Genomic DNA, 47,881 nt, shown 5'->3' on the forward strand with positions numbered 1-47,881 from the left:
AGTATTCAGCGTCTTCAGCATCAACATCACTCGCCGGCGGTCTACGACTTTGGGCAACAATGTGATTTTTAGCGGTATTCACAGCAATACGATATAACCAAGTGTAGAACGCACTTTCTCCTCGGAAGTTTGGAATGGCACGATAAGCTTTAATAAATGCTTCTTGTGCGACATCTGGTACATCACCAGAATTATTCACATACCGAGAAATAAGATTGCACACTTTATTTTGGTACTTAATAACCAAAAGATTAAAGGCTTGCTTATCTCCGCTCTGAACTCGCTCTATCAATACCTGGTCGGTCAGCTGCTCGTTCATTCGAGCGTGTACTCCTATTGTTCTGCCCTATACCTTCTCAGATATGGGCTCTAATTATGCAGAATGTAGTATTGACTCCACCGCTTACACGAGCACTATTGTGACTAAAGTTATTTTAGAAAGTTCAAATGATTCTAAAATATTTGTCATTAATACTTCGTTATGTGATGTAATCTAAAAATAATAATTCTCAAGGAATTTGAGGGCCACATTAGCGAAAAGCAATGGCATTTACAAAGTATTGCATTGATAGCGACAGATTCTGAGCTAAAATACGTTACCAATGCAGTTGGATAAGAGTAGGAAACTCTACTATAGATCGGGATTTTAATAGTTTTATGAACGTAAACCGTGAACATCAATGTGATGTATTAGTGGTAGGAAGTGGCGCGGCAGGTTTGTCGTTAGCGTTACGTGTCGCTGAATATGGAAAAGTAATCGTATTAAGTAAAGGCCCTCGTAGTGAAGGCGCAACTTACTACGCTCAAGGTGGTATTGCCGCTGTATTTGATGAATCAGACAGTATTGAGTCTCACGTACAAGATACGCAAATTGCAGGCGCTGGATTATGCGAAGAAGATACCGTTAAATTTATCGCTGAAAATGCAAAGGAATGTGTGCAATGGTTGATTGATGGCGGTGTGCCATTTGATCGAGTTGAAAATGATACCGATGAAGCACCTCGCTACCACCTCACAAGAGAAGGTGGGCATAGCCACCGTCGTATTCTTCATGCTGCTGATGCGACAGGCATGGCGATGCAAACCTCTCTTCAGGACAATGTTCATAACCACCCCAACATTACTGTTTTAGAGCGCCATAACGCGTTGGATCTTATCACTGAAGATAAAGTCGGTGGTGATAAAGACAAAATAGTAGGTGCTTATATATGGAACCGAAATCAAGAGCATGTTGAAACGGTTCGAGCTAAATTTGTCGTTCTCGCGACTGGTGGTGCATCAAAAGTATACCAATATACTTCAAACCCTGATGTCTCCTCTGGCGATGGTATTGCCATGGCTTGGCGTGCGGGTTGTCGTGTTGCAAACCTTGAATTCAACCAATTCCACCCAACTTGTTTATTCCATCCAGAAGCTCGCAACTTCTTGCTAACAGAAGCTTTACGAGGCGAAGGCGCATACCTGAAACGCCCTGATGGCACTCGTTTCATGCCTGATTTTGATGAGCGTGGCGAACTTGCTCCACGTGATGTAGTGGCAAGAGCGATAGACTTTGAGATGAAGCGTTTAGGCGCAGATTGCATGTACGTCGACATCAGTCATAAGCCTGAAGAGTTCATTACGGCGCACTTCCCAATGATCCATACTCGCTTGATGGACTTGGGTATTGATATGACCAAAGAGCCCATCCCAATCGTTCCTGCCGCTCATTATACCTGTGGTGGCGTCATGGTAGGTAAACAAGGACAAACGGATATTAGTCAGCTTTATGCCATTGGTGAAGTCAGTTACACAGGTCTTCACGGTGCAAATCGCATGGCATCGAACTCTCTGCTTGAATGTGTGGTATACGCCTGGGCAGCGGCGAAAGATATCATTGAAAATATCCAACAAGCTGAACTTCCTCCATCATTGCCACCATGGGATGAAAGCAAAGTCGGAGATTCAGATGAAGAGGTAATCATTCAGCATAACTGGCATGAGCTACGCCTATTTATGTGGGATTACATGGGCATTGTACGGACTGACAAACGTCTTGAACGTGCACTTCGTCGTATTCAGTTGCTACAACAAGAGACTCATGAGTATTACAGTAACTTCCGTGTATCAAACAACTTACTGGAATTACGTAACCTACTGCAAGTCGCTGAACTGATGGTAAAATGCGCAATGCAACGTAAGGAGAGCCGTGGTCTTCACTATACTCTGGATTACCCAGAATTGGCTGAAGATAGTGGCCCAACAATCCTTGTTCCAAAACGTTAATTGTCGATAATTTAAGGGAGCATGCATGCTCCCTTTCATTTATCTATTCCGTAACGTCTCTCTTTGTACATCTCGTTACGATCGATTTAACGGCTTCTGTGCGCGTTTTTAAGCACTACCAGTAAATGTCGATAATCTATGTTACTGCAACTATCTCGCCAAATTAAATATCCAAACCCTCGATTATCTTTTAAAGCAATAAACCACCAAGCGAACAGAAGGTTAACGCCTCTGATCGAATAGTTTTCCTCCTGCCAATCAAAAGAAGTGCGACCGTGAATCGTCACGGATCCCAAAATAGCGGTAGGAAGAATTTGCTGATGAGACCAGTAGATAAATAACTTAGAGCCGATGAAAACACTCACGACTAAAGGTATGGGAGAAAAAATGATTGCCCATGTAATAGAAAGCACGATCGCAATCGTCAATACATGAGCAATTTTAGAGCGGAAAATTTGGAGCTTAGCGCACTTTACTGAGGTTATGCGCGACAATTTTATCAACCATACAAGCATGACCTAGGTTTTCGCTACGAGAGTGACCCATGATCCAAGTAAATAAATCAGGATCATCGCACTCCAATAATGAAACAAAATCACGCTGTTCTTGTTCTTGAAGAGTATCAAAACATTCTTCAAAAAAAGGCATGATTACGACGTCTAATTCAAGCATTCCTCGACGGCAGCCCCATTTGATGCGTGCTTTTTGTTCTGCGGTGTACATTGCTTATCCTCACCTTATGGTTATTTACTCGAAGTGTACCAAGCCCACATAAATTCAACCACTAAGTGAGTCACAGTCCCTATCAATGCTGACAAAAAATCCTAACAAGATTAACATAAAGGGAATTCAACCATATTTAGGTAATGATCATATGAACTCGCTCAACGATTTCGCACCTATATCTCAAAATAGAGATGCAGCACTGCCAAGCTTAATGATTTCAGTCTTAGATCAACTTGGTACTATCACCATGATTGGTGACGATAAAAAATCCTACCTTCAAGGGCAAGTGACCTGTGATGTTGTTTCTTTAACTGCGACACAATCAACTCTCGGCGCACATTGCGACGCAAAAGGAAAAGTGTGGAGCATCTTTCGCCTATTTCATCACAACGGCGGCTATGCGCTACTGCAACAAAAATCTGCGATTGATATCGAGCTGACTGAAATTAAAAAATACGCCATTTTCTCTAAGGTCGATATCGAACAGGGCGAAGATGTAGTTCTCGGTCTCATTGGTGAAAACGCTGAACAATATGTGAAAAGCCTAAATGCAACCCAAGGTGATGTTCGTGGCATTGATGGCGGTAGCGCAGTCAAAATTGATAAGAACCGCTGGGTTCTGTTAGTAAACCAAGAGCGCGCAAAACAGATCATCGACACCATTGAAGCGGTGAATGTGGATGAATCAGTATGGACACGTTTTGATATTGAGCACGCACAACCTCAAATCACTCAAACCAACCAGAATGAACACATTCCACAAGCTTTAAACTTACAAGCCCTGAATGGTATTAGCTTTTCAAAGGGGTGCTACACAGGACAAGAGACAGTCGCTAGAGCCAAATACCGTGGCATCAATAAGCGTGCGATGTTTATTGTCAGCGGCACGACAAGCCACCCACTTCCCGTTGATACACCTATTGAGTTAGAACGCGCGGTGGGCGATAACTGGCGAAGCGCGGGGACGCTAATGAAGCACTATCAATTCGATAATGGTGTCGCTATTGGTCTTATCGTATTGCCAAATAATTTAGATGATGACGTACAGCTACGCCTTAAAGATCAGCCAACAAGTCAGTGGGCAATTGAAGCACTACCCTACTCTTTAGATGATGAATAAGGCCTGCGAATTATCATGATCTCAACTAACTTAATGCAATTCTTGGAGATGCAACAGATACCGTTTCGTTTGTTGCCTCACCAAACACCAGCCATCAATATCGAAGATGCCGCACAACAACGCGGTATTCAGCCCGAACAAATGGTGAAGTCTATTCTACTGCGAGATATGAATCATCAGCTTGCTTTAGCATGTGCACCAGGAGATCAAGCCATTGATCCCAAGAAAGTTCGCGCAATATTGCAATGCAAGCGTATGACTTGCGTGAGTCTAGCGGATGTAGAGAAGATCACTGGCTATCAAATTGGCACCGTTACCCCGCTATTACTGAAACGATCAATGCCTATTATATTTGATCATAAAATTCTTCAGCATTCAGAAGTGACCATCAGCAGTGGTAGCACGATGGCAGGGATTGCACTCGACAGACAAACGCTCGTTGATCTCTGTCAGCCTATTTTTGCTGATATTTGCAAAGAATCTTAATGTGACGCTGGCTATAAAAAATATGTAATAAACAATTTATTACATTGCTCGCTTTGGTTTAGATCATAAGTAACACATATTAACGATGAATTTTAAGTCAATTAATTAACATAAATAGTCACATTGTGAATTTTATTGTAACCTCCTTGTGTTGACTAAATCTGGTTGGACATAGCCAAGAGTTTAGCCATCAAAGTGAATCCACTGAGTCAATCAGTACATCCACTTTTGTGTAATGCATCTGTGACTATTCGCCCGCGCTCAATGCGGGCTTTTTTTTGCTTAAATTAACATAAAATTAACACTTTCAGTAAAATTCACGCTATTCTTTAAAACGTCATAATAGTGCGGCTTAATACTCCTACCTAAAAAGAGAGAGGCAGTTCATTTGGTTAATATTATTTTAGGGTAACATCACACTGAATTAGATATAAATCCAAAAAACTGCCTACAGCAGCACAAATATCCAATATAAGAACATAACACTGCACTTATCTTCGGTCTTGTCACAATAAATATCCGAAGACTATCTATAATTCGCAGGGCTAGGAAAATAAAAAGGAATAAAATATGAGACTGTTTAAGCGCTATACTCCAGGGATGATTGCTAAACATGTTAGTCGACTATTTAAAGGAAGGATCTATATATATGGAGTAGGTAAATTTGAGTTTAACAACGGAAAGCTTATCTTGCCTGAACAAGCCGAACAACGTCATTTCAAAACGGTTAATGAAATCAATCAAGAGATAATGAAGCTACGCTGCGCCTACGCTTAACGCTCTTTTCTCGAATAAATATTTAAAAGGGTTGATACAGATGTATCAACCCTTTGTCATTCATAAGCCCACGAGAATCCTGTTCGTGATTAGTGCTTAGGTACCACTAGCTTAGGGTGCTTTGCCAACTCTGGTAAATTCCCTTTCAACCCTAGCGCTCGTTTCATTATTTCATCTTTTGCGCCTGGCAGTTGCCCCACCAACTTCATTCCAATACCTCGGAACAATTTCTTGGCTGGGTTACTTCCTTCAAACAGATCTTTAAACCCTTGCATAGAAGCGATCATTTTTGCCGCTTCTGCTTTACGCCAACGCTCGTAGCCTCGCAAGTTGCGTTTAGTGCCAACATCCTCACCTAACGCCCATAAATGCTTGATCTCTTGAGCCAAACTTGCCGCATCGAGCAGACCTAAGTTAACACCTTGTCCTGCAAGTGGATGAATGGTGTGAGCGGCATCTCCGACAAGGGCGACACGATCAACCACAAAATCACGCGCATAGCGCATCTTAAGAGGAAAAGCAGCACGAATACCTACCACTTCACACATCCCAAGTTTTGCATCAAATTCTGCGGTTAATGCCTTATTGAACTCGTGTTCAGACATTGCAATTAATCGCTCAGCACGGCTAGGGTCGGTAGACCACACAATAGAACTCATATGGCTAGACTCAAGTGGCAGAAATGCCAGTGGGCCTTGGGGAGTAAATATCTGTCTTGCTACCGTGTCATGGGCATCTTTTGTCTTAATATTGGCGACGACAGCGCTATGTCCATAATCCCAATGCGTTAAGGGAATATCTTGCTGCTGACGAACCCAAGAGTTCGCACCATCAGCACCAACAACTAATTTAGCCGTCAATGCTTGGCCATTATCTAATGTTAACCAAGCTTCACTTTCACCTATTGCCATAGATTGACACGTCGCTGGCATAAACAGTGAAACGTTACTCTGCTGCTGGACTTGTTCTAACAGTGCAAGCTGAATCACTCGGTTTTCTACAATGTGGCCTAGATTCGGTTGAGATAACTGATTTGCACTGAACTCGATGCGCGCAAAGCTATCCTGCTCCCACACTTCCATCGCCTGATAAGGAGAAGAGCGACGCTGTATAATGCCTTGCCAAGCACCCAAGTTACGTAAAATCGTTTCACTAGAGCGGCTAAGAGCAGAAACACGAACATCGGGTAAGTCTGCCAATTCTGAATTTGGCGCTTTACCCTCTATTACGGCTATTCGCAATTCACTATCTTTTAACGCTGCGGCAAGAGCCAGTCCTACCATTCCACCGCCTACAATGGCGATATCGACACTTTGCATCATTGTTTCTACTTACCCTATTATCTTTCTACTAGACCCAGTGGACGACGCAGTAATGGCGCTTTCAGTGGAGAGCAGTTCTCCATTGCCATCAACCCTAAATTACGTCCAATTCGAAGTGTAAATGCATCATTAGAAAACAGATGAACAAGTGACGATGTCAGTGCCACCGTTATCTTTCGATCACTCTCTCGTCGCTGGCTAAATTGCATCAATCCTTTAAATTGACCAGGATCGTCGATATGAGTCACCACCTCTTCTGCTAGGCTAGCGACATCTCGGATGCCAAGATTGAACCCCTGCCCAGCAATAGGATGTAAAGTTTGAGCGGCATTACCTACAATAGCAAAACGGTGTGACGTATTTTGCTCTCGATAACGCAGCAATAGTGGGTAACTTGCTCGTTGTCCCACCTTCGTTAGCTTGCCTAAACGCCAACCAAATGCTTGTTGAAGCGACTCAAGAAAGTGTTCATCGTCTAAATTCAATATGTGTTGAGCGTCTTCAGGAGGCAAACACCAAACTAATGACATTCGGTTATCACTCATCGGTAACAGTGCCACCGGCCCATTAGCGGTAAAACGCTCAAACGCACGGCCTTGATGACGATCACTCACCGAAATATTGGCGATAACCGCGACTTGCTCGAAGTCATGCTCGGTTAACGCTAAGCCGATCTGCTCACAACATGTCGAAATAGCGCCATCAGCCGCAACCAACAATTTCGCTTGAATCAATGAGTCATCATCTAATTGGATCGTCACATTATCTTGATCGCGCTCGACCCGTTTCACCGAGTTCGGGCAGAGTAAGGTAATATTATCGGCTTGCTGCATTTTTTGTTGATATATCTGCCCGACATGAGCTAATTCAACCACATAGCCTAAAGCATCAACCTGTAACTCTTCACTGGTAATATTCGTCATGCCTGCATGAGAGCGATCAGAGACATGAATATGTTGAATCGCAGTGGCAACACTTGAGACTGACGCCCACAAGCCTAGCTTTTCTAATATTTTTACCGTGCCATAAGACAAAGCAATCGAACGCGAATCAAAACCTGGATGCGCTTGGTGATCGACAATAAAAGGTTCGACAACGGCAATAGATAGCTTTTCATCGCTTAATTTATTTAATGCAAGCGCCAATGTTGCGCCCGCCATTGCACCACCAGCAATAACTACATCAAATTGCTTCATCGTAACATTCCAATTAATGGATCGTTGGGGCTGACTCTTGTGTTGGTTTCACACCAAATTCAGCATGGATAGTTAGTACACATGCCTTCACATGCTCAATCACCTGTTCGAGAAGTTGAGCCTGCTCTTCAAGATCATCATCTTCATCAATACCCAGTTTTGCCATCTCTTCAAGATCAGAAAGGGCCTCTTTCGCATGAACTGAGGCTTTATTTAATGGTGCTCCCGCTAAACCAAGACCCGAAATAAAGTGATTGATCCAATCCGAAACGCCATCAGCAAGATCAAACAGGCTCGCATCGGCACCGTCATCAGGCAGCAGTAGAGTCAGGTCTAAATCCGTTCCGGTGATCTCATCAATTGTTGCTTTCAATGTTGACTCAGCAATAACAAGAGCGCGATCCGGCCAACCCATACCATCATTGGTATAATCAAAAATCAGTGGTTGCCAACTCTTATCGGATAAATTCAACCCACCGCTTAACATTCCGGTTAGCAGGCCATGCATCTCTGCTGGGTTAACGGCTAAACTTGCGCCTTGAAGCTCAGTGGCCGCTTTTAAGTAATCTGGAAGTGTTATTTTGCTCATTTCAATATCTACTAAGTCTTAAAGTTTGTTTAATCCTACCATTTCACCCCACATCTCGAAATGATGATATCCGGAAATATGAACAGCATTTGCTCAATCTGCCGATTTACTGTGTCGTCGAGCTCTCATTTCGACATAGACTTTCTGAAAAGCTTGAATCTTAATTGCGCTTTACCTATAGTTTCATCCTCGGTGGTTGCTGAGAAGCCCATTTAAGATAGCGCAAAGAGTTCATCCATCATGAGTAGTCAAGCGGTAGAAGTTGAAATTTTAGGAAAACTGACTCGAGTTAATTGTCCACCAGGACAAGAAGAGGCATTGACCCAAGCAGCTAACGATCTTGATAATCGATTGAAAGAGATGGCAGAGCGGACTAAAGTTACCAATGAGGTTCAACTTCTCACAATTGCAGCATTGAATGTTTGTTATGAATTACAAACTAAGCAATTTGAAGCCAACGATGAAAAAAATGCAATAACAGAGCGCATGGAAAAGCTCACTACATCGCTTGAAGGTGTATTACGTAATGTTAAGCATGGACCGCAATAGCTTTTTATAAGCCCAAATTTACCCTGGAGTGTTTGTCAGAGGATTTAAGTCCCCGAGCCGATAAGCAATCCCTAAGGGTTAGTACTTGAGTGCTATTGAGCATGCTCGGCTTGTACCGAGAAGCCTACGGTAATCATTGCTGATCCGCCTTGAACTCGCTGGTTCAAGGGCCACAATTCTCAACGGCACTTTGGGGTAATCTCTTCATGAAAATACTCACTCGAAATGAGTTTCGTCAGTTAATCCGCCAAAAACGCAATGCACTTTCCAGTGAACAGCAGTATGAAGCAAGTATAGATATTGCTAATCAATGCTTATCTCTTCCTGATTTTCAGACCGCTCAACATATTGCGTTGTATATTTCTGCTGATGGCGAGATAGATACCAAACCACTTATTCAATCTCTTTGGGATTTAGGTAAGCACGTTTACTTGCCCGTGTTACACCCTTTTTCTCCAGGGCATCTACTGTTCCTCCATTACACCAACGACACGTCAATGACTTATAACAAGTACGGCATCGTCGAGCCAAAACTCAATCAAACACTGATAAAGCCAGTATCTGAACTTGATCTTGTCTGTACCCCTTTAGTCGGCTTTGATACCACAGGACATCGCTTAGGTATGGGTGGGGGCTATTATGACCGAACATTATCGAAATGGTTTAATACTGGGATCGGAGCACGACCTATTGGAATCGCGCATGATTGCCAACACGTTGATCGCCTTCCAACAGAGGTTTGGGATATACCTTTGCCCAAGATCGTGACTCCAACGAAAACTTGGCAATGGGAAAAGTAAACATAACTCGCTATAATCGCGCCGCAAAGTTAACAACTTCTATTTAGATTAATAGATTATCAATTCAGGAGATAGGCATGACTCAAGATGAAATGAAAAAAGCGGCAGGTTGGGCAGCACTTAAGTACGTTGAATCAGGAAGTATTGTAGGCGTAGGTACAGGTTCTACCGTGGATCACTTCATCGATGCTTTAGGCACAATGAAAGATGACATTAAAGGTGCCGTTTCAAGCTCTATTGCTTCTACCGAAAAATTACAAAAACTAGGCATTGAAGTATTTGAGTGTAATGACGTAGCAAAACTTGATGTTTATGTTGATGGCGCTGATGAAATCAACCCTACTCGTGACATGATCAAAGGTGGTGGTGCTGCTCTAACTCGTGAGAAAATTGTTGCGGCAATCTCTGACAAGTTCATCTGCATTGTTGACGGAACAAAAGCGGTTGATGTTCTAGGAAACTTTCCACTACCAGTTGAAGTTATTCCGATGGCTCGCTCTTACGTGGGTCGTGAGCTAGTAAAACTTGGTGGCGATCCCGCTTACCGAGAAGGCGTAATTACTGACAATGGTAATGTAATTTTAGATGTTCACGGACTAAAAATTACAGATGCGAAGAAGCTTGAAGAGACAATCAATGGCATCGCTGGCGTTGTAACTAATGGCCTATTTGCTCATCGTGGTGCAGACGTTGTTATCACAGGTACTCCTGAAGGTGCCAAAATAGAAGAATAATCGAATTTTCGTTATTTGATTACAAGCAGCGCCATTCGGTGCTGCTTTTTTATTTCCTATATATAAAATTATGCCTTATTCCGTAATTTTCTTACCCAAAACAATTTTTTTTTGCTACTTTATTGGACAGAAGACGCACAGGGAAGATGTTTGTCTCTATATAAAACTGTTGATTTTTTCCCCTTTCAACCTTTTTGTAGCACGTGCGCCGTATTTGCCCACCTTTCCATTTTAAAGGACGAGAATAATGGCCAAAGTATCACTGGAAAAAGATAAGATTAAAATTCTACTGCTTGAAGGCCTCCATCCTTCTTCAGTTGAAGTACTTCAAGCCGCAGGCTACACCAACATTGAGTACCACAAAGGCTCACTTTCTGATGACCAATTACTTGAAGCAGTAAAAGATGCACACTTCATCGGCCTTCGCTCCCGCACAAACATAAGCCAAGAAGTCATTGATGCGGCAGAAAAGCTCGTCGCTATCGGTTGCTTCTGTATTGGTACTAACCAAGTAGATCTTAAAGCTGCCGCTAAACGTGGCGTTCCGGTATTCAATGCTCCATTCTCTAACACTCGAAGCGTTGCAGAACTTGTTCTTGGCCAAATCCTACTATTACTACGTGGTATTCCTGAAAAGAATGCACTTGCTCACCGTGGCATTTGGAAAAAAAGTGCTGAGAACTCAAATGAAGCTCGTGGTAAGCGTTTAGGGATCATCGGTTATGGCCATATTGGTACTCAGCTGGGCATTATTGCTGAAAACCTCGGTATGCGTGTCTATTTCTATGATATCGAAAACAAACTATCGCTAGGAAATGCGACTCAAGTGCACACCATGAGCGACTTGCTTAATAAGTGTGATGTTATCTCTCTGCACGTTCCAGAAACCGCTGAAACAAAAGATATGATGGGGCCAGATGAGTTTGCTCGAATGAAACCTGGCTCTATCTTTATTAATGCGGCACGCGGAACCGTCGTTGAAATTCCAGCTTTATGCCATGCGCTAGAGTCTGGTCATCTTGCTGGTGCCGCTATTGATGTTTTTCCAACAGAGCCTAAAACCAACAACGACCCATTTGAATCTCCATTGATGAAATTCGACAATGTGATCTTAACGCCTCATGTGGGTGGTTCAACTCAGGAAGCTCAAGAAAATATTGGTGTAGAAGTCGCAGGCAAGCTTGCTAAGTACTCAGATAATGGTTCAACGCTATCTAGCGTAAACTTCCCAGAAGTATCTCTCCCATTGCATACTGGCGCATCTCGTCTATTACATATCCATGAGAACCGTCCAGGAGTGCTAACCCAAATCAATACGATTTTTGCAGAAGAAGGGATCAACATCGCGGGTCAATATCTACAGACTACGGCAGATATGGGCTACGTTGTGATCGATGTTGAAGCTGATCGTTCAGAAGAAGCATTACTGAAACTAAAAGAGATCGAAGGGACGATTCGAGCTCGTTTATTGCACTAATGATCGCATCGTTTGATCGACAATTACTCTTGATCAAACGTTGAAAAATAAGTCATAAATCGAATCCAAATAAAAGGCATCTCATTGAGATGCCTTTTCATTAGCCCATTCAAACAAGCGCTAATTTTTCAGAGAGTGCAAACCTCTTAGGCCTTCTACTTAGACCTCTTAAACGAGTACTAGTCAATTTTGTATATCACATCGACGCTATCACGAATGATCAACGTTGCATCTTGATAGCTATTTGATTCTGCACCACCATCCATCGCCATTGAACGCATCAGCATAGGCTGAGATTGAGGGCGATTATAGTTAATCTGCCATACGGAACCTAAATCACGCTTAAACCCTTCAGCTAAAAATTTAGCCTTGTCAGAAGCATCATTAATTGCCGCCAAGCGAGCTTCTGCCTTATAGCGTGCTTCATCTTTCACTTTTAACTTAATGTTATCGACTTGATTAATACCTTCACCCAAAGCGATATCCAAATACTGATTTAAATTAGCAAGTTGAGAGACTTGGACGGTCACATTTCTAGACGCTCGATAGCCGACAAGCTCTGGCTTACCTTCTTTTGGATAGTGGTATTGTGGTGCTAGATACAAATTAGAGCTATTAATATCCGTTGCTTTTACGCCCGCTTCTTTTAAGCGAGCAAGAAATGATTCAACCACATTATCGACGGCTTGCTTTGCTTGTTCCGCTGTCATTGTTGATTCGACAACCTTGACAGAAAATGTTGCCATATCTGGAGTCGCGACAACTTCACCGTATCCTGTCGTTGAGATATGAGCAAAATCAGGCGTATTCGCAAAAGAATTCATGCTAATCAGACTAGATAGTGTGATCATTAAACTTGGTACTAATTTCATTCAATGTGCCTTTGTGGTTAAACTTTTTTACATCATAGGCGTAATTTACTGCACACCCTATCTTTTCAAGACGTTTTTACAGAACTTTGACTGTGTTAAAAATCATCGAAATAGCGTTTAATCACAGTAATTGATGATAAAAAGATTACTGCGGAAGAAACTCCCGAGCATACGCAATCACGGCTTCAGATAACTCTTTAAGCACCCCACTTTCTAGCTGCCAATGGTGCCAATACATTTGATGCGACAACATGAAGCCAGGAGTGACATCAACAAGTACTCCTTTATCCAATTCTTCTTGGATTTGAACTTTGGGTATTAAGCAATAGGCAACACCTGCGCTCGCCAATTTCACAAAAGCTTCAGAACTACGGACGGTATGCTTCAGCACACTGCCATAAGGTAAGTTAAAGTGCTGATAAATAAATCGTTCATGCATTTCATCGTGTTGATCAAATACAACAGCAGGAGCTGCAATCAATGACTCTCGGGTGACACCTTGGTTGAAATAGCGAGCGCGAAAGCTTGGGCTGGCAACACATAAATAGTCCATCCTCCCAAGGTAATCAGCATCACACCCTGCTATAGGCTGAAAATCTAAACTAATTGCAGCAACAACTTCACCGCTGCGTAATTTATCTATGGTTCGCCCTTCATCATCAACAATAAGATTAAGCTCGATTCGTTTTTGATCCACCAAATCGATTAAACTTGGCAATAACCAAGTCGCAAGCGTATCGGCATTCGTAGCCAATGAGACCGCCAATGCTTTTCCGCTATCTTCATTCGTAATACTAGGGATCAGATCTTGCTCTAATAAGCATACTCGTCGATATAGACCTAATAATTTCATTCCTGCTGGCGTGGGTCTGGGCGGTTGCCCTCTCACTAATACTGGCTGAGCTAACCACTTCTCTAGCTGTTTAATTCTTTGGGATACTGCGGATTGAGAAATATGCAAACTTTCTGCTGCACGTTCAAAGCTTCGCTGAGCGACCACTGCATCTAACGCTTCTACCCACTTATAGTCTAACCCTCTCATCACACCTTCCCTTTCTCGCATAACCCAAATCATTAGAGATACTTATGATAGATTAAAATCATTAATTATACTTATGATGATTTTCGATTTACCCTCTAACCCTTGATTTAACTGTCTTCACTTTCTTTGAGGTTTCACGTGAATATCTGGATTTTGCTACAAGGTTTTGGGTTAGGGGCGAGTATGATTATTCCAATCGGGGCTCAAAATGCTTATGTATTGAATCAAGGCATCAAACGCAACCACCATCTCACGACTGCCACGATATGCAGTTTACTAGATGTCGTGTTCATATCATTGGGGATATTTGGTGGCGGTGCTATTTTGTCTCAGAATGAAATACTTCTCACAACAGTCACGTTAGGAGGCATTGCGTTCTTAATCTTCTATGGTTTGTTATCACTAAAAAGCGCCTTTGCACTTTCTAAAAACTCCGATTCAAAGCTTAATACTCTAGAGAGAGGCAAGAGAACTGTGGTACTGGGAGCTCTTGCGGTAACGGTACTAAACCCACATCTATATTTAGATACGGTTGTTATTTTAGGATCCATTGGTGGGCAGTTCGAAGGGAGTGATAGAGTATCATTTGCCATTGGTACTATTATGGCTTCATTTGTTTGGTTTTATACATTATCCATTGGAGCCGCTAAATTAGGCCCGACCCTATCTAAACCAAAGGTTAAGAAATTCATTGATATCGCTGTAGCATCCATGATGTTTGTTATTGCATTTTTATTGGCAAAAGGGCTGTGGGCTCAATATATCTAGGCAAATCAGTAATGAATACATTAGAAAAAATTTATCAAACTAACATTCAGTTACTTTCCAAAACTGAGGTGACATACACTCAATGGGAGCATGAGCCTATTCTTGATTTTGCGACTGATGAAATGGTTGCAAAAAAATTAGGATGGACAGGAACACACAGCAAAAGCTTGTTTCTAAAGGTTAAAGGGGGCGGTTTCGCACTTTACCTAACTGAAAAAGATAAACGCCTAGACAGTAAAGCAATAAAGAAGGTGCTGGGGAAGCGAGTCTCGATATGTGATGATATTGAAATGACAGAACAAACGGGCTGCGTACCTGGAGCCGTTTGCCCCTTTGCTTTACCACAGAGCATCCCAGTTCTCGTGGACTCGACTCTATTTACTCATGATGAAATTTTGTATACCCCAGGGCATCCTGAGCTTACATTAGGCTTTGCAGGAAAAGATTTACCGATTCTTTTGCAAGCCATAGAGAATACAGTTCACCACATATAGTACTTTGGATACAAACATTAAGGTTTAAACAAGCACCCGTTTGATGAGCCGATAGCAATAAAAAAGCGCAATATTTCTATTGCGCTTTTAAAAAGAGAATGTGGTGATTAATCCACTTTGTTCATATGAACATCCATTTGTGGGAATGGGATCTCAATCCCTTCTTTATCCAAGCCTTCTTTGATGGCTTGTAACGAATCAAAATACACATTCCAGTAATCAGACGTTTTAACCCATGGACGAACCACAAAGTTTACTGAAGAGTCAGCTAAAGCTAACACGCCAACTTGAATACCCGGCTCTTTTAGAATTCGCTCATCAGATTCAAGGATCTTGGTAATGACTTCTTTCGTTTTTTGCAGATCAGCACTGTAAGACACGCCAATCACATGGTCAATACGACGAGTGTCGTGACGTGAGTAGTTGGTTATAGGGCTACCAATCACCGCTCCGTTAGGCACAACAACCATCTTATTATCAGGTGTTGTCAAAATAGTTTGGAAAATCTGAATAGACTCCACCGCACCTGCAACACCACCAATTTCAACATAATCACCCGATTTAAACGGACGGAATGCAACGATAAGTACGCCTGCCGCAAAGTTAGACAGTGAACCTTGTAGTGCTAAACCAATCGCTAAACCAGCAGCACCAATCACCGCAACTACAGAAGCCGTTTGAACACCAATTCGACCTAGAGCAGCAATCAGTACGATTACAAATAGCGTATAACGGACCAACGCGTGAATAAATTCAACGACAGCTTTGTCCATGTTTTTCTTCTGTAAAACTTTTGCCACGCTTCCAGCAACAGCTTTCACAATCATATTACCAATGAATAGGATCGCTAGTGCTGAAAAGATATTCACACCATACTGAATTAATAGCTCTGAGTTATTTGATAACCACTGCTCTGCTTGAGAAAGTGTATCAACAATCGGTGTTTCGATAATAGATGACTCACTCGCCATAATAGTACCCTCTAAAGTATTGAACAAAAATGACTCTACAACGACTCACTTGCCGCTTCCGTGCATACAACTGAATAAAACAGCGTTATCGCATGATACATCAACTTTGGCAATTTATATAATCAGTGGGAATAAAAGTAATTTAATATCAATTACTCCCCCCTCTTTTCTCACTATTGGGAATTCCAGTAAATACCGTTGTACAAAAAGCATTCAAACCAATGAGCAGGCATAAAAAAACCCGCTCTATGAGCGGGTTTTTAAAACTTAGAAGAGTACTAATTCAAATGAATTATAGTACGTCTACAGCGTTAAGGTCAGCAAATGCTTTCTCTAGACGAGTAACCATAGAAGACTGACCAGCACGTAGCCATACGCGTGGATCGTAGTACTTCTTGTTTGGCGCAGCTTCGCCAGTTGGGTTACCGATTTGACCTTGTAGGAATTCACGGTTTTCAGCTTCGTAAGTACGGATACCGTTCCATGATGCCCACTGAGTATCAGTATCGATGTTCATTTTGATAACACCGTAGCCAATAGACTCTTGGATTTCAGCTTCTGAAGAACCAGAACCACCGTGGAATACGAAGTTAAGAGCATTAGGTGCAATACCGAATTTCTCTGCACAGTATGCTTGAGAATCACGTAGGATAGTTGGAGTAAGAACAACGTTACCTGCTTGGTAAACACCGTGTACGTTACCGAAAGATGCAGCGATAGTGAAACGTGGGCTAACAGCCATTAGTTTCTCGTATGCGTATGCTACGTCTTCTGGAGAAGTGTAAAGCTCAGATGCGTCCATATCAGAGTTATCAACGCCGTCTTCTTCACCACCAGTACAACCAAGTTCGATCTCGATTGTCATGTTCATTTTAGCCATGCGCTCTAGGTACTTAGCACATGTTTCGATGTTCTCTTCTAGAGACTCTTCAGAAAGGTCTAGCATGTGAGAAGAGAATAGTGGTTTACCAGTTTGAGCGAAGAACTCTTCACCAGCGTCTAGTAGACCGTCGATCCATGGAAGAAGTTTCTTAGCAGCGTGGTCAGTATGTAGAATAACTGGAACACCGTAATATTCAGCAACTGCATGAACGTATTTTGCACCAGCAACTGCGCCAAGAATTTGTGCACCTTGACCTTCAAGTTTAACGCCTTTACCAGCGAAGAAACCAGCACCGCCGTTAGAGAACTGAACAACAACTGGTGCTTTAACTTTAGCAGCAGCTTCAAGAACAGCATTGATCGTATCAGTGTTAATTACGTTTACCGCTGGAAGAGCAAATTTGTTTGCTTTTGCTGCTTCAAATACTTTCTGTACGTCGTCGCCAGAAATAACACCAGGTTTTACAAAATCGAAGATCTTAGACATGGAAATAGTCCTATTATTCTATTCGTTTTAAGATAAAAAAACTTAAGTTAAAAATTTGCAATCGTTTGCTCACAACTTTCGCTATTCTAGCAAAAAACTGTGATGTGCCGCAAACGTTAAAAGGCGAGATTCTCATCTCGCCTTTCTAAATCAATTATGCTTTTGCACGCTCTTCAAGCATTGCAACTGCAGGAAGTACTTTTCCTTCAACAAACTCAAGGAAAGCACCACCGCCAGTAGAGATGTAAGAAACGTCAGCTTTGATACCGAACTTGTCGATAGCCGCTAGCGTGTCACCACCACCAGCTACAGAGAAACCTGCAGACTCAGCGATTGCTTTAGAGATACCAGCAGTACCCGCTTCGAAGTTTTTGAATTCGAATACGCCTACAGGGCCGTTCCAAAGGATAGTTTTTGCGTTGCCGATGATTTCAGCAAGAGCAGCAGTTGAATCTGGGCCAAGGTCGAAGATCATGTCGTCGTCTTGAACTTCAGAAACGTGCTTGATTTCAGCTTCAGCGTTTTCGTCGAATGCTTTCGCACATGCAACGTCAGTCGCTACTGGGATAGCACACTCTTTCATTAGCTTCTTAGCAGTGTCAACTAGGTCAGCTTCGTATAGAGACTTACCTACGTTGTGGCCTTCAGCAGCGATGAATGTGTTCGCGATACCACCACCAACAACAAGTTGGTCAGCAATTTTAGATAGAGACTCTAGAACCGTTAGTTTAGTCGATACTTTAGAACCACCAACGATAGCCACTAGTGGACGAGCTGGGTTGTCCATAGCTTTACCTAGTGCTTCAAGTTCAGCCGCTAGAAGAGGACCAGCACATGCTACAGGAGCGTTTGTACCAACACCGTGAGTTGATGCTTGTGCACGGTGAGCAGTACCGAATGCGTCCATTACGAAAATGTCACATAGTGCAGCGTATTTTTTAGAAAGCTCTTCTTCGTTCTTCTTTTCGCCTTTGTTAAAACGAACGTTTTCAAGAACAACTAACTCACCAGCATTTAGTTCAAGACCATCTAGGTAGTCTTTTGCTAGTTTAACGTCACAATCTAGTGCGTCGTTTAAGTAGTTTACAACAGGAGCTAGAGAGAACTCTTCGTTGTATTCGCCTTCAGTAGGACGACCAAGGTGAGAAGTAACCATTACTTTCGCGCCAGCTTCTAGGCACAATTTGATAGTTGGTAGTGATGCAAGGATACGTGCATCTGAAGTTACTTTACCGTCTTTTACTGGTACGTTTAGGTCAGCACGGATGAAAATGCGTTTACCTGCAAGTTCCAGGTCAGTCATCTTGATTACAGACATTGTTTGTCCTCTCAAATTTAAATTAATAAAGTTTTTTGGAAACTCGGCAACCCTGCCAAGCCTAATAATTCTTCAAACTGGTTATTTTATGGGGGTACCTCATATTTATTTCAAGTGTTGAAATAAATTTTCTCCCCTCATCACCATAATGTTATTAAAAATTAACGCTTTGGTGATTTCATTACTAAAACGGTATCCAGCATCCGATTAGCAAAGCCCCACTCGTTGTCGCACCAAACAAGCATTTTAACTAACTGCCCGTTACTCACCCTAGTCTGTGAACCATCGACAATGGCGCTGTGAGGATCATGATTAAAGTCGATTGAAACTAGAGGTGCTTCAGTATAGTCAACAATGTCATGTAATGTACACTGAGATGCGTTAACAATGGTTTGATTTACGTCATTAACTTTCACATTTGTATTAATTGTGACACTTAAATCCATTGCAGTAACGTTGACTGTGGGCACTCTGACAGAAATAGCTTCGAATTTGTTAGAAAATTTCGGAAAAATCCTTTCGATACCTAAATGCAATTTTGTATCAACAGGAATGATGGATTGGCTAGCCGCACGAGTTCGGCGCAAATCAGAATGATAAGCATCAATCACTTGTTGATCATTCATTGAGGAGTGAATCGTGGTAATTGTTCCTGAATCAATACCAAATGCATCATCTAATACTTTAATGATCGGCACGATGCAATTTGTTGTACAGGAGCCACTTGAAACAACGCGATGTTCATCTTTCAGGGTGTCATGGTTCACACCATAAATAATAGTATTGTCTAAATCGTTGTCACCAGGGTGTGAAAATAGGACTTTTTTAGCGCCCGCGGCAATATGTTCTAAACCATCAGCTTTCGAACCATACACGCCAGTACAATCGAGTACGATATCGACATCTAAATCTCGCCAAGGAAGCAGATTGATTTCTGATAGGTGAAGGAGACGGATAGAATCAAATTCATCACTATTATGGTGAACATAAATATGTTCTTGATCGTGGGTGATCTTCTTACCAAAGCGACCATGGCTGGTATCGTATTGAAGCAAGTGAGCCATTGCATCCGGTTGAGCAAGTTCATTCACCGCAACCACTTTAATCTGTTGGCTCTTCCCGCTTTCGTAAACCGCGCGAAGCACATTGCGGCCAATTCGGCCAAATCCATTAATGGCGATTCGTATCATTGCTTTCTCATCCTTAATAACCGAGGCGTCAGTTTATAGCAGACAAGCTTTGACTGCATCTTATTTACATAACGACCCTAATGGTGAACCATTAAAAAATAGAGCACCTCGACTAAGAACCAATAAAAAAGCCCTCTCTAATAAAAGAGAGGGCTTTAGATTCTAATCACTCAAACCACACTGTTTGATTCGATACATGACACCAAACCAAACCGCTTAATTAAGCAAGCAGTTCTTTTGCTGTGTTTACTACGTTTTCAGTAGTGAAACCGAACATTTTGAACAGTTCACCAGCCGGAGCTGATTCGCCGAACGTTGTCATACCGATGATCTTGCCACCGAAACCAACGTATTTGTGCCAGAAATCAGCTATACCAGCTTCAACTGCAATACGTTTAGTTACCGATGATGGTAGAACTGCTTCACGGTACGCTGCATCTTGCTTATCAAATGTATCTGTTGATGGCATTGAAACAACACGTACAGATTTACCTTCAGCCGTCAGTTGAGCGGCAGCTTCTACTGCTAGTTCAACTTCTGAACCAGTAGCGATAAGAATAAGCTCAGGTTGACCAGCGCAATCTTTTAGGATGTAACCACCCTTAGCAATATTTGCTAGTTGCTCTGCGTCACGATCTTGTTGTGCAAGGTTTTGACGAGAGAAAATAAGCGCTGAAGGGCCATCTTTACGTTCAATTGCTAGCTTCCAAGAAACCGCTGATTCAACTTGGTCACATGGACGCCATGTGCTCATGTTTGGTGTTAAACGTAGAGACGCGATCTGCTCAACAGGTTGGTGAGTTGGGCCATCTTCGCCAAGACCGATAGAGTCATGGGTATAAACTTGGATATTTTGCACTTTCATCAGCGCAGCCATACGCATTGCGTTACGTGCGTATTCCATGAACATTAGGAATGTTGCGCCGTATGGTACGAAACCACCGTGCAGAGCAATACCGTTCATGATTGCTGTCATACCAAACTCACGCACACCGTAGTGAATGTAGTTACCAGCAAAATCATCAGCCGTTAAAGACTTAGAACCAGACCACATTGTTAGGTTAGAAGGCGCAAGGTCAGCAGAGCCACCCATGAATTCTGGAAGCATTTGACCAAACGCTTCTAGAGCATTTTGAGAGGCTTTACGTGAAGCGATATTTGCTGGGTTAGCTTGAAGGTCAGCAATAATTGCATTTGCTTTTTCTTCCCACTCAGCAGGTAAATCACCAGCAGTACGACGCTTAAATTCAGCCGCTAGTTCAGGGTATGCCGCTGCGTAAGCGTCAAATTTCGCATTCCAAGCCGCTTCTTTTGCTGCGCCTGCTTCTTGTGCGTTCCATTCCGCTGCAATATCTGCTGGAATTTCAAATGCACCGTGTTCCCAACCAAGAGCTTTCTTAGTTGCTGCAATTTCGTCAGCACCTAGTGGAGCACCGTGACAGTCGTGCGTGCCCGCTTTATTTGGAGAACCAAAACCGATCACAGTCTTAGTACAAATAAGAGTAGGACGAGGATCCGCTTTAGCCGCTTCAATTGCAGCATTGATTGCGTCAGCATCGTGACCATCTACTGCTGGAATTACGTGCCAGCCGTAAGCTTCAAAACGCTTAGGAGTATCGTCAGAGAACCAACCTTCAACTTCGCCATCGATAGAGATACCGTTGTCATCCCAGAAAGCAACCAGCTTACCAAGACCAAGCGTACCCGCTAAAGAACATGCTTCGTGAGAGATACCTTCCATCAGACAACCATCACCCATGAACGCATAAGTGAAGTGATCAACGATGTCGTGGCCTTCTTTGTTGAATTGTGCAGCCAGTGCTTTTTCAGCCATTGCCATGCCAACCGCATTGGTAATGCCTTGACCTAGAGGACCCGTTGTTGTTTCGATACCTGGAGCGTAACCATACTCTGGATGACCTGGCGTTTTAGAGTGTAGCTGACGGAAGTTTTTAAGATCTTCAATCGATAACTCGTAACCTGCAAGGTGAAGCAGAGAGTAAATAAGCATTGAACCGTGGCCGTTCGAAAGAATAAAACGGTCGCGATCTGCCCACTCAGGGTTTTGTGGGTTGTGGTTCAAGTGACCACGCCAAAGAACTTCAGCGATGTCAGCCATACCCATAGGTGCGCCTGGGTGGCCTGAATTTGCTTGTTGAACACCGTCCATGCTGAGTGCACGGATTGCATTGGCTAGATCTTTACGAGAAGGCATGTCTGCTCCTGAATACATAAGCGAGTAAAAAATAAATTAGGGGGCTGAACCATCACACGGATCCAGCGGCGCGTATTGTCTCAAAGCACCTACCCTACTGCAAACGTTTTACTGATGGTTTTATTGCACTTTTCGACTCTTTTTTTACATTTGTTCTAATTGACAGGCATTTAGCGCCTATAAAAAGCAAACGATTGGTTTGATGTTTTTTTCTACCGTCCATAATTTGAAGTAATAAGATAGTGCAGAAATAACTTGTAATTATAGCTATGAAATTTAGAATAGCCGTCTAGATGTAGAAACACCTACAAAATATACCCTATTTATTCGTTGTGAGTTGTTAATACTCTCAACCTAACTAATTGAAAGTGGAGCTCTCATGGCTAAGCACCTGTTCACCTCTGAATCTGTATCAGAAGGTCATCCAGATAAAATTGCAGACCAAATCTCAGATGCGGTTCTAGATGCAATTTTAGAGCAAGACCCAAAAGCGCGCGTAGCTTGTGAAACTTACGTTAAAACTGGCATGGTTATGGTTGGCGGTGAAGTAACCACTTCAGCGTGGGTTGATATCGAAGAGATCACTCGTGAAACAGTACGTGAAATTGGTTACGTGCATTCAGATATGGGCTTCGATGCTAACTCTTGTGCAGTACTAAACACGATTGGTAAACAGTCTCCAGACATCAACCAAGGTGTTGATAAAGCGGATCCTAAAGATCAAGGCGCTGGCGACCAAGGCATCATGTTTGGTTACGCAACAAACGAAACACCAATCCTTATGCCTGCTCCAATTACTTACTCTCACCTACTTGTTCAAAAACAAGCTGAAGTACGTAAGAGCGGCAAACTGGACTTCCTTCGCCCAGATGCGAAATCTCAAGTAACCTTCCAGTATGACCAAGGTAAGATTGTCGGTATCGATGCTGTCGTTCTTTCTACTCAACACTGTGATTCAGTAACAACAGCGGATCTTCGTGAAGCCGTTATGGAAGAGATCATCAAGCCAGTGCTTCCAACTGAATGGTTAAATAAAGACACTAACTTCTTCATTAACCCAACAGGTCGTTTCGTAATTGGTGGCCCAATGGGTGACTGTGGCCTAACTGGTCGTAAGATCATCGTAGATACCTACGGCGGCGCAGCTCGTCACGGTGGCGGTGCATTCTCTGGCAAAGATCCATCAAAAGTTGACCGTTCAGCAGCATACGCAGCACGTTACGTAGCGAAAAACATCGTAGCAGCAGGCATGGCTGACCGTTGTGAAATCCAACTTTCATACGCGATCGGTGTTGCAGATCCAACATCAATCATGGTTGAAACGTTCGGTACTGAAAAAGTATCTCACGACATCATCATTGAAGCGGTTCGTCAACACTTCGACCTACGCCCATACGGTCTACAAGAAATGCTTAACCTTCTTCAGCCTATCTACAAGAAGACGGCAGCATACGGCCACTTTGGTCGTGAAGAATTCCCATGGGAAGCAACGGATAAAGCAGACACGCTTGCAGCATTCGCAGGTCTGAAATAAGCATTCACACCTTAGCGTCTGGTAACAACTAGTTTCTGCTAACAAATCGTTATCAGTTAACTAATAGAAAGCTCTCATTATTAAATGGGAGCTTTTTTATTTACGGAACCAGATTAAACCTTGTTATTTGTAGGTCTAATTATAACTATCAGAATCTTTGAGTAAAATTCCGCATAAGCAACACATCCCTTTGCTACATAGCTCCAGCCAAAAAAAATAAACCCATCTTTATCCTGTCTAAAATTTGTATTTTGCAGTATCAGTGACAATAGTTAATGAGAAACTTAAGTCGTTATCATTATCAGTTTATTAGACGTTAGCTGAAAAATAGACGCTTAAAAAATCATAGTCATTGATTCAATTAACTAAGATTCGTCTTAAATCAGGGAGGATTTATGCCTCGAACAGTACATAACTCAGACTTTGAAAATAAAAAGCATCACGTCAAGAACAGCGAATATGCTCGTACCATTCCATGTAACCAACTCAGTGTTTCCGCCCCCTTTCATTGGTTATCTCTTGGCTTGCATGACTTTATTCGAATGCCCATCATTAGCGCGTTTTACGGCTTATGTTTTATGGCTGCCGCGATTGCGATTGTTCAATTAGTACAATGGCAAGGGACCCATCTTGTGGTGATGCCGAGTTTAGTTGTCTATATGCTCATTGGTCCATTCTTAGCTCTTGGGCTTTATGATGCTAGTTGGGAGCGAGAAAAAGGGCACGATGCAAGTCTATTTCACTCCATGAAAGCTATCCGTCGAAATTCAACCGCTCAATGGGCATTTGCAATATTACTCGCCGTTGCCATGATTTTCTGGATGCGTATCGCCGCACTACTTTATGCGCTATACCCTTCAGTTCAAGGTGCGCCAATTGCTGAGTTTGCTCCTTTCCTCATTATTGGATCTGCAGTTGGCTTTGTACTCGCCAGTGTCGTTTTCAGTATCTCTGCGTTTTCTATCCCGCTAATGATGGAACGCCGAGTGGATATGATGAGTGCCATTTTCTCTAGCTTCAATGCGGTCAAATCCAATATACCAGCGATGATCGTATGGGCTGCGATTATTTGTGGTGGCATCCTTATCGGTTTTGCCACCTACGGTTTTGGAATGCTATTTACTATGCCTATTTTAGGATATGGAACATGGCATGCCTATCACGCGACAATTAAGAAAAAACATCATCTATAGGTCTCCAGTATTAAACCCCAAAGATGATAGTATTTGGCCTTAGCTTCGGCACTAAGGCCTTTTTTTATGGGGAATATTTTGCAACACAACGAACTCACTTACTCAGCAACGAAAAAATTAGCCGAGTGTATTAGCATTGCGAGCAAAGCCTTCCAGCAACCTTTTACTATGCCAAAAATAAGCTTTCAATTAAGAGGAAAAGCCGCAGGAAAAGCCTACCTTCAACTTAATGAAATTCGTATTAACCCGATTCTTTTCAAAGAGAACCAACAAGCGTTTCTAGATGAAGTGATTCCTCACGAAGTCGCTCACCTCATCACCTATCAAGTGTATGGTCGAGTTCGCCCGCACGGGAAAGAGTGGCAAGGCGTGATGAATTCCGTATTTAATATCCCCGCCAACACAACTCACTCTTTTACTGTCACCTCTGTGCAAGGCAAGACTTTCGAATATCAATGCGGCTGTTCCAGTTACCCTTTAACGATACGCCGACACAATAAAGTCATTCGAAACCAAGCAACGTACCGTTGTCAGCAGTGTAAACAGACGCTCACCTATAGCGGTAAACAGCTCAGTTAATGCGACAAAAATATCGTTATTTATCGGAGGTCCATATTTTCTCTGCATGAACCCTAATGAGAATTATGTAATAGAGACTTTTATCATTTGAGTGGTAGACTGGTATTTATCATACTTTTACCAGTCTTTTATTATGAAAACTCTTGTATTAATGATCGCAGCTGTAGGGCTAATCCCTTCCATCGCTCTATCTGCCCCTCCTTCTTCATTTTCAAAAGCCAAAAGAGAAGCGGTTAAGATCTATTTAGATCATCCAACTAGCTTCTACTGTGGATGCGATATTACTTGGAAAAATAAAAAGAAAGGGGTCCCTGATTTAAAGGCATGCGGATACCAAGTTCGTAAGCAACAAAAAAGAGCCAGCCGAATCGAGTGGGAGCATGTCGTTCCAGCATGGCAGTTTGGCCACCAGCGCCAGTGTTGGCAAACTGGTGGGCGAAAGAATTGCACCAAAAATGACAAGATATTCAAATCAATGGAAGCCGATCTTCACAACCTTACCCCTGCGATTGGTGAAGTAAACGGTGATCGTTCTAACTATAACTTTAGCCAGTGGAATGGCGTTAATGGCGTAAGTTATGGGCAGTGTGAAATGCAGGTTAACTTTAAGCAGCGTAAAGTGATGCCCCCTGACAGAGCAAAAGGATCGATTGCTCGGACTTACTTATACATGAGTCAAGAGTATGGCTTTAAGCTGTCAAAGCAACAAACTCAATTGATGACGGCGTGGAATAAGAGTTTCCCGCCAGATGAATGGGAATGTGAGCGAGATAAGCGCATCTCTAAAATCCAAAAGAACCACAATCCATTTGTTGTTCAAGCTTGTCAATAAACTCACCTCGTTCTTATGGTGTAAAGCCATAAGAACTCATTCTAAATTATAAAGAGAGACTTGTTTTTTCACTGACTAGCATCCATGTTAGGCTGAGATATCGTATCCAAAAATAAAGCATTTATAGGTTTATCATAATGAGAGTCCCTCGAATTTATCGCCCAGAACTCATCCATGGGCTAGGCACAATTGCACTTTGTGAAGATGCAGCGGGTCATATTGGCCGCGTATTACGAATGAAGGAAGGCCAAGAGGTACTTTTATTTGATGGAAGTAACGCTGAATTTCCCGCAGTTATCACTCAAGTAAGCAAGAAACATGTTGATGTAGAAGTCACTAGCCGTGTTGAACGCAGCTCAGAATCCCCTCTCAACCTACATTTAGGTCAAGTGGTATCACGTGGTGATAAAATGGAATTCACCATTCAAAAGTCGGTTGAACTTGGTGTTAATACCATTACTCCACTGATCTCGGAACGTTGTGGCGTAAAACTTGACACGAAACGATTTGAGAAGAAACTGGCTCAATGGCAGAAAATTGCTATCGCAGCTTGCGAACAATCAGGGCGTAATATCGTCCCAACCATTCGCCCAATCATGCAACTTGAAGCTTGGTGTGCTGAAAATAGCGATGCTCTAAAGTTAAACCTTCATCCTAGAGCAAAATATTCAATCAATACACTTCCTGAACCTGTAGAGAAAGTTCGTCTGCTTATCGGCCCAGAAGGCGGCTTATCAGCTGAAGAGATCAGCATGACAGAACAATACAAATTTGAAGAAACTTTGCTTGGCCCACGAGTACTTCGTACCGAAACTGCCGCGCTTACCGCTATCACAGCCTTACAAGTTCGTTTCGGCGATCTAGGCTAACTGGAGAATAACAATGATCAAACTTGGCATCGTAATGGATCCTATTTCATCCATTAATATCAAAAAAGACTCTAGCTTTGCCATGATGCTTGAAGCACAGCGTCGCGGCTATGAAATTCACTATATGGAGATGGATGATCTACACTTAGATCAAGGCGTCGCCATTGCTGATACAAAAGTCGTTGAGCTAAAAGAAGATCCAAACGATTGGTACGAATTTAAGTCAGAGCAAACCATCGCTTTATCTGATCTTGATGCCGTGCTAATGCGTAAAGATCCTCCTTTTGATACTGAATACATTTACGCGACTTACATTCTTGAACGTGCTGAAGAAAATGGTGCTCTCATTGTCAACAAACCACAAAGCCTACGTGATTGTAATGAGAAGTTGTTCACCGCATGGTTCCCTGAACTAACGCCGACCACCATAGTGACGCGTAAAGCAGAGAAGATTAAAGCATTTAGAGAAGAGCACGGCGATGTTATCCTTAAACCGCTAGATGGAATGGGTGGTGCGTCCATTTTCCGTGTAAAAGCGGGCGATCCAAACGTATCAGTGATCATTGAAACACTGACGAACCATGGACAAAACTACTGCATGGCGCAAACCTTTGTTCCTGATATCAGCAACGGTGATAAGCGTATTTTAGTCGTCGATGGTGAGCCAATGCCATACTGCTTAGCAAGAATTCCAGCTAAAGGGGAAACTCGTGGGAATTTAGCAGCAGGCGGTAGAGGTGAAGCACGCCCACTGAGTGAAACCGACCTTAAGATTGCACAAGCAGTCGCTCCAACGTTAAAAGAGAAAGGCTTAATTTTTGTTGGCTTAGATGTTATTGGCGATAAATTGACTGAAATTAATGTCACAAGTCCTACTTGTATTAAAGAGATCGAAGCCGCTTTTGATATCTCAATTACAGGTAAATTAATGGATGCCATTGAACGCCGAATTAACGCATAACTCAATTTAGGCAGTACATATACTGCCTAACTCTCTTCCCTTTGATACAGGAATCGTTATGGACCTAACCAATCACTTTCTTGTGGCAATGCCCGGAATGCAAGACCCCTACTTTAAACGTACGGTGATCTACTTGTGCGAACATAATGAAGAGGGAGCAATGGGGTTAATCATTAATGCTCCTATCGATGTCACTGTAGGGAAAATGTTGAAACAAGTTGATGTGGATAACATCCACCCACAATTAAACGTAGAGAGTTTAGAGAAACCAGTACTTAATGGTGGGCCAGTATCTGAAGATCGCGGGTTTATTTTACACGAACCCAAAGATAGCTATGAATCAAGCATTCAAATGACGGAGAAAATCTCGGTCACAACTTCTAAAGACATTCTTAATGTATTGGGAACCGAAGCTGAGCCAAATAACTACTTAGTTGCTTTGGGCTACTCAGGTTGGGAACCGGGTCAATTAGAAGTCGAACTTGCGGATAATTCATGGCTAACTATTGAAGCCGATCCAAGCGTCATTTTTGAAACACCTATTAACGAACGATGGCAAAAAGCAGTGCAAATGCTCGGCATTGATGCTGCTCAACTGTCATCCCAAGCAGGACACGCATGAGCAACACAAAATCACGTTCAATTATCGCTTTCGATTACGGCACAAAAAGCATTGGTAGTGCCATTGGACAAGAAATTACAGGCACCGCAAACCCATTAAAAGCCTTTAAAGCTAAAGATGGTATCCCTAACTGGGATGATATCGAAAAAATGCTGAAAGAGTGGCAACCAGATCTTATCGTGGTCGGGCTTCCGACTGATTTAAATGGCAAAGACCTCGAAGTGATCACCGCTAGAGCGAAGAAATTTGCCAATCGAATTCATGGCCGGTTCGGTTATACAGTCGAACTGCATGATGAACGACTTTCAACCACTACAGCTCGTGAAGAACTATTTGAGATGGGTGGATACAAAGCGTTAAGCAAAGGCAATATCGACTGCCAATCTGCGGTTGTCATTCTAGAGAGTTGGTTTGAAGCTCAGTGGGGTGAGTAACCCTCACTCTTTGGATAAAACTCATCAGTAAAAAATAAGTTCTAGCGGATTTCCCCACTAGAACTTATTTAATTGAATTCAATGACTACAGCAAATCCCCGGCCTTAACCATTAATCCATTTCGATTTTTATGCCACTTAAGCTGCCACTGTCAGAATCTGTTTTGGACTGTGTTTTCAGCATTAAACGTAGGTCGTTCGCTGAATCAGCGCTATGAAGTGCATCTTCTTCATTGATCTTCCCTTCCGTGACCAACTTATAAAGTGATTGATCAAAGGTCTGCATTCCGATCTCTTGTGATTTCGCCATTGTCGCTTTTAACTCATGTAGATCACCTCGGCGGATCAAATCCGAGATCCTTGGGCTATTAAGCAAGATCTCAAATACCCCATGACGACCTTTTCCGTTTTTATCTCGAATCAGTTGCTGAGCCACAATACCTTTCAAGTTCATAGAAAGATCAAATAGGAACTGCTCTTTTTGCTCTTTCGGTACTAAGTGCAAAATGCGTTCTAAGGCTTGGTTAGCGTTATTTGCATGCAAGGTCGCCATACAAAGATGTCCGGTTTCAGCAAACGTCATCGCGTATTCCATAGTTTCTCGGTTACGAATTTCACCAATTAGGATCATATCTGGTGCCTGACGCAGTGAGTTTTTCAATGCCACTTCATAGCTATCCGTGTCTAAGCCAACTTCACGCTGCGTCACAATACAACGCTGATGTTCATGCACGAATTCAATCGGATCTTCTACCGTTAAAATATGTCCCGACCGATTGCTATTGCGATAACCTGTCATCGCAGCCATTGATGTCGATTTACCCGAACCAGTCGCACCAACCACCAGCACAAGTCCACGTTTTGCAATCGCAAGGTCTTGTAATACAACGGGCAATTTCAATTGATCAAACGTCGGGATCACCGTTTCAATACGACGAACCACCGCACCTGGCAGCTCTCGTTGGAAAAACGCACTCACACGAAAACGCCCAAAATCTCTCATAATCGCAAAGTTTGACTCACGGGATTGGCGAAACTCATTCTGACGATCGGCATCCATCATCGCATCAAGTAAGCTTGTTACCTGATCTTCTGATAGCTTTTCACCTTGTGGTCTTAGCTCCCCATCAATACGAAAGAGAATAGGAGCACCGACAGTAATATAAAGATCCGATGCTTTTTCTTCATTCATCCCCGCGAGGATTTGATTTAATTCCATGATTGTACTCGTCTCTTCTAACGCTAAATGGGGAGGTCAATTATTTAAAACAGTGAGGTTTCTATTTCAATTTTTTTCTGCACTTCTTCCAACTCAACCAAACCTTGAGCAATGAGCTGTTTCGAATTTTGCTCCATGGTTTGCATGCCATGAGCGGCGCCGGTTTGAATGATGGAGTACATTTGCGCGACTTTATCTTCACGGATCAAGTTACGAATTGCAGGGGTTGCCATCATAATTTCATGACACGCAACTCGCCCACCACCAATGCGTTTTAAGAGTTTTTGCGCAATAACCGCACGTAATGACTCGGACATCATTGAACGAACCATATCTTTATCACTGCCTGGGAAGACATCAATAATACGGTCAATGGTTTTCGCCGCAGAGCTGGTGTGCAACGTACCAAAAACTAAGTGTCCTGTTTCGGCTGCGGTTAACGCTAAGCTAATCGTCTCTTGGTCTCGCAACTCCCCCACTAAGATCACATCAGGGTCTTCACGCAAAGCTGAACGTAAGGCATTTTTAAAACTGTGGGTATCACGGTGGACCTCACGCTGGTTCACTAAGCTTTTGTTATTGGTGTGAACAAACTCAATCGGATCTTCAATGGTTAATATGTGCTTATTATGATGACGATTCACATAATCGACCATGGCCGCCAAGGTTGTCGATTTACCAGAACCAGTAGGCCCAGTAACCAAAACTAAACCTTTCTCATAATTAGCTATTTTTTCAAATATTTCCGGTGCATCCAACTGCTCTAATGTTGGGATCTCCACTGGAATAGTACGAAATACAGCTGCGCAGCCGCGTGCTTGATTGAAAGCATTCACACGAAAACGTCCAACTTGAGGAAGTTCAAATGAGAAATCGACCTCCAGCTTTTCTTCATATTCGCTACGTTGAGCATCGTTCATGATCTCAAAAACCAAACGATGTACATCTGCATGGCTAAAAGCTGGCACTCCAAGCTTTCTTACTTCGCCATCTATACGTACCATAGGAGGAACACCTGCAGAAAGATGTAGATCTGATGCGTTATGCTTTACACTAAAATCCAGTAATTCAGAGATATCCATTTATTTTCCTTAGTAAAGTCGACTATGAATAGTATTCAACAAAACATTAAACATATCACCTCACAGATTCGAAGCTGTGAGCAAAAGTGTGGACGAGCTCCAGAGTCTGTGCAACTTTTAGCCGTAAGTAAGACTAAACCATTAGAGGCAATCCTCGAGGCTGCGCAAGCGGGACAAGTCCGGTTTGGTGAAAACTATGTGCAAGAAGGTGTTGATAAAGTAAAACATTTTTCCGAACAACATTCTAATTTAAATTTTGAATGGCACTTTATTGGTCCAATCCAGTCCAATAAAACCAAACCAATTGCAGAAAACTTTCACTGGGTTCACACCGTATCTCGCGCAAAAATAGCCCAGAGGTTGAGCGATCAGCGTCCTGAAGGTTTACCTCCACTGCAAGTGCTAATTCAAGTAAACACCAGTGGTGAAGCATCTAAATCAGGCGCATCTGAGCAAGAAATATTTGAGATCGCAGAGTTGATTTCTTCTTTGCCAAACCTCACGTTAAGAGGGTTGATGTCAATTCCTGCCAATGTGACCGATCACAAATCTCAACTGGCTGCATTTAATCAACTCACACAAATTAACGATAAGTTGGCAGAGCAGTATTCCGGCTTAGATACACTCTCTATGGGTATGAGCGGAGATATGGACGCCGCCATTGAAGCAGGCAGCACAATGGTAAGAATTGGCACCGCATTATTTGGCGCTCGTGACTACCGCTAAGCTTGCACGATATAACATTAGGATTTTAATAGATGGATCATAAGAAAATTGCATTTATCGGAGCTGGTAATATGGCTCGCTCAATCATTGCTGGATTAGTAGCAAGTGGCTACCCAGCCGATCATATTACCGCGACAGCACCGTCTGAAACCAGACGAAAACCGCTAGAGCAAGATTACAAAATCCTAACCACAGACGACAACTTTGCAGCCGCCTCTCAAGCGGATGTTGTCGTATTATCAGTAAAACCACAGATGATGGAAGAAGTATGCAAACCACTTCAAGCGATCAATTATGGTAATAAACTGGTGATTTCTATCGCTGCTGGTATTTCAGCGACAAGACTCAATGAGATGCTTGCAACGGAACTAAACCTTGTACGAGTGATGCCAAATACACCATCACTGCTCGGCAAAGGCATGAGTGGTTTATATGCCTCTAGCAACGTGGATGAATCAAATAAAATGTTTGCTTCAGATCTAATGAGTGCCGTTGGTGAGGTATGCTGGGTAGAGCAGGAATCAGGTATCAACAATATCATTGCCGCTGCTGGCAGTGCTCCCGCCTATTTCTTCCTCTTTATGGAAGCAATGCAAGCTGAAGCGATTGAGCAAGGGTTTGATAAAGAAACCGCCAGACTCTTAGTCCAACAGTCGGCTTTAGGTGCCGCTGAAATGGTTGTCGCGAATCCTGAAACGGAACTCTCTACACTAAGAGAACAAGTGACATCAAAAGGCGGAACCACGGCCGAGGCACTACGTACATTTAACGAACATCAACTTTCAGATACGGTCGCCAAAGCAATGCAAGCCGCAGTATCTAGAGCTGAAGAGATGGAAAAACTGTTTTAATCAATCTCGTATCTTTACGAGTTATCTGTTTTAAGGGCTATTTATGAATTCAATGAGTTTTCTAATATCAACCGTTTTTGATTTATACATCATGGTGGTGATTTTACGTATTTGGTTACAAGCATCGCGGGCGGATTTCTATAACCCATTTTCGCAATTTATCGTGAAAGCGACTCAACCGATCGTTGCTCCATTAAGACGCGTTATTCCATCTATTGGTAGCCTTGATTTAGCTACAGTCATCTTTGCTTATGTATTGTGTGTAATTAAGTTTGTCGCACTCGTATTAATCGCGTCTAACGGTGCGTTTAGTTTTAGTCTCGACTTCCTATTCTTAGGTTTATTATCACTATTGAAAGCGGCAGGTGGTCTGATTTTCTGGGTTCTACTTATCCGCGCAATATTAAGCTGGGTAAGCCAAGGTCGTAGCCCAATAGAGTATGTATTCCATCAATTAACAGAACCAATGCTAGCACCAATTCGCCGTATTTTACCGGCTATGGGTGGATTTGATCTTAGCGTGCTTGTGCTATTTATTGGCCTTCAGTTTGCTAACTTCTTAATGGGCGACATTATTGGCCCTGTCTGGTTCCAACTATAATGTCATTAGCGGCTTGGAAAGATGGGCAGGATATTTTGCTACGGCTCTATATCCAGCCTAAAGCAAGTAGAGATAAAATTGTTGGGTTACATGGCGAGGAGCTAAAGATAGCGATCACTGCTCCGCCTGTGGATGGTAAAGCCAACGCCCACCTGACAAAATATCTTGCAAAGCAATTCAAAGTAGCCAAAGGCTTAGTTGTCATAGAGAAAGGCGAGTTAGGACGGCACAAGCAGATACGAATATGCGAACCAAGCCAAATACCTACTGATATTCAAGCCATCCTATGATGGCTTTTTATCATTTTATTCAGAGCAAATAATGAGTAAGGAGAACATCATGAGCAAATGGATCACGGTAGCCCTTTTAAGCCTACTCGCCTTTCCAAGTTGGGCTGGGCAATTCAAAAACATTAAAGATGCGGAAGTGCATTATGTCGCATTCAACTCGACATTTTTAACGCCAAAAGTAGCTCGCAGTTATGAGCTAAAGCGTAATGGATACTCTGCAATCTTAAACATTAGCGTGCTCGACAAATCATCCCTTGGCAAGCCAGCGACTCAGGCAAAAGTGAGCGGTTCTGTCAAAAACCTAATCGGGCAAATCAAGACGCTATCATTTAAAGAAATCAAAGAGGGTAACGCTATTTATTACCTTGCAGAGTTTCCGATATCTCATGAAGATAATCTAACCTTTACGATTGATATTGACGCTGGAAACGTGGGTTCTGGCCCTTTACGTTTCAGCCAAAAATTTTACGTTGAAGAGTAAACCTTCAATTTTTATCGAATACACAGACGAAAAACATTATGAAAAAATTAGTATTAGCGACTGGAAATCAAGGCAAGGTACGTGAAATGGCAGATCTTCTGTCTGAATTTGGCTTTGAGGTTTTCTCACAAAGCGAATTCAACGTTTCAGAAGCCGAAGAAACTGGCACGACATTTATTGAGAATGCCATCATCAAAGCTCGCCATGCAGCAAAGGCAACGGGCCTACCTGCGATTGCTGATGACTCAGGTTTAGAGGTCGATTTCCTGAAAGGTGCGCCTGGAATCTATTCAGCTCGTTTTGCTGGCGAGAACGCAACGGATCAACAGAACCTTGAAAAACTGCTTAATGAAATGAAAGGCGTTCCAACTGAGCAACGTAGCGCACGCTTTCACTGTGTACTCGTTCTGATGCGCCATGAAAACGATCCAACCCCGATTGTTTGTCACGGCAAATGGGAAGGAAGTATTCTTGAAGAAGCTCACGGTGAAAACGGCTTTGGTTATGACCCTATTTTCTGGGTACCAGAGGATCAATGCGCATCTGCCGAGCTAGAATCAACACGTAAGAAGCAACTTTCGCATCGTGGTAAAGCATTGAAAACTTTATTCTCAGCATTAGAGAAAAATCAATAATGACCAACCCAGCGGCAATAGATTCCAATTCGGCGGTTTTGATTCCACCAGCATTAAGTCTTTATGTTCACATCCCATGGTGCGTTCAAAAATGCCCTTACTGTGACTTTAATTCGCATGCATTGAAATCAAAAATTCCTGAACGTGAATACATTGATGCGTTGCTAGAAGATCTCGATACCGACATCAATCGCTATCAACTCAACGACAACCCACGCCCTCTGCACTCCATCTTTATTGGCGGAGGGACTCCAAGTCTCATATCGCCAGAAGAGATTCAGCGCTTGTTACAAGGCATAGAACAGCGCATTACCTTTAAATCTGATATTGAAATTACAATGGAAGCCAACCCGGGGACTATTGAAGCAGATCGATTTGCTGGTTATGAGAAAGCAGGCGTCACGCGCATCTCCATTGGGGTACAGAGCTTTGAGCAAGAGAAACTAGAACGCTTAGGTCGAATTCATGGAAAAGATGAAGCAATCAATGCCGCTCATCTGGCACATAAGATTGGTTTGAAAAGCTTTAATCTCGATTTGATGCACGGTTTACCCAATCAAACTATTGAGCAAGCACTCCTAGATCTCGACAAAGCCATAGAGCTTAATCCGCCGCATTTATCTTGGTATCAACTCACCATTGAACCGAATACGATGTTCCACTTTAAGCCACCGACTCTACCTGATGATGATGATTTGTGGGATATCTTCGAACGTGGGCATCAAAAACTCAATGATGCGGGCTATGTGCAATATGAAATCTCCGGCTACAGCAAACCGGGATACCAGTGTCAGCATAACCTCAACTATTGGCGCTTTGGTGACTACCTAGGTATTGGCTGTGGCTCTCATGGTAAACTGAGTTTTGCAGATGGGCGCATTACTCGTACCACCAAAGTTAAGCACCCTAGAGGCTACTTAGCCGCTTATCAGAACATGGTAAAGCCATATCTATCAGACGAATTTGAAGTACCCAAGGAAGATCGACCATTTGAATTTTTCATGAACCGCTTTAGGTTGCTCGAAGCTTGCCCTAAACAGGATTTCATTAACACTACGGGATTAAGTTTAGCAAGCATTCAACCAACGATTAATTGGGCGCTTGATAAAGAGTTCTTGAGCCAATCAGAGACTCATTGGCAGATCACTGAAAAAGGCAAATTATTCCTTAACGACCTTCTAGAAGCTTTTATGGCAGAAGAGTAAGCATTAAGAGACGATTTGATTCAAGGTACTCTTTCTAAATGAAATAAGTACCTTGTTCTCTTTTGGTTTTGCTAGGGAACATCTCTACTAACATTAAAAAATCGAACGCCCAATTTTTTCAGAAAATAGCTCTAATGCTTGAGTGCCAGCCAAAGAGTTTCCTGACGGATCGAGCTCTGGAGACCAGACAGCAATGGTCATCTCTCCTGGAACGATCGCAATAATTCCCCCACCGACACCTGACTTACCTGGCATACCAACTCGATATGCAAACTCCCCAGCGCCATCATAAAGCCCACAGGTGGCTAAAAGCGCATTTAACTGTTTGGTCTGCGTTGGCGTAACAATCTGTTTGCCTGTTTGTACCGAAACACCTTTATTGGCTAGATAACTGAAGGTTTTGGCCAAATCCACACAACTCATTTTGAGCGCACAAGCATGAAAATAGTTATTCAACACAGGAATGACGTCATTATCAAAATTACCAAAAGCACGCATTAAGTAAGCGATGGCTGCATTTCTATCGCTATGCATCATTTCTGAAGCCGCTACGACCTTGTCATAGACAATATGAGTGTCACCCGACAGTTGACGTGCAAACTCTAATAAACGTTGTCTCGGAGCAGAGAGGCGACTGCTGAGCAAGTCTGCCACCACAATAGCACCTGCATTAATAAATGGGTTGCGAGGAATACCTTGCTCCATCTCAAGCTGGATCATCGAATTGAACGCCTGACCAGAAGGCTCCTTTCCAACACGATCCCAGATCTCTTCTGGCTTATAAAGCACCATCGCCAGCGTTAAGCTAAGTGCTTTCGAAATAGATTGAATCGAAAAAGCTTCATCAGCATCACCAGACTTAATCACTTCACCATCATTGGTATAGACCGCCATTGCCAGTTTCTGGTTCGATACTTTTGCAAGAGCAGGAATATAATCAGCAACTTTCCCTTTGCCAATCAATGGACGAACTTCTTCTAGAATATCCGTCAACAATTGTTCTGTCGGCTTCATCTTCGACCTATTATTTTTATTAATTTGTAGAGTTCAAAGGGCAAAAAAGCCAACATATTCAATCATGTTGGCTTTCTAATTCTGGACTACAAGCCCGAGTATTGATTACTCGATGGCGCTACTTTACGCGCTTGTATTTAATATCCCAAACACCGTGGCCAAGTCTGTGACCGCGTGCTTCAAATTTAGTTAAAGGACGTTCGTCAGGGCGAGGAATGTAATCACCATCTTCCGCGATGTTCTCAAAACCTGGAGCTACGTTCATCACTTCAATCATGTGTTCTGCGTAATTTTCCCAGTCTGTCGCCATATGGAAAATACCAGTATCAAGTTGCAGCTTACCGCGAACCATCTCTGCAAACTCGGCCTTAACGATACGACGCTTATGGTGACGAGCTTTGTGCCATGGGTCAGGGAAAAACAGTTGCAGGGTATGCAGGCTGCTATCTGGGATCATGTGTTCAAATACTTCGACAGCATCGTGACACATTACGCGTAAATTGGTGACACCCGCATCACGAGCAGTACCTAAACATGCACCAACACCCGGGCTATGGACTTCGATACCCAAGAAGTTTTTCTCAGGCGCGTTCTTTGCCATTTCAACCAGTGATGCACCCATACCGAAGCCAATCTCTAGTACAACTGGGTTATCGTTGCCAAATACTTCTTTCCAGTTAAGAAGTTCTGGGTTGTAATCGATACCCATTGTTGGCCAACATTCATTCATCGCGTTCTCTTGGCCTTTTGTTAAGCGGCCTTCGCGACGAACAAAACTACGGATCTTTCGAACCAGTTTGCCATCTTCAGTATATTCGTTAGTGGTCACTTCACTCATTGGTTTTTGCCTGCACATTGATTAATCAAAGCGGGGATTATCCAAAGAATTGCCTCTGGTGCAAGTCTTTCTATCGATAAATACCCATACAATTTGTCTGTTTTACATCCAGTGTTAATTGTGGTGCAATTTTAGACCTAATAAAAGTAAAACATCGAGCTTGTCGTGACCCCATTCGCAAACGCCATTTTGAAATGGTATGACGCCTACGGTAGGAAGAACCTTCCATGGCAACAAAATAAAACCGCTTACACCGTTTGGCTATCGGAGATCATGCTCCAACAAACCCAAGTAACAACGGTTATCCCCTATTATGAGCGTTTCCTTGAACGTTTTCCGACGGTCATTGATTTAGCCAATGCTGAACAAGATGAAGTGTTGCATTTATGGACTGGGTTGGGCTATTACGCTCGAGCTCGAAACTTGCATAAGGCTGCCAAGATTGTTGCCGAGCACTATGGTGGTGAATTTCCGCTTTCTATCGAAGAGATGAACGCGCTACCAGGCATTGGACGATCTACTGCCGCTGCCGTGCTGTCTTCGGTTCATAAACTCCCCCATGCGATCCTTGATGGCAACGTCAAGCGCACCTTGGCGAGAAGCTTCGCAGTAGAAGGTTGGCCCGGGCAAAAGAGAGTCGAGAGCCAGCTTTGGGAACACGCAGAGACACATACTCCAAACAAAAACGTTGATAAGTACAACCAAGCGATGATGGACATGGGGGCGATAGTTTGTACTCGTAGCAAGCCTAAATGTACGTTGTGCCCAATTGAAAGCATGTGTGAAGCTAAGAAACTCGATAGACAGCTCGATTTCCCAGGCAAGAAGCCTAAGAAAGAAAAGCCAATAAAAGAAACGTGGTTTGTGATTCTATACCACGACAATCAAGTATGGCTAGAACAACGCCCTCAAACTGGTATCTGGGGAGGACTGTTCTGTTTCCCTCAAAATGAAAACGCTGAGATCGAACATCAGTTAGATCTTCGGTCAATCAAAGACAATGAAACCGATTCGGTCAAGACAATGATCGCGTTTAGACATACGTTCAGCCACTACCACTTAGATATCACACCTGTATTAGTAAAATTAGATAAACAACCAAATTTGATAATGGAAGGGACTAAAGGTCTCTGGTATAACTTGTCTCAACCTGAAGAAATTGGCTTAGCCGCTCCCGTAAAGCAGTTATTAGAAAGCCTACCTTTTGAATTAAATACCCATCAATAAATTAAGGAGTCACCATGAGCCGCACTGTATTTTGTGCTCGACTAAACAAAGAAGCTGACGGGTTGGATTTTCAACTTTACCCTGGCGACTTAGGTAAACGCATTTTTGACAGCATTTCAAAAGAAGCTTGGGCGCAATGGCAGAGTAAGCAAACGATGCTGATTAATGAAAAGAAACTCAATATGATGGATCCTGAACATCGAAAACTTCTTGAAACTGAAATGGTTAACTTTCTCTTTGAAGGAAAAGAAGTCGTAATCGAAGGTTATACTCCACCGAGTGAGTAATTCAGTTTCTATCTGATGTGAATAATGACATCATTGCCTAGTTTTCACGCTATGGCATGGTGTCATTTTTATTTGAGGAGCGTATGAAAAAGCTAGTCTATTTCTTTATTTCAATGTCACTTGTTGGTTGCAGCCGAGAATTCATCGAAGGTTTATATGATGTCAATTATGAACCCACTAACCGTTTTGCAGGCAACCTTGCTGAATTACCAGGTCAATTTGAGAAAGATACTGGAGCACTAGATGCTCTGATCAACAGCTTCTCAGGTAACATAGAAAAACGCTGGGGAAGTAAAGGGATAAAGATCGCTGGAAAAAGTAACTATGTGAAATATATAGACAATTACCTCAGTCGATCAGAGGTTAATTTCAGCAAAGGTCAAATTATTGTTGAAACGGTTTCGCCTACCGATCCTAAACAACACCTAAAAAATGCGATTGTTACCACTCTTCTTACACCTGACGATCCTGCTAATGTAGACCTGTTTTCATCGAAAAGCATCAAGCTAGAGGGGCAACCTTTTCTTTATAAGCAGGTTGTCGATCAAGAAAAAAAACCGATTCAATGGTCATGGCGAGCCAACAAATATGCTGATTACCTTATTGCCAACAACCTCAAAGTAAAAAACGTCGATTTCAAAAAAGCTTACTATGTTGAAATCCCGATGGTGGCTGATCACGCAGATAAGAGAAGCTACAAATACGCAGACATTGTTCGTCGGGCCTCTATGAAATACGACATCCCAGAAGATTTGATCTATGCCATTATCAAAACAGAAAGTAGCTTCAATCCCTATGCGGTTAGCTGGGCTAATGCGTATGGTCTTATGCAAGTGGTACCCAAAACGGCAGGCAGAGATGTATTTAAGCTGGTCAAAAATAAATCAGGCCAACCTTCACCTGAGTATTTATTTAACCCAGAGACCAATATTGATACTGGAACCGCGTATTTTTATATCCTAAAAAACCGTTACCTTAAGAGTGTTAATCATCCCATCTCTTTAGAGTACAGCATGATCTCAGCTTACAACGGTGGAACCGGTGGCGTTCTCAATACGTTCAGCAAAAACAGAAAACGAGCGATGAACGATCTCAATTCACTGCAACCTAATCAAGTTTACTGGGCGTTAACCAAAAAGCATCCAAACAAAGAATCACGCAGGTACTTAGAAAAAGTAACGAAATACAAGAAAGAATTTAACTCTGGTGGAACCTAAATAGCACACTCGCTTAAAAATAGAGCGAACAACAACTAATTTCGATTTATTTTAAAAAAGTTATTGACGGTAAGGCAGAAAATCAGTTTAATAGCGCCCCGTTGCCCGGATAGCTCAGTCGGTAGAGCAGAGGATTGAAAATCCTCGTGTCGGTGGTTCGATTCCGCCTCCGGGCACCATTATTTATTTTATTGGTGTCGATTGTAATAACAAGAAACATCAGTAAGAAAGCAAAGAATTTAGTGTGCCGACTTAGCTCAGTAGGTAGAGCAACTGACTTGTAATCAGTAGGTCACCAGTTCGACTCCGGTAGTCGGCACCATTCTTTTGCCTCGATAGCTCAGTCGGTAGAGCAGAGGATTGAAAATCCTCGTGTCGGTGGTTCGATTCCGCCTCGAGGCACCATTATTTGRTGCTTAGCATGAAARTGCTGACACAAGTAATTCCCCTTTAGTTCAGTTGGTAGAACGGCGGACTGTTAATCCGTATGTCGCAAGTTCAAGTCTTGCAAGGGGAGCCACTTTTAAAAGCCAAGTCGAAAGACTTGGCTTTTTTCATATCTGAACTAAATTGATCCCAATAGGCCCTCGCCTTCTCTATCGATGCTATCCCTTTACTAATAAAGCTCTGAGTATACAGCTCCCGCAACTTACGTAATCCTCCGTCACCAAAATTACTCATCCGCAGCCAATATTTCTATTTAAAATATTCACTCCTTACGAAAGCAAACATCAAAACATTGCTCATTAATTAATGACGGTAGCTTGGGTGATTTTCTATAGTCTACATTTCAAAAATAAACACCAATAAGATAGACATACTAAAGCGCTCGATAATCACAATTAAAAGTGAACTTTTATGCACTCTTTATTTGTTTGTTTACTGTATTTAAGCATAAATAACTCAGTAACCCTCCCCCTCTTACCTCATATTCACTATGCATTTAATGATCAAAATGCCTACAAACAGCCCATTAAGTATAGAAAATCAGCAAACAACATTTTTTTTGCAATTTAATGTTGACCTAGAACGTGAAAAGCCTTTTAATACACCTCGTTGCCCGGATAGCTCAGTCGGTAGAGCAGAGGATTGAAAATCCTCGTGTCGGTGGTTCGATTCCGCCTCCGGGCACCACATTCATTTTGTTGGTGTTAGATTGAAAAATCAAAATACGAGCATAGAATAAATTAAGAATACAATGTGCCGACTTAGCTCAGTAGGTAGAGCAACTGACTTGTAATCAGTAGGTCACCAGTTCGACTCCGGTAGTCGGCACCATTCTTAATTAGATACAACCTGTTCCCTTTTAGTTCAGTTGGTAGAACGCCGGACTGTTAATCCGTATGTCGCTGGTTCAAGTCCAGCAAAGGGAGCCACATTAAGTAGCTAGCGTTAGTAACAAACGATAGCGAAAAGAAATTAGTGCCGACTTAGCTCAGTAGGTAGAGCAACTGACTTGTAATCAGTAGGTCACCAGTTCGACTCCGGTAGTCGGCACCATTTTTCATGATTGAAAAATCATAAGCGTTGTTGCTATAAAACAAACCTGTTCCCTTTTAGTTCAGTTGGTAGAACGCCGGACTGTTAATCCGTATGTCGCTGGTTCAAGTCCAGCAAAGGGAGCCACATTTAAGAAACCACTTCTCACGAAGTGGTTTTTTTTCGCCTGAAGAAAATAGCTGCAACACTTCACACTTGAACATCACTCATACGCCTCTGTATGAGCCTAGCAACGATTTTTTTCATAATAGACCAAGTTATATAACCTAAATTAGCCACAAGCCATAGAGGCCGTTATAGTGATATAACCGCTATTTCCAAGCTCGAAGTAGACCATAAATATTAAATGCTAATAGTACCAATGCCGTTAATTTACTATTCAGACTTATCCACTAACGAAAACAGAGTGTTTTTATTCTACTTTCGCATTGAGAATGATCATTCTAAGCCTTACAAACACAATCAATTTGCATATTTCGGAGCATTCCGATCAGTCATTTCGGGATTATCCGATCACCCATTTCGGTTTAAACCGATCACTGATTCCGCGATTATCCGATCACTTTTAGTCAAACTCCGAAATCGGTGATCGGAATAGCGAAAACCGCGATCGTAATGGCCGAAATCCTTCCTTTTTCTCTTTTAAATCAATAGCTCGCTATTCTTTACTTCTTAAACAAGAAGGAAAGGAAGCGACAATGGCCAAAAAGAGAACTCCAATGAACAAAATCAAAGAGGTATTACGCCTTAAATACGACTGCGGTCTCTCAAATCGTGGTATCGCTTCTTGCCTTAAACTCGGCCCGTCCACCGTATCAGAACTCCTTACTCGCTTTAAACAAAGCCAACTTGGTTGGCCTCTACCCGACAGTTGCAGCGATGCAGATCTCACACAGGCGCTGTATCACGGCAAGAAAGTCAGTCGAGATAAAGTTATGCCAGACTTCACTCAATACGCAGTCGAACTCAGGCGTAAAGGTATGACAAAGATGCTGCTCTGGCAGGAGTATCATGAGCAATATCAAGAGCAAGCTTACGCTTACACTCAGTTCTGCGAGCACTTCACTCGTTGGTTCAAAACCCAAAAACGCAGCATGCGCCAGCTTCATGTTGCAGGTGATAAACTGTTTATCGATTACTGTGGGCCTCGGCTTCAGGTGGTCAACCCTGACACAGGCGAAGTGCGCGAAGCGGAGGTGTTCGTCGCGACTTTAGGCGCGTCCAATTACACTTATGTTGAAGCCTTCCCCAGCCAAGGGAAGCCCTACTGGTTAGAGGCGCATGCGAATGCGTTCGAACACTTCGGTGGCGTACCACAACTCTTAGTTCCCGATAACCTACGCAGCGCAGTCACCAAAGCCAATCGTTATGAGCCGAGACTGAACGACAGCTATCAAAAGCTGGCTAATCACTATCAAACAGCCGTGATGCCTGCTCGCCCCTACAAACCGAAAGACAAAGCCAAGGCAGAGAATGCCGTGCTCCTAGTAGAACGCTGGATCATGATGCGGTTGCGACACCAAGCCTTCCACACTTTTAAAGAGTTGAATCTCGCCATCCGTGAACTCATGAATGAGTTAAATCAGCGTGAGATGAAACAGTATGGCGCCAGCCGCCAAGCGCTGTTCGATAAACTCGACAAACCTGCATTAAAGCCACTGCCTAGGCAGCGTTACCTGTATACCGAAACTAAACGAGCCAAAGTTGGCCCTGACTATCACATCGAATATCGCCGTCATTACTACTCGGTTCCCCATCAACTTGTTGGTCACCATGTCGAGTTGGAAGCCTCTAATCGCCTGGTGCAGATCTACCATCAAGGTAACTTGGTGGCCCAGCATCCACGTAGCCAAAGAGAGCGAGGAAACAGCACCCAACCAGAGCACATGCCAAGCAACCATCAACATCAGAAGTGGTCGCCAGGGCGCTTGCTTAGCTGGGGAGCCAATATCGGCCCAGCCACACGAGAAGTCGTCAATAAGATGCTGAACTCCAAGCCTCATCCAGAGCAGTCTTATCGTTCCTGCCTTAGCTTGCTCAGCCTCAGTAAAACCTATGGCGAATCGCGCCTAGAGCAAGCCTGTAAAGATGCGCTGATGCTGACAAAATCCAATTACACCTTCATCAGCAATTTGTTGAAAAACAATCGTGAAGGACAACTGAGTAAAGACAACACGAGTACGCCAAATCTTGTTCATAGCAATGTTCGTGGCCCGAACAGTTATCACTAGGAGAAAGGATATGAATGCACTGAACGACCAACTCAAAACCCTACGCTTGAGCCATGCAGCGAAAGCATTAGAGCAGCAGCAAGAGCAACTGACCACCTACGCAGAACTGGACTTCGAGGAAAGGCTAAGCCTACTTCTGGAAAGCGARATCTTGAATCGCAATCAGAGCAAARTCCAACGCTTAAAACGACAAGCCAAGCTGAGAGTAGATGCGCAGCCGAGCCAACTCATCTATAAGGAGGGACGAAACCTCAATCGTAAACAGATGAGCGAACTTCTGACGGGCAGTTATCTRTACAAACACCAGAACATMTTGGTTACAGGCCCAACAGGCGCAGGMAAAACGTATCTTGCCTGCGCACTGGCAACCAGCGCCTGTGACCAACAACAAACGGTTARRTACTACCGATTAACTCGCTTGCTTGACGACCTGACCGCTGGTCGTCTGGATGGTAGCTATCAAAAGCAACTCCAATCGCTGGCTAAGAAAACCTTACTGATCCTCGACGACTGGGGGATGGAAAAACTCACTCAAGAGCATGCGGGTCACTTATTAGAAGTGCTGGAAGAGCGTTATCAAAACAGCAGCACAATCGTCATCAGCCAGTTACCTGTAAGGGAGTGGTACAACATGATCGGCAACGCCACCGTCGCGGACGCGCTAATGGATCGGTTAGTACACAATAGTCATAGAATAGAACTGGGAGGTGAGTCAATGAGAAAACTGGCGCAATCCGATCACTTAGAGTAAAAATAAGAAGAGAGAAAAACGGTAGGATCAGGTGATCGGAATAAACCGAAACGAGCGATCGCAATCACCGAAATACGCAATCAATTCATACCTTGTAGATTTTGAAGCTCCTATTAACAAGGTTGTTCTGGCGAACCAATCCATTGGGTTGAGGTCTGGAGAGTATAGTGGGATATTAAGGATCGTAAGATTACTAAAATGGTCAACATGCCTGCTAGCCATTAGCCATTAGCCATTAGCCATTAGCCATTAGCCATTAGCCATTGTCTAATGGCCACTGAGCGTTACGAAAAGAATAGCGTCAGAGTAGCTTCAAAGGACAACGATACCGATGCTGACTCCTCATTAATTATACCTACCCCATTAATTACCCTATCAGTTTAGTCCAACCTCTAGAGCAGAATGACATAACTCTGCGTTTATCCTCACAAAACCGATTCCATGCACCGCATAGTGTCTCTACGATATCGTCATAGCTTTCGAAACACCTGTTTGCTACTTCATTTGGCGAAGCCAACTCCATACCTGTTCTATAGGGTTAAGCTTGGGAGAATAAGGTGGGATATGGATAACTGTGAGGTTCTCAGATTCATCGGCAAGATAGCTCTGATGCCAACTCGCTTGCTCCATGATAACAACAGCATGCTTGCCAACCCGTTTGGCTTGAGACATTAATCTGAGTTGCTATTTCATTGCTTCCATATTGCTCAGGGGAACCACTATCGCTTCAGCTTCTCCTGTCGTAACACATACTGCGCCGAACAGGTATGCATACTCGAATTGCGGTTGTTGTACTACTCTGGGGCGCGTATCTTTCTCTGCCCATATTCGCGTAGTTGTATCACGTTGACCAAATCTAGCCTCGTCTTAAAACCATATTTGGACATCTTTTAAGGGCGCATGACCAGGGATCTTAAGGATCGTTTCGATTGGGAGTTTTTTAAAAGCTTCTTGGGCTTCAACTGATTGCTTAGGATGCTTAGGATGCTTAGGATGCTTAGGATGCTTAGAACGAGTAGTGATCCAACTCAGACCTATGTCATGTAATAACTAATAGAGCGCCGACTTTTTATATGATGTATCGAAATGGCTCTATATAAAGCCCAATGTCTCTCGCTTGAAGGCGGTTGCCACTTTCATTAGCTGCGAGCTCGATAACATATTCTTTGACTTGTGATTTCTGCTCATCAGTTAGGCGATGGGGTCTACCAGAATGTGGTTTATCTTGAAGTCCTTCAAGACCATTATCGAGATATGCTGTGACCCATTTATTGACGCTTACTCTGCTAACTTTAAGGTACTTAGCTATTTTAGTGCGACTTTACCGTCAACAAAATGAGAAACGGCTAAATAGCCCATTCTAAGCCGAGCATTGGATGTGGAATTAATCAAACTCGGAAAGTCATGCTTCATAAGGACTCCTTTTAGAGTCTTTATTAGATCATAAAATTAACGGAATTGGTATAAGCCCCTCAGAGACTATCTATTGCGATTTGTTGGCCGAAGTACACCGTGCCAGAAATACATTGTTCTATAGTCCATGGAGACACAGATATCCATTCGACCGGATATGGTCCAGAAACAGATTTGGAAAATATAGAAAGATCGTTGGATAAAAAAATAGCTAGGTGTTGTATGGGAAGGTTGAAGTTTATCGGACGGTAGGTATGAAAAAAGCCCCAGCATTTCTGCTGAGGCTTGATATATGGCAGGGGTGGAGAGATTCGAACTCCCAACACGCGGATTTGGAATCCGCTGCTCTGCCAATTGGAGCTACACCCCTATCTCAGTTTTAAAGAGCTGAAACTCTRAATAAGTGGCGGAGTGGACGGGACTCGAACCCGCGACCCCCGGCGTGACAGGCCGGTATTCTAACCAACTGAACTACCACTCCGCAGTGGTCAACTCACTATGTGAGCGTCCATATCTCCAGGTCGGTCAACCTAAAGATTTAATTTAAAGCCTGGCGATGTCCTACTCTCACATGGGGAARCCCCACACTACCATCGGCGCTACTGCGTTTCACTTCTGAGTTCGGCATGGAGTCAGGTGGGTCCGCAACGCTATGGTCGCCAAGCAAATTCTTTTTCTACTTTCAGCTTTTAAAAAAGCTAAAGGTAAAATAATTCGGAAAGCTGTTTTCGTTCTCTAAACTCATTCAAGTTTGTCTGTATATATCGAGTCCATCAAAACCCCTTGGGTGTTGTATGGTTAAGCCTCACGGGCAATTAGTACAGGTTAGCTCAATGCCTCGCAGCACTTACACACCCTGCCTATCAACGTTCTAGTCTTGAACAACCCTTTAGGGCACTTATAGTGCCAGGGAAGACTCATCTCAGGGCTCGCTTCGCGCTTAGATGCTTTCAGCGCTTATCGATTCCGAACTTAGCTACCGGGCAATGCCACTGGCGTGACAACCCGAA

Annotated in this window: 47 protein-coding genes, 11 tRNA genes, 2 rRNA genes, 1 other RNA gene and 1 pseudogene (1 of these 62 only partly in view); 40 read left to right on the forward strand and 22 right to left on the reverse strand. The window is 42.9% G+C overall.

Annotated features, from left to right (window positions below; genetic code table 11):
• A protein-coding gene (rpoE, locus tag L4C39_RS07450; RefSeq protein ID WP_017054646.1) for an RNA polymerase sigma factor RpoE crosses the window boundary here: on the reverse strand, nucleotides 1-319 show its 5' portion. 260 nt of this gene lie to the left of the window's left edge; 319 of the gene's 579 nt are visible here — the first part of the coding sequence; the start codon lies at nucleotides 317-319; its stop codon lies off the left edge, out of view.
• A 338-nt stretch (nucleotides 320-657) separates the two neighbouring features.
• On the opposite strand from rpoE, the gene nadB reads away from it, so the two are divergent.
• Nucleotides 658-2,265 (forward strand): L-aspartate oxidase, encoded by a 1,608-nt coding sequence (nadB, locus tag L4C39_RS07455; RefSeq protein ID WP_113795778.1) that lies wholly within the window; start codon nucleotides 658-660, stop codon nucleotides 2,263-2,265.
• Between the two features lie 86 nt (nucleotides 2,266-2,351).
• Here the strand turns inward: nadB and L4C39_RS07460 are convergent, their stop codons facing one another.
• Entirely contained in the window at nucleotides 2,352-2,780 is a 429-nt protein-coding gene (locus tag L4C39_RS07460) for a protein YgfX (protein ID WP_429745209.1), read from the reverse strand.
• Complete coding sequence (locus L4C39_RS07465; protein WP_017054648.1) at nucleotides 2,728-2,988, reverse strand: FAD assembly factor SdhE; 261 nt, start codon at nucleotides 2,986-2,988, stop codon at nucleotides 2,728-2,730. The genes L4C39_RS07460 and L4C39_RS07465 overlap by 53 nt, the downstream gene beginning before the upstream one ends.
• Nucleotides 2,989-3,139: 151 nt before the next feature.
• Between L4C39_RS07465 and ygfZ the strand changes: the two genes are divergently transcribed.
• The 3 genes from ygfZ (at nucleotide 3,140) to L4C39_RS07480 (ending at nucleotide 5,374) form a co-directional block, all read left to right on the forward strand.
• Nucleotides 3,140-4,111: a tRNA-modifying protein YgfZ gene (ygfZ, locus tag L4C39_RS07470; RefSeq protein ID WP_017054649.1), complete on the forward strand. Its 972-nt coding sequence runs from the start codon at nucleotides 3,140-3,142 to the stop codon at nucleotides 4,109-4,111.
• A gap of 15 nt (nucleotides 4,112-4,126) precedes the next feature.
• Entirely contained in the window at nucleotides 4,127-4,597 is a 471-nt protein-coding gene (locus L4C39_RS07475) for an aminoacyl-tRNA deacylase (protein WP_017054650.1), read from the forward strand.
• A 570-nt stretch (nucleotides 4,598-5,167) separates the two neighbouring features.
• Nucleotides 5,168-5,374 carry a DUF1107 domain-containing protein gene (locus tag L4C39_RS07480; protein ID WP_017054651.1) on the forward strand — a complete coding sequence of 69 codons (207 nt, stop codon included), beginning with the start codon at nucleotides 5,168-5,170 and terminating at the stop codon, nucleotides 5,372-5,374.
• A gap of 89 nt (nucleotides 5,375-5,463) precedes the next feature.
• On the opposite strand, the gene L4C39_RS07485 is transcribed toward L4C39_RS07480, so the two are convergent.
• The 3 genes from L4C39_RS07485 to L4C39_RS07495 are packed head-to-tail and all read right to left on the reverse strand — an operon-like array spanning nucleotide 5,464 to nucleotide 8,481.
• Nucleotides 5,464-6,696 (reverse strand): FAD-dependent 2-octaprenylphenol hydroxylase, encoded by a 1,233-nt coding sequence (locus tag L4C39_RS07485; RefSeq protein WP_429745212.1) that lies wholly within the window; start codon nucleotides 6,694-6,696, stop codon nucleotides 5,464-5,466.
• A gap of 17 nt (nucleotides 6,697-6,713) precedes the next feature.
• Complete coding sequence (ubiH, locus tag L4C39_RS07490) at nucleotides 6,714-7,892, reverse strand: 2-octaprenyl-6-methoxyphenyl hydroxylase (RefSeq protein WP_429745214.1); 1,179 nt, start codon at nucleotides 7,890-7,892, stop codon at nucleotides 6,714-6,716.
• 13 nt (nucleotides 7,893-7,905) lie between these two features.
• Nucleotides 7,906-8,481 (reverse strand): YecA/YgfB family protein, encoded by a 576-nt coding sequence (locus L4C39_RS07495; RefSeq protein ID WP_017054654.1) that lies wholly within the window; start codon nucleotides 8,479-8,481, stop codon nucleotides 7,906-7,908.
• 240 nt (nucleotides 8,482-8,721) lie between these two features.
• On the opposite strand from L4C39_RS07495, the gene zapA reads away from it, so the two are divergent.
• The 5 genes from zapA (at nucleotide 8,722) to serA (ending at nucleotide 12,041) form a co-directional block, all read left to right on the forward strand.
• Entirely contained in the window at nucleotides 8,722-9,030 is a 309-nt protein-coding gene (zapA, locus tag L4C39_RS07500) for a cell division protein ZapA (protein ID WP_017054655.1), read from the forward strand.
• A 17-nt stretch (nucleotides 9,031-9,047) separates the two neighbouring features.
• A non-coding RNA gene (gene ssrS, locus L4C39_RS07505) (6S RNA) lies at nucleotides 9,048-9,231 on the forward strand.
• A 5-nt stretch (nucleotides 9,232-9,236) separates the two neighbouring features.
• Nucleotides 9,237-9,830 (forward strand): 5-formyltetrahydrofolate cyclo-ligase, encoded by a 594-nt coding sequence (locus tag L4C39_RS07510; protein ID WP_429745216.1) that lies wholly within the window; start codon nucleotides 9,237-9,239, stop codon nucleotides 9,828-9,830.
• 77 nt (nucleotides 9,831-9,907) lie between these two features.
• Complete coding sequence (gene rpiA, locus L4C39_RS07515; RefSeq protein ID WP_017054657.1) at nucleotides 9,908-10,564, forward strand: ribose-5-phosphate isomerase RpiA; 657 nt, start codon at nucleotides 9,908-9,910, stop codon at nucleotides 10,562-10,564.
• Between the two features lie 247 nt (nucleotides 10,565-10,811).
• Complete coding sequence (serA, locus tag L4C39_RS07520) at nucleotides 10,812-12,041, forward strand: phosphoglycerate dehydrogenase (RefSeq protein ID WP_171757179.1); 1,230 nt, start codon at nucleotides 10,812-10,814, stop codon at nucleotides 12,039-12,041.
• Between the two features lie 179 nt (nucleotides 12,042-12,220).
• On the opposite strand, the gene L4C39_RS07525 is transcribed toward serA, so the two are convergent.
• Complete coding sequence (locus tag L4C39_RS07525; RefSeq protein ID WP_429745219.1) at nucleotides 12,221-12,913, reverse strand: oxidative stress defense protein; 693 nt, start codon at nucleotides 12,911-12,913, stop codon at nucleotides 12,221-12,223.
• A 145-nt stretch (nucleotides 12,914-13,058) separates the two neighbouring features.
• Nucleotides 13,059-13,955, reverse strand: a complete 897-nt coding sequence (locus L4C39_RS07530; protein WP_429745221.1) for a LysR family transcriptional regulator ArgP — start codon at nucleotides 13,953-13,955, stop codon at nucleotides 13,059-13,061.
• Between the two features lie 138 nt (nucleotides 13,956-14,093).
• Between L4C39_RS07530 and L4C39_RS07535 the strand changes: the two genes are divergently transcribed.
• Together L4C39_RS07535 and L4C39_RS07540 are read left to right on the forward strand one after the other, a co-directional pair.
• Nucleotides 14,094-14,723, forward strand: coding sequence for a LysE/ArgO family amino acid transporter (locus L4C39_RS07535; protein ID WP_429745223.1), 630 nt, complete (start codon nucleotides 14,094-14,096; stop codon nucleotides 14,721-14,723).
• A gap of 11 nt (nucleotides 14,724-14,734) precedes the next feature.
• Nucleotides 14,735-15,217 (forward strand): YbaK/EbsC family protein, encoded by a 483-nt coding sequence (locus tag L4C39_RS07540; RefSeq protein ID WP_113795770.1) that lies wholly within the window; start codon nucleotides 14,735-14,737, stop codon nucleotides 15,215-15,217.
• Nucleotides 15,218-15,324: 107 nt separating this feature from the next.
• On the opposite strand, the gene mscS is transcribed toward L4C39_RS07540, so the two are convergent.
• From mscS to tkt, 5 genes are all read right to left on the reverse strand, one after another.
• Nucleotides 15,325-16,188, reverse strand: a complete 864-nt coding sequence (gene mscS / locus L4C39_RS07545) for a small-conductance mechanosensitive channel MscS (protein ID WP_113795769.1) — start codon at nucleotides 16,186-16,188, stop codon at nucleotides 15,325-15,327.
• Between the two features lie 292 nt (nucleotides 16,189-16,480).
• Nucleotides 16,481-17,557 (reverse strand): class II fructose-bisphosphate aldolase, encoded by a 1,077-nt coding sequence (gene fbaA / locus L4C39_RS07550; protein ID WP_429745225.1) that lies wholly within the window; start codon nucleotides 17,555-17,557, stop codon nucleotides 16,481-16,483.
• Nucleotides 17,558-17,711: 154 nt separating this feature from the next.
• Complete coding sequence (locus tag L4C39_RS07555; protein ID WP_113795767.1) at nucleotides 17,712-18,875, reverse strand: phosphoglycerate kinase; 1,164 nt, start codon at nucleotides 18,873-18,875, stop codon at nucleotides 17,712-17,714.
• 161 nt (nucleotides 18,876-19,036) lie between these two features.
• Nucleotides 19,037-20,065: an erythrose-4-phosphate dehydrogenase gene (epd, locus tag L4C39_RS07560; protein ID WP_171757181.1), complete on the reverse strand. Its 1,029-nt coding sequence runs from the start codon at nucleotides 20,063-20,065 to the stop codon at nucleotides 19,037-19,039.
• Between the two features lie 220 nt (nucleotides 20,066-20,285).
• Nucleotides 20,286-22,280 carry a transketolase gene (tkt, locus tag L4C39_RS07565; protein WP_371712328.1) on the reverse strand — a complete coding sequence of 665 codons (1,995 nt, stop codon included), beginning with the start codon at nucleotides 22,278-22,280 and terminating at the stop codon, nucleotides 20,286-20,288.
• Between the two features lie 379 nt (nucleotides 22,281-22,659).
• On the opposite strand from tkt, the gene metK reads away from it, so the two are divergent.
• From metK to ruvX, 8 genes are all read left to right on the forward strand, one after another.
• The gene (gene metK, locus L4C39_RS07570) at nucleotides 22,660-23,814 is read left to right on the forward strand and encodes a methionine adenosyltransferase (protein WP_017054681.1); all 1,155 of its coding nucleotides are present in this window, start codon (nucleotides 22,660-22,662) and stop codon (nucleotides 23,812-23,814) included.
• A 395-nt stretch (nucleotides 23,815-24,209) separates the two neighbouring features.
• Nucleotides 24,210-25,007 carry a DUF2189 domain-containing protein gene (locus L4C39_RS07575; protein ID WP_017054682.1) on the forward strand — a complete coding sequence of 266 codons (798 nt, stop codon included), beginning with the start codon at nucleotides 24,210-24,212 and terminating at the stop codon, nucleotides 25,005-25,007.
• Nucleotides 25,008-25,073: 66 nt separating this feature from the next.
• Nucleotides 25,074-25,586 carry a SprT family zinc-dependent metalloprotease gene (locus tag L4C39_RS07580; RefSeq protein WP_017054683.1) on the forward strand — a complete coding sequence of 171 codons (513 nt, stop codon included), beginning with the start codon at nucleotides 25,074-25,076 and terminating at the stop codon, nucleotides 25,584-25,586.
• A 133-nt stretch (nucleotides 25,587-25,719) separates the two neighbouring features.
• Nucleotides 25,720-26,418 (forward strand): endonuclease, encoded by a 699-nt coding sequence (locus L4C39_RS07585; RefSeq protein WP_029203573.1) that lies wholly within the window; start codon nucleotides 25,720-25,722, stop codon nucleotides 26,416-26,418.
• A gap of 137 nt (nucleotides 26,419-26,555) precedes the next feature.
• Nucleotides 26,556-27,287 carry a 16S rRNA (uracil(1498)-N(3))-methyltransferase gene (gene rsmE, locus L4C39_RS07590; RefSeq protein WP_429745229.1) on the forward strand — a complete coding sequence of 244 codons (732 nt, stop codon included), beginning with the start codon at nucleotides 26,556-26,558 and terminating at the stop codon, nucleotides 27,285-27,287.
• A 13-nt stretch (nucleotides 27,288-27,300) separates the two neighbouring features.
• The gene (gshB, locus tag L4C39_RS07595; protein WP_017054686.1) at nucleotides 27,301-28,248 is read left to right on the forward strand and encodes a glutathione synthase; all 948 of its coding nucleotides are present in this window, start codon (nucleotides 27,301-27,303) and stop codon (nucleotides 28,246-28,248) included.
• 58 nt (nucleotides 28,249-28,306) lie between these two features.
• Nucleotides 28,307-28,870 (forward strand): YqgE/AlgH family protein, encoded by a 564-nt coding sequence (locus L4C39_RS07600; protein WP_017054687.1) that lies wholly within the window; start codon nucleotides 28,307-28,309, stop codon nucleotides 28,868-28,870.
• The gene (gene ruvX, locus L4C39_RS07605; protein WP_113795762.1) at nucleotides 28,867-29,304 is read left to right on the forward strand and encodes a Holliday junction resolvase RuvX; all 438 of its coding nucleotides are present in this window, start codon (nucleotides 28,867-28,869) and stop codon (nucleotides 29,302-29,304) included. The genes L4C39_RS07600 and ruvX overlap by 4 nt, the downstream gene beginning before the upstream one ends.
• Nucleotides 29,305-29,415: 111 nt before the next feature.
• Here ruvX and L4C39_RS07610 read toward each other — a convergent pair whose 3' ends face one another.
• The gene (locus L4C39_RS07610; RefSeq protein WP_429745231.1) at nucleotides 29,416-30,522 is read right to left on the reverse strand and encodes a PilT/PilU family type 4a pilus ATPase; all 1,107 of its coding nucleotides are present in this window, start codon (nucleotides 30,520-30,522) and stop codon (nucleotides 29,416-29,418) included.
• A gap of 44 nt (nucleotides 30,523-30,566) precedes the next feature.
• A complete protein-coding gene (locus tag L4C39_RS07615) occupies nucleotides 30,567-31,604 on the reverse strand; it encodes a type IV pilus twitching motility protein PilT (RefSeq protein WP_017054690.1) in 1,038 nt (345 codons plus the stop codon).
• Nucleotides 31,605-31,628: 24 nt separating this feature from the next.
• Between L4C39_RS07615 and L4C39_RS07620 the strand changes: the two genes are divergently transcribed.
• Genes L4C39_RS07620 through hemW form a run of 7 tightly spaced genes read left to right on the forward strand, consistent with a single transcriptional unit; the run spans nucleotide 31,629 to nucleotide 36,393 of the window.
• On the forward strand, nucleotides 31,629-32,330 hold the full coding sequence (locus tag L4C39_RS07620) for a YggS family pyridoxal phosphate-dependent enzyme (protein ID WP_429745232.1): 702 nt from the start codon (nucleotides 31,629-31,631) through the stop codon (nucleotides 32,328-32,330).
• A 32-nt stretch (nucleotides 32,331-32,362) separates the two neighbouring features.
• Complete coding sequence (proC, locus tag L4C39_RS07625; protein WP_171757184.1) at nucleotides 32,363-33,181, forward strand: pyrroline-5-carboxylate reductase; 819 nt, start codon at nucleotides 32,363-32,365, stop codon at nucleotides 33,179-33,181.
• Between the two features lie 43 nt (nucleotides 33,182-33,224).
• A complete protein-coding gene (locus L4C39_RS07630) occupies nucleotides 33,225-33,782 on the forward strand; it encodes a YggT family protein (protein WP_113795758.1) in 558 nt (185 codons plus the stop codon).
• Nucleotides 33,782-34,072: a DUF167 family protein YggU gene (gene yggU, locus L4C39_RS07635; protein ID WP_017054694.1), complete on the forward strand. Its 291-nt coding sequence runs from the start codon at nucleotides 33,782-33,784 to the stop codon at nucleotides 34,070-34,072. The genes L4C39_RS07630 and yggU overlap by 1 nt, the downstream gene beginning before the upstream one ends.
• Before the next feature lie 49 nt (nucleotides 34,073-34,121).
• Nucleotides 34,122-34,553 carry a DUF4426 domain-containing protein gene (locus L4C39_RS07640; protein WP_136995797.1) on the forward strand — a complete coding sequence of 144 codons (432 nt, stop codon included), beginning with the start codon at nucleotides 34,122-34,124 and terminating at the stop codon, nucleotides 34,551-34,553.
• A 38-nt stretch (nucleotides 34,554-34,591) separates the two neighbouring features.
• Entirely contained in the window at nucleotides 34,592-35,188 is a 597-nt protein-coding gene (locus L4C39_RS07645; RefSeq protein ID WP_017054696.1) for an XTP/dITP diphosphatase, read from the forward strand.
• Complete coding sequence (gene hemW / locus L4C39_RS07650; protein WP_171757187.1) at nucleotides 35,188-36,393, forward strand: radical SAM family heme chaperone HemW; 1,206 nt, start codon at nucleotides 35,188-35,190, stop codon at nucleotides 36,391-36,393. Before L4C39_RS07645 ends, hemW begins: the two co-directional genes overlap by 1 nt.
• Before the next feature lie 93 nt (nucleotides 36,394-36,486).
• Here the strand turns inward: hemW and glsB are convergent, their stop codons facing one another.
• Both glsB and trmB read right to left on the reverse strand, forming a co-directional pair.
• Nucleotides 36,487-37,407 (reverse strand): glutaminase B, encoded by a 921-nt coding sequence (gene glsB / locus L4C39_RS07655; RefSeq protein WP_017054698.1) that lies wholly within the window; start codon nucleotides 37,405-37,407, stop codon nucleotides 36,487-36,489.
• 118 nt (nucleotides 37,408-37,525) lie between these two features.
• Nucleotides 37,526-38,245: a tRNA (guanosine(46)-N7)-methyltransferase TrmB gene (trmB, locus tag L4C39_RS07660; protein WP_017054699.1), complete on the reverse strand. Its 720-nt coding sequence runs from the start codon at nucleotides 38,243-38,245 to the stop codon at nucleotides 37,526-37,528.
• A gap of 165 nt (nucleotides 38,246-38,410) precedes the next feature.
• On the opposite strand from trmB, the gene mutY reads away from it, so the two are divergent.
• From mutY to istB, 14 genes are all read left to right on the forward strand, one after another.
• Nucleotides 38,411-39,472 (forward strand): A/G-specific adenine glycosylase, encoded by a 1,062-nt coding sequence (gene mutY, locus L4C39_RS07665; RefSeq protein WP_429745238.1) that lies wholly within the window; start codon nucleotides 38,411-38,413, stop codon nucleotides 39,470-39,472.
• A 14-nt stretch (nucleotides 39,473-39,486) separates the two neighbouring features.
• Entirely contained in the window at nucleotides 39,487-39,759 is a 273-nt protein-coding gene (locus L4C39_RS07670) for an oxidative damage protection protein (protein ID WP_017052517.1), read from the forward strand.
• Nucleotides 39,760-39,842: 83 nt separating this feature from the next.
• The gene (gene mltC / locus L4C39_RS07675; RefSeq protein WP_017052516.1) at nucleotides 39,843-40,976 is read left to right on the forward strand and encodes a membrane-bound lytic murein transglycosylase MltC; all 1,134 of its coding nucleotides are present in this window, start codon (nucleotides 39,843-39,845) and stop codon (nucleotides 40,974-40,976) included.
• 103 nt (nucleotides 40,977-41,079) lie between these two features.
• Nucleotides 41,080-41,155, forward strand: a tRNA-Phe gene (locus L4C39_RS07680).
• Nucleotides 41,156-41,222: 67 nt separating this feature from the next.
• A tRNA-Thr gene (locus L4C39_RS07685) sits at nucleotides 41,223-41,298 on the forward strand.
• Between the two features lie 7 nt (nucleotides 41,299-41,305).
• Nucleotides 41,306-41,381 (forward strand) — tRNA-Phe (locus L4C39_RS07690).
• A gap of 39 nt (nucleotides 41,382-41,420) precedes the next feature.
• Nucleotides 41,421-41,496 (forward strand) — tRNA-Asn (locus L4C39_RS07695).
• Nucleotides 41,497-42,034: 538 nt separating this feature from the next.
• Nucleotides 42,035-42,110 (forward strand) — tRNA-Phe (locus tag L4C39_RS07700).
• Between the two features lie 68 nt (nucleotides 42,111-42,178).
• A tRNA-Thr gene (locus L4C39_RS07705) sits at nucleotides 42,179-42,254 on the forward strand.
• 22 nt (nucleotides 42,255-42,276) lie between these two features.
• Nucleotides 42,277-42,352: transfer RNA gene (locus L4C39_RS07710), tRNA-Asn, on the forward strand.
• Between the two features lie 48 nt (nucleotides 42,353-42,400).
• Nucleotides 42,401-42,476 (forward strand) — tRNA-Thr (locus tag L4C39_RS07715).
• A 50-nt stretch (nucleotides 42,477-42,526) separates the two neighbouring features.
• Nucleotides 42,527-42,602, forward strand: a tRNA-Asn gene (locus L4C39_RS07720).
• Between the two features lie 572 nt (nucleotides 42,603-43,174).
• On the forward strand, nucleotides 43,175-44,707 hold the full coding sequence (gene istA, locus L4C39_RS07725; RefSeq protein ID WP_429745240.1) for an IS21 family transposase: 1,533 nt from the start codon (nucleotides 43,175-43,177) through the stop codon (nucleotides 44,705-44,707).
• A 10-nt stretch (nucleotides 44,708-44,717) separates the two neighbouring features.
• Nucleotides 44,718-45,458: an IS21-like element ISVch3 family helper ATPase IstB gene (istB, locus tag L4C39_RS07730; protein ID WP_429745259.1), complete on the forward strand. Its 741-nt coding sequence runs from the start codon at nucleotides 44,718-44,720 to the stop codon at nucleotides 45,456-45,458.
• A gap of 367 nt (nucleotides 45,459-45,825) precedes the next feature.
• Here istB and L4C39_RS07735 read toward each other — a convergent pair.
• The 5 genes and pseudogenes from L4C39_RS07735 to L4C39_RS07755 form a co-directional block, all read right to left on the reverse strand.
• Nucleotides 45,826-46,871 (reverse strand): annotated as a pseudogene (locus L4C39_RS07735) (IS630 family transposase).
• 293 nt (nucleotides 46,872-47,164) lie between these two features.
• A tRNA-Trp gene (locus tag L4C39_RS07740) sits at nucleotides 47,165-47,241 on the reverse strand.
• A 34-nt stretch (nucleotides 47,242-47,275) separates the two neighbouring features.
• Nucleotides 47,276-47,352 (reverse strand) — tRNA-Asp (locus tag L4C39_RS07745).
• A gap of 67 nt (nucleotides 47,353-47,419) precedes the next feature.
• Nucleotides 47,420-47,535, reverse strand: a 5S ribosomal RNA gene (gene rrf, locus L4C39_RS07750).
• Between the two features lie 130 nt (nucleotides 47,536-47,665).
• A 23S ribosomal RNA gene (locus tag L4C39_RS07755) occupies nucleotides 47,666-47,881 on the reverse strand; the annotation flags it as partial.

This window comes from Vibrio clamense (assembly GCF_050337905.1).
In the GTDB taxonomy this organism is placed as follows: Bacteria; Pseudomonadota; Gammaproteobacteria; order Enterobacterales; family Vibrionaceae; genus Vibrio; species Vibrio cortegadensis.

Coding starts and splice junctions, on each gene's coding strand:
- nadB (WP_113795778.1), top strand. CDS start 658: ATGAACGTAAACCGTGAACATCAATGTGATGTATTAGTGGTAGGAAGT.
- L4C39_RS07460 (WP_429745209.1), bottom strand. CDS start 2,780: ATGCTTGTATGGTTGATAAAATTGTCGCGCATAACCTCAGTAAAGTGC.
- L4C39_RS07465 (WP_017054648.1), bottom strand. CDS start 2,988: ATGTACACCGCAGAACAAAAAGCACGCATCAAATGGGGCTGCCGTCGA.
- ygfZ (WP_017054649.1), top strand. CDS start 3,140: ATGAACTCGCTCAACGATTTCGCACCTATATCTCAAAATAGAGATGCA.
- L4C39_RS07475 (WP_017054650.1), top strand. CDS start 4,127: ATGATCTCAACTAACTTAATGCAATTCTTGGAGATGCAACAGATACCG.
- L4C39_RS07480 (WP_017054651.1), top strand. CDS start 5,168: ATGAGACTGTTTAAGCGCTATACTCCAGGGATGATTGCTAAACATGTT.
- L4C39_RS07485 (WP_429745212.1), bottom strand. CDS start 6,696: ATGATGCAAAGTGTCGATATCGCCATTGTAGGCGGTGGAATGGTAGGA.
- ubiH (WP_429745214.1), bottom strand. CDS start 7,892: ATGAAGCAATTTGATGTAGTTATTGCTGGTGGTGCAATGGCGGGCGCA.
- L4C39_RS07495 (WP_017054654.1), bottom strand. CDS start 8,481: ATGAGCAAAATAACACTTCCAGATTACTTAAAAGCGGCCACTGAGCTT.
- zapA (WP_017054655.1), top strand. CDS start 8,722: ATGAGTAGTCAAGCGGTAGAAGTTGAAATTTTAGGAAAACTGACTCGA.
- L4C39_RS07510 (WP_429745216.1), top strand. CDS start 9,237: ATGAAAATACTCACTCGAAATGAGTTTCGTCAGTTAATCCGCCAAAAA.
- rpiA (WP_017054657.1), top strand. CDS start 9,908: ATGACTCAAGATGAAATGAAAAAAGCGGCAGGTTGGGCAGCACTTAAG.
- serA (WP_171757179.1), top strand. CDS start 10,812: ATGGCCAAAGTATCACTGGAAAAAGATAAGATTAAAATTCTACTGCTT.
- L4C39_RS07525 (WP_429745219.1), bottom strand. CDS start 12,913: ATGAAATTAGTACCAAGTTTAATGATCACACTATCTAGTCTGATTAGC.
- L4C39_RS07530 (WP_429745221.1), bottom strand. CDS start 13,955: ATGAGAGGGTTAGACTATAAGTGGGTAGAAGCGTTAGATGCAGTGGTC.
- L4C39_RS07540 (WP_113795770.1), top strand. CDS start 14,735: ATGAATACATTAGAAAAAATTTATCAAACTAACATTCAGTTACTTTCC.
- mscS (WP_113795769.1), bottom strand. CDS start 16,188: ATGGCGAGTGAGTCATCTATTATCGAAACACCGATTGTTGATACACTT.
- fbaA (WP_429745225.1), bottom strand. CDS start 17,557: ATGTCTAAGATCTTCGATTTTGTAAAACCTGGTGTTATTTCTGGCGAC.
- L4C39_RS07555 (WP_113795767.1), bottom strand. CDS start 18,875: ATGTCTGTAATCAAGATGACTGACCTGGAACTTGCAGGTAAACGCATT.
- epd (WP_171757181.1), bottom strand. CDS start 20,065: ATGATACGAATCGCCATTAATGGATTTGGCCGAATTGGCCGCAATGTG.
- tkt (WP_371712328.1), bottom strand. CDS start 22,280: ATGCCTTCTCGTAAAGATCTAGCCAATGCAATCCGTGCACTCAGCATG.
- metK (WP_017054681.1), top strand. CDS start 22,660: ATGGCTAAGCACCTGTTCACCTCTGAATCTGTATCAGAAGGTCATCCA.
- L4C39_RS07575 (WP_017054682.1), top strand. CDS start 24,210: ATGCCTCGAACAGTACATAACTCAGACTTTGAAAATAAAAAGCATCAC.
- L4C39_RS07580 (WP_017054683.1), top strand. CDS start 25,074: ATGGGGAATATTTTGCAACACAACGAACTCACTTACTCAGCAACGAAA.
- L4C39_RS07585 (WP_029203573.1), top strand. CDS start 25,720: ATGAAAACTCTTGTATTAATGATCGCAGCTGTAGGGCTAATCCCTTCC.
- rsmE (WP_429745229.1), top strand. CDS start 26,556: ATGAGAGTCCCTCGAATTTATCGCCCAGAACTCATCCATGGGCTAGGC.
- gshB (WP_017054686.1), top strand. CDS start 27,301: ATGATCAAACTTGGCATCGTAATGGATCCTATTTCATCCATTAATATC.
- L4C39_RS07600 (WP_017054687.1), top strand. CDS start 28,307: ATGGACCTAACCAATCACTTTCTTGTGGCAATGCCCGGAATGCAAGAC.
- ruvX (WP_113795762.1), top strand. CDS start 28,867: ATGAGCAACACAAAATCACGTTCAATTATCGCTTTCGATTACGGCACA.
- L4C39_RS07610 (WP_429745231.1), bottom strand. CDS start 30,522: ATGGAATTAAATCAAATCCTCGCGGGGATGAATGAAGAAAAAGCATCG.
- L4C39_RS07615 (WP_017054690.1), bottom strand. CDS start 31,604: ATGGATATCTCTGAATTACTGGATTTTAGTGTAAAGCATAACGCATCA.
- L4C39_RS07620 (WP_429745232.1), top strand. CDS start 31,629: ATGAATAGTATTCAACAAAACATTAAACATATCACCTCACAGATTCGA.
- proC (WP_171757184.1), top strand. CDS start 32,363: ATGGATCATAAGAAAATTGCATTTATCGGAGCTGGTAATATGGCTCGC.
- L4C39_RS07630 (WP_113795758.1), top strand. CDS start 33,225: ATGAATTCAATGAGTTTTCTAATATCAACCGTTTTTGATTTATACATC.
- yggU (WP_017054694.1), top strand. CDS start 33,782: ATGTCATTAGCGGCTTGGAAAGATGGGCAGGATATTTTGCTACGGCTC.
- L4C39_RS07640 (WP_136995797.1), top strand. CDS start 34,122: ATGAGCAAATGGATCACGGTAGCCCTTTTAAGCCTACTCGCCTTTCCA.
- L4C39_RS07645 (WP_017054696.1), top strand. CDS start 34,592: ATGAAAAAATTAGTATTAGCGACTGGAAATCAAGGCAAGGTACGTGAA.
- hemW (WP_171757187.1), top strand. CDS start 35,188: ATGACCAACCCAGCGGCAATAGATTCCAATTCGGCGGTTTTGATTCCA.
- glsB (WP_017054698.1), bottom strand. CDS start 37,407: ATGAAGCCGACAGAACAATTGTTGACGGATATTCTAGAAGAAGTTCGT.
- trmB (WP_017054699.1), bottom strand. CDS start 38,245: ATGAGTGAAGTGACCACTAACGAATATACTGAAGATGGCAAACTGGTT.
- L4C39_RS07670 (WP_017052517.1), top strand. CDS start 39,487: ATGAGCCGCACTGTATTTTGTGCTCGACTAAACAAAGAAGCTGACGGG.
- mltC (WP_017052516.1), top strand. CDS start 39,843: ATGAAAAAGCTAGTCTATTTCTTTATTTCAATGTCACTTGTTGGTTGC.
- istA (WP_429745240.1), top strand. CDS start 43,175: ATGGCCAAAAAGAGAACTCCAATGAACAAAATCAAAGAGGTATTACGC.